Genomic DNA, 57671 nt, shown 5'->3' with positions numbered 1-57671 from the left:
TGCAAATATGGGGCCAAATTAAAGCATTTTGGGACCAAAATCAAAGTTCTATTTTAGCTGCAACGCAAAATGTTTGGTCGTTCATACAGGCCGTAATAAATACATCGTTAACCGTGATTATGGCGGTATTTAAAGCAATATGGCCTGTTTTGAAATTCATTGTAGTAAGCGTATGGGATAGCATCAAAGGCGCAATTCAAGGTGCATTGACTTTCATACAAGGACTTATTCAGCTGTTTTCTGGCATTTTGACTGGCAATTTCTCAAAAATGTGGGAAGGAATTAAGAATATTTTTGTCGGTGCCATACAAGCCGTTTGGAACATTTTTAACCTAATGCTTTATGGTCGAATACTTAGTCTTGGAAAAGCCCTATTCACCGGTTTAAAAACCATCGTTCAAGCTGGATGGAGTTATATAAAATCGCTGTTCCAAGGTAGCGTTTCAAGTGTTTCAACACTTGTATCAAACGGATTTACAACCATTAAGACGATCATCAATTTTACGATGAACTCAGTAAAATCCATTATCACCGGTATTTGGAACGGCATAAAAGCGACAACGACAAACGTAATGACCGGCATAAGATCAGTCATTACGGGCGTTTGGAATGCCATTAATAGTATCATTTCAACCGTTGTCAATTCTTTAAAGGTAATTATCAGAGTTGGATTTCAAACGATGAAGAATGTTGTGAATGAGGTATCAACTAATATCAAGTCCATTATCACAAGGGTATGGAACGATATAATCTCATTCTTAAGGGGTATAGACTTATTCAGTATTGGAAAAAACATCATTCAAGGTCTTTACCGAGGAATCTCCAGTATGGCTGGAGCGATTGTAGATAAAGCAAAGGATATAGCGAACTCTGTAATAAGAACATTCAAATCGGTTCTCGCTATTCATTCACCATCTCGCGTCATGCGTGACGAGGTAGGTGTTCCAATCGGTGCTGGTGTCGCAGAAGGAATCAAAAAGTCTACGAGTAAAGTAACCAAAGCAGCGGCAGCACAAGCGAAAGCAGCGCAAAAGGCGTTTGAAGAGGCGTTCAAATACGCGCAGTACAAGTTCAAAATGGGTAAAATCGACACAACCGAATACGTAAGGGAATTGCGTTCGTTGTTGAAACGGGCGAAAACAACCGATCAAACTCGTAAAGTCAATCTTGAAATCAAGAAGGTTCAGGATGCTCAAGCGAAAAAGGACGCGGAAATGGCTCGAAAGCTATTTGAGCAAGGTAAACAGGCGATTGATTACGAAAAACAAGTTCGTAACGTGTCCCTCGAAACCGAGTTGAAGTGGTGGAACAATCTTGCAAAACAATTTAAAAAAGGGACCAAAGAACGATTGGAAGCCGAAAAAGAGTTTTGGCGCGTGAAAGACGAGATTACCAAACGCAATTTTGAGAACGAGAAAAAGTGGTTTGAAGAAAAGAAATATTACGGTCAGCTTTCTCTTGTTGACGAACTAAAATCATTAGAAACTGTCGCCAAGCGATACAAAGAAGGTACAGAGGAACGTAAATATTGGGAACGCGAAATATATCGCGTCAAGAAGGAAATCAACGATAAGCTTTTAGCTGCAAACAACGAATATGCCCAAAAAGTGAAAGAAATCAACGAGCGTTTGCAGCAGGACGAGCTCAAGGCTAAAGAGGAATACGAGCAGAAAGTCAAAGAGATTAATAATCGCCTCTTGGAAGAGGAACGAAAACTTACCGAAGAATATGAAAAGGCGGTTGATAGCCGCGCAAAATCGTTGTATAGCTTTGCTGGGATTTTTGATGAAATCAAAAGGAAAAGTGATGTATCCGGACAAGGGTTACTCCAAAACCTTGCAGATCAGGTCGGTGCATTCAAAGACTGGCAAGGCAATATTGTTTCTTTATCAGCGCGGGGCATTGATGATGGACTTCTTCAAGAACTTCGGGAAATGGGACCGAAAGCGGTTGATGAGATTGCGGCGCTCAACTCTCTTTCTGATGAAGAGCTGAATCAGTACGTTCAGTTGTGGCGTGAGAAAAACGCATTGGCAAAAACGCAAGCAGTCAACGAGCTAGAGGGAATGCGCCAGGAAACACAAGCGAAAATTCAGCAGTTACGTGTTACGGCAAGTACTGAGCTTGAACAAGTAAAAATTGAATACAATAATAAAATCGCTGAGTTACGCGCACAGGCAAATGCACAGTTAGAACTACACAAGAACGAATGGATGGCCAAAGTGAAGGAGATCAGCGAAGGTACAAAAACAGAGCTCAATCTCATGTCTGCGTCAATGAGTGATATAGGGAAAAATTCGATGCAAGGGCTTATCGATGGTTTGAACTCTATGATCGGTCCACTCCAAAAGAAAGCGCAAGAAATCGCTGCTATCGTCGAGAATACCATGAAATCTACACTCAAAATCAAATCTCCTTCTCGTGTCATGCGGGATGAAATAGGGAAATGGATTCCTCTTGGTCTTGCAGAAGGTATCACAAGAAACATCGGTGCAGTTATTTCAGCAACCAATCGAATGGCGCAGGCGGCGATTCCATCACTTTCAATCCATCAATTTCCAGTTGGAGTAGGAGCCAATGTAAGAAGTCTTTCGAACTTACCGAATAATTCACCTGTTCAATCTCCGGGAGGGGCGATTATATTGAGAGTAGATTTGGACGGAAAAACCATTGCTGAACAAACCTATCCAGACATTAATCGTTTACTTTATGGTGATATGAGGAATGCCGCCCGAACAGGTGGAACATGGAAGAAACTCTAAGGGGGTGAGCACATTGCCAACTCAAAATTTCAAAGTCGGAGAAATGCTCAACAAACGTACCCGTAATAGTAAAACATGGATAAACTTTGATGGATCATATACAACGGAAATATATACCGGGCCCGTTCACTTCGAAGATGAAAACGGCAATTTACACAATATTAATACGGATTTATTTGATGAAGCCGATTTTGATCTGATAGATGAACCAGTGGCCAAAGAAGGCCGAGAGCGGTTTAGAGAAGCCAGAGAGCGGGCAAGGGAAGAAAAAAGAAAGAACAAACTCAATCGTGATCTGTACGACTTTCAAGGACTGAAAGTCCCTTTTGATGTGAAACTGCCAAGAAACTTCAAGCGGGGTTATGTTGTTGGTAAAGGGCAGAATAAGCTGAAGTTCAAACCGGTTGGAGCAAGTCCGGCCCGAGCACATATCGAACCAGACAAAAAGAATTGTGTACACTATCAGGACGCATGGAACGACACAGATGTTTGTCTCGAAGTCATGCCAAACGGTGTGAAAGAGACAATCATTCTGAAAAGTGACCGTGCGCCTTTTTCTTTTTCGTTTGAAGTTGACGGTCCTTTGGAAGATGATTTAACCGCAGGGAATTTAAAACTACAAACCGCATGGTTAGAAGATGCCAACGGTGAGCGCCGGGATGTTGCGCAAACCATACGGCGTGAAGGGGATAAAACATTTATTGATTTAGTTGCAGATGTAACGGGGTTAACGTATCCAATCGTGATTGATCCGACTGTTACAGTTACATTTGATAATACAAGTAATTTTCATGATGCTACGGTTGCAAGTGACATTAACGCCAACTCAAATTATGGTTTTAGCGCAGCATTCTATGTGGGGCAAGAATCTGGATTTAAGTATAGAACATATATAAAGTTTTCGCTGTCAACTATCCCGGCAGGAGCTATCATAACCGATGCTAAATTATATGCACGACTATCAGCATATGCCGTTTCTGATTCACCAATATGTGAAATGTTTAGACCACTGGCGGATTGGGACGAAAGCATAATTACATGGAATAACCAACCACCATTTGATGCTACACCATTTGGTAGTATTAATTTATTAGCTGGTAGCTGGAATGAATTCAATATTACACAAGTGGCGAGTGACTGGAGTAAGGGGATATTACCCAATTATGGAATTATGCTAAAAACAAACCCGGAAACGGCAAGTCATAAAGGTTTCGATTCGTCGGAGTCGAGTAGCAATAAACCTTATGTTGTTATAACGTATAATATGCCCCCAACCGCCCCAACCGTCACAAGTCCAAACGGCGGGGAGACATGGAATGCTCAACATACAATTATGTGGAATCCGTCAACTGATACTGAAACAGCACAAGGTTCCCTAAAATACCAAATCCAATTATCCACCGATAACGGTTCGACGTGGAAAGATATTGTACCGTTGACGAGTGCAGGGGCAACAAGTTACACATACGATTTCACGAATGAGCTCGAAACATCGACGGCTAAGATCCGTATCCGTGCTTATGATGGCACATCATACGGCCTTTGGGATGAAAGTAACGGTGTTTTCACCATTCAACACAACCAAGCACCGACTGTGCCGACGAATCTTTCACCAAGTGGAGGAACACCGAAAGACCGTGGATCCGTTATTCGCTTGTCATGGCAACATAACGATGCAAACGGTGATCCACAGGCAAAATTTGATTTACAGTGGCGACTACAAGGGGCACAAACGTGGAATACCGTTACTCAAGTCACGACAAATCAATATTGGGATGCGCCAGCAAATACATTCCCTCGAGGTACAATTGAATGGCAAGTGAGAACGTATGACCAAGCTAGTCTATCTTCACCTTATAGCAACATCCAAACATTTTTTGCAGGAGACAAACCCGCGAATCCAACGATTATCGACCCTACTAACGGTGCAACAGTTCCTGTTGCGAATCCTGTTGTTCAATGGAGTTCTGTTGGCCAAACTGCTTATCATGTGAAATTGCTGGACAGCAACAACAATTTATTGTGGGAAATCCAAGCGAATAGTACGAACAAGGCTCAAACGGTACTGTTCGATTTACAAAATAACACTGACTACAAAATACAAGTCGCAATTAAAAACACTGATAATTTGTGGTCGGATTTTGTAACGTCAAACATTCACGTTTCCTACACACCGCCGGCTGTTCCGATTGTTACAACAACAAAAGGAGAAGGGGTTATTATTGTTTCGATTGATAATCCAACTCCAAGCGGAACGGAGCCTGCTGTCTCATACAATGACTTATATCGTCGGAAACAAGGTGAAACAACATGGATACGAATCGCAACAAATATGGCTGATGCTTCTTTTATCGATTACACCCCTGCATCTGGGCAAGTTTATGAATACTTTGTGCGTGCATGGGGAGACAACGGAACATATTCCGATAGTTTGATAGTCGGTGAATCTATATCTTTTACAGGAGTATGGCTTCATGAAGCAGCCAATCCTTTAGAAACACTTCGTCAATTCAAATTCGTGAGTGATCGAAGTGAAAGTTGGCAACCGACTGCGGCAATGATGCAATTCGCAGGGCGAAGATTGCCGGTTGCTGAATATGACGATACCGAGCAATGTTCTGTCAGTGTAAAGCTAAACTTGCTTAAAAACAGCGGTGATCGAGAAGCTCTTGAAAAATTAATTCGTTGGAAAAATACACTTTGCTATCGAGACGGACGTGGTAGAAAAATGTTCTGCCATGTATTCGAATTGCCAATTGAAGACGAATTCTACGGAAATACCGTCAGCCTTAAATTTGAGGAAGTTTCCTATACGGAGGAAGTATAGTCATGCTTTCGCTAGTCAACTATCCATATTCGCGACAAGAAATCATCGATGTTCTTCACGGAAAATATGGACAACGGCATTTCAAATTTCGATATGATTTGCTTGATAAAGATGATAAAAAAATAGGTGAATTAGATTCAGTAATAGATGGGGAAGTCAGTATGGATTCCCTTGCTTCTATAAAGAGAACAGCAAAATTTCAATTAAAAGACCGTGGAGAAATAAATTGGCTTAGTGATCGAATACAACCTTTTGCTCTTTTGCGTATGAGAGATGGAAAATATATTGAGTTTCCTTTGGGAATTTTTTTACTGAGCAGTCCCACAAGAAAAGATTCAAATAAAAATGTGTATAGAGATGTTGATGCGTTTGATGGCCTTTTAATACTTCGTGATGACAAGTTCGATTCAAGATACACTGTTACGGAAGGCACAAATTATCGAACAGCTGTCATAAATATCTTAGCAAGCGCAGGAATCATCAAACACAACATCGAGCAAACAGACAAGGTGCTGCCGGTAGATATGGAGTTTGAACCGGGTAAAGAAAAATTGGAAGCAGTCAACACTTTATTGACGGCAATCAATTACACACCGATTCATGTCGATGTGTATGGATATTTCACCAGCATGACATATAGAAGCCCATCTATCCGTTCGGCTGAATACACTTACAAAGATGGTGAATTAAGTATCATTTACGCAGGCATGGAAGAAGAATTGGACCTTTTTAATGTGCCAAACAAATGGGTAGTCACATGTTCGAACGCGGAGCAGTCGCTGTTTTCGACATACACGAACGACAATCCGAACAGTCCTACATCTACTGTTAGTAGGGGGCGGACAATTGTTGATTATCGTGAAGTGACTGACATCGCCGATCAGCAATCACTTGATGCATATGTCCAACGGATTGCTTTTGAAGCGTCACAAGTGTACGGAAAGCTCACTTTTGAAACAGCGTTGAATCCACTTCATGACTATATGGACGTGTTGGAGATTGATTATTCTCCTCTCGGAATCAAAGGGAAATACAGTGAGACAAACTGGACAATGCCATTGAAAGCCGGCGCTCGAATGAAGCACGAAGTCCGGAAGGTGGTGTCCATATGATAGATCATGAGTTTTTTATCTCGAACTTCATGAACAAGAAAAAAGAAAAAATCATTCAATTTGCGAGGGTGGACCCGAATTACACAAGCGGTCGCCCTCGTTTGATTTTTGATGGGGAAACGGTTGTAAGTGGAAAAGCATACCCGTATTTGGCAAGTTACACTCCTGCAGCGAACGATCGGGTAATGCTTGTAAAAGGCGTTGTGGTTGGAAAAATTGTGTAGCAAAATGAGATTGGGGGTTTCCAAATTGGAGCAAAAAGATTATGAAAGAATTGCAACACTAGAAACCCAATTGGTTGCATTATCGAAAGGCCTTGAGCGGATAGAAACGAAACTTGATGCTTACAGCGCAAACTTTTTAACTAGGAATGAAGCCGATATTAGGTTCAAACATTTCGAGGAAGAACTTAAAGAAGTAAAAGAAAATAAACGTGCAAATATTTCTTTGTTTGTGAGTATTGCAGCAGTAGCAGTGACTTTTATTTTTAGTTTATTAAACTACTTAAGACAATAAAGGAGAGATTCAAATGGAATCCATTCTTTCAATCGAATTTACGGCATATGTCGCATTGGCAGTTCTACTTTATGCAATTAGGCAAGCGGCCAATCTTTCGAATCGCTATATACCGATTACGGCAGTTGCACTAGGCGTTGCTTTCTCAATCTTTGAGAACAACGCTTTTTCTTTTGGAGTGTTAGTCAACGGGCTGAAATATGCGTTATACGGCATTGGTTCGGTCGCGGCGATTAAATATGCAATTGAAAAAGGAGGACAAAAAAATGTTTAAAATCTCACTTTCGGCAGGCCACGCTAAAACAACTCCCGGAAAACAAACTCCCGATGGAACTATTAAAGAGTGGGAATTCAATTCAGCTGTTGTCAAATATTTGATGGCAGGTTTAGCAAACTATGAAAATGTTGCGTTTTTGCGTCTTGATGATCCGACAGGGCAAAGGGATATTCCACTTCAAGAACGTTCAGATAGAGCAAATGCCTGGGGTGCGAATGTTCATATTGATATTCACGCTAACGCAAACGGAAGCACCTGGAACGATGCAAGAGGAATTGAAACGTTTGTTTATCTAACTAGACCAAAAGAAGCTGTTGCTTTGGCTGAAAAAGTACAAGCTAACTTAATCAAAGCAACAGGATTGCAAAATAGAGGGGTAAAAGCAGGAGATTTTCATATGCTCCGTGAAACCAAAATGACTGCAATTCTCGTAGAAGCTGGGTTTATGACAAATCGGGAAGAGGCGAAATTATTGAAGTCAGATAATTACCGCCGGATTGTTGCTGGTGCTATTCTGGCGAGCCTAGTCGAACAATACTGTTTGAAGAAAAAGTCTTCTCCAAAACCGCCAACAACGAAAACACCCAGCAAACAGGGCTCATACAAAGTCCAGGTCGGCGCATTTTCAGAAAAAGCCAATGCTGAACGACTTGCATATGAGTTGAAGAAAAAGGGATATCCAGCTATAGTTGTCAAAGCATAATAATAGCCCCTCTCCTAGAAAGGAGAAGGGCTATTGTTTTTTTCATGCTATTATAAGATTTTTTCTTCTGTTGACCTCAAATAAAAAACGATCTTTAATCATATCATTTATTTGCTTTGTTGAGTTTACAAATCGAATTGACTTCTTTATAAAGTCGAACTCATATTCATTTAGTAACTCAATAAACGCTGTATTAACAAATGAAGATGTAACACCATCTATATCTTTAAAAGAAACTGTAATGTTGTGTCCTTTATCAAGATGAGATTTAAGAATGTCTTTTATGATCTTCCCATCTTCATTGGAGTAACAACGTCCTACATGGTTACTAATTTGAACTAAAACCATTCGAACTCCTCCTCATTATCTTGAATATTTTCAATAGCATCTGTTCTAAGGACAACTTCAATAAAAGTACCAGGGTAGAACCCATTTTTAAGAGTTGCGATCTTTTTAATCCCATTATACCCTTTAATACAACTTAATATACCATAATTTGAATGAATATGAACAGCCCCTCCATTATTATTTACCACGTTTTCAATTAAAGTATGTAAACCAGCTCCTAAATTTCTTGGGGAAGTTTTAGATGTAAAACCTTCTACGGTTGCTTGTTCTATGGCGTGGTGATCTTGAAGACTAGGTTTAATACGTCTTATGTTGTTTGGTATACCTATACCAAAATCCGAAATTGCAATTTTAATTTCATTTGCTCTTGGATAATGCTGAGCAAATATACAGCCGGTGTTTTCTTGTGCGTGGTCATTTATATTATTAAAAATTTCCCCGATACTCATTCTGATGTTAACAAGTGATTTAGGAGGGATACCCAACTGTTGAGACAACCAATATGTAAAATCCATATTGAGCCATTGGTAACTATTTTCATAAGTAACAAGCTTAAGAGGAATTGTTGTAGGTCGTATTTCTGGGTTATCGGTAATAGTTTGACCAATATACCTTTCAAAGAATCTCGAATCATCTAAATATTGAAGAGGGTCATTTTTTCCACATATAATTCTTTCGGGACATAAAATATTTGTATTAACGCCCCTTCTTACTAACCATTCAAACAAGTTACTTAGAATTGTTATTCCTGAAGGTTCAATAAACTTTAAATGGGAAAAATCAAAAGTAATTGTATGATCTTTTGGATTTAATTCGTAATCAATTACAGAATTCAGTAGTTCATACATAGTATGTCTGGTGAAATTCGAAGGTAATCTGACTTCCATTACTAATATTCTCTCCCTTTAGCATATGTATAATAATGTATTATGATTATAACACTAACATCTGTAAATTTGTGGATAAAAATAGGACTTTATTACTCGAGAGGGGTATTTTTTATATATTGAAAGGAATTTCAATTTCAATGAGGAATAAACAATATTAGGGAGATGGGGCATATGTTTAAAGTTTTAGGTAAACTGCGGTGCGGAATTTGTTCAAAACCGGTTGAAATAGATGATAAAGTATTCTTAGACGAGTTGAATACTATTACACACCAAAAATGTTATCACAAAACCTCAACACAAATTCCGATTAAAGATGAAGGCACGTTCAGAAAAATGCTCCTGAAATATCCGTTTTTTAAATAGAAAATCCTTCTCAACTGAGAGGGGCAAATTCTTTTATTTTTTTGTGAAACTAATCAACAAAAACTGTTGATTTTTTTCTCGGGACAAGTTAATATGATGATAGAAAAAATTTCATATTAGAAAGGAGGAACAATACGTGTTAACTCCATTTGGAAAGTTTTCCAGAAAACTTAGAATTGATAATGGCGAGCTTTTAAAAGACATGGCAGGTAAACTAGGAGTTACTTCATCTTATTTATCTGCTGTGGAAAATGGTAAAAGAAATGCTCCTCATGAATGGATTGATAAAATTTCAGATCTGTATTCTTTGAGTCCTGAAGATCGTAACGATTTAATGCAAGCTGTTCAAGCTTCACAAAAAGTTGTTAAGATTGATTTTGAAGGAATAAGCAGTGAGGATAGAAATGCCATACTAGCTTTAGCCAGAGAGTTTAAAAGTTTAGATGAAGGCGATAAAGAAAAGATAAAAAACATCCTCCTGAAAAACAAAAAAAGGAGGGGTTAAATGACTTTATATATTGCCAAACCTACATCCAGAAGGAATATTAGGGAATTAGCAAACACAATAAGGAAATTAGCAGGGATGTATAATGAAAAGTATTTCCCTGTTGTTGAATTCTTAGAGTGGGGACTTCCACAGATGGATTCTTTATTCACACCAGAAATTGTGTCTCCTGGTGAAATGAAAAACGAATATGCAGTAACTTATCCAGAAAAACATTTGATTCGCATTCAAGAAGACGTGTATGAAAGAGCAATTTCAGGTAGTGGAAGAGATAGATTTACAATAGCCCATGAGATAGGGCATTATATTATGCATCAGCCTGGAAGTATTGCACTTGCTAGAAGTTTAAATGTTGAAAGTGTTCCCCCATATAAAGATCCGGAGTGGCAAGCGAATACATTTGCAGGTGAATTACTTGCCCCGCCGCATATAATTAAAGGCTTAAGTGTGAAAGAAATAGCTATGTGCTGTGGGGTTTCGCTCGATGTTGCAAGAATCCAATTACAAAATATTTAAACAAGGAGGGTTCACATGATAAGCAATAAAAAAAGCCCTTGCAGAGGGCCAACGCTTGTTTAACAATCGTGTTTAGGATAATGAATAGTCGCTACATTTAAACTCAATTTTGGCGAATTGATATGATAAATGTATCATTATCTTTGCCTCTCTGCAAGGGTTTTAAACAAAATTGCAGAAAGGAATTGATAATTATGTTAATTTGTAGAGCTTACATTACAGTAAAAGGTAGAAGGATTTATGCAAAAGATGTTGGTAAGAAAGCTTTTTGTTGGGAGGTAACTCCTGAAGAGCATAAAGAATACCTTGAAAAGAAAAAGAAGAAAAATAAAAAATAAATAGAATTATTGATGGACTTTGCGACTGAGTCCATCTTTTCTTATCTTTTCTTAATAGAGGAGGAAAAAAGATGGATGTGTTATTTGATATATTTAAGAATCGTCCAGGAAAATCAGTAAGTTCATTGATCGTCGCAATCGTGAGTTTTGTAACACTTATTATGTTTCAAGAATTAAAAGTCGAGACATTAAGTGAATTTGTTAACTATATTAGTAACAATAAGGATAGTAAAGCATTATTATTAACATGGGGATTTAACCTTTTTACTTTTGGGTTCCTTATTTTAATGGGAATATTATGGATTAAAGATATAGTAAGAGATAACTATTTAGATATTTCCCCCGAAATAGGAAGAATAGTATCTTTTATTATAGGTATCTTGCATTTTGCTTATTCGGTGCTTTTTCTTCAATATATTTTTTCAAAGCTATTAGGGATTGTAATTGCTGTAGTAATTGTTTTGGTAATTATTAATGGAGATTCTTCGAGAAGACGATAAAACCATTTTAATAAAGCCCTTCTCACTTGAGAGGGGCATTTTTTATTTGGAAGGAACTTTAAACTTTGTTAACATAATTAGATTTAAAACTAATTATCGCTTACTTTTAACCTTTCTTATAAAGAAAGCAGTAAATGTGATAACTGCACCTATTATTATAAGGAGAATAGTTACTTTTGTCCAAATACTATACGAATAATTATTATGCCGAAGTACTCCATTAGCAATTACTGAACCTAAAACAATTAATAAACCAAACCATTCAATTGCTTTTATTTTTTCAATACTAATATTCTCCGTATCTAAGAAAACGTTTTATTAATATGTTACTATAAAATTCAAATTCCTATCAAATGAACTACCTTAATTTAATAAAATAACAAAAAATAACCCTTCCATACAGGAAGGGCTTTTCCAAAATATATAGGGGGGTTCCCTAATATATACCATAATTTGTTTATATTTAGCAATGTATCACCAAAAATCTATATCCGGAATAGGTGTCTTATTTATTGCCCGGACTTCTTCTGTTATGTCCTTCTCATTGTCAACAATCACCTTCTCAATACGTGTATCCCGATACCCTGTCTCTCTCTTGATCTGTTGGATCCATTCATAAGCGATTCCAGGAATATCTTCTTCTCTTCGAGCCGAAAAGGATCCAGACTGCATTAGCTTTTGACCTTCGATATCAAGATGAACTGTTAGTTTGATCTTCATTTACATTCCTCCTTACATTAAATTATACAAACAAACGTTCGAAAATCTACTGGAAATAGAACGAACGTTCGTATATAATGATAAAAAAGGAGGTCTGATCGATGAACGGCTTATTAAAAAGAGCTTTGGAATCGGGTGAAACATTAGAAATGATTTATCTGTCTGACAAAAATCAATTGAGTCAGCGGAAAATCAAAGTAGTTGATATTTCATCAAACACTTTTCGAGCATATTGTTTTTCAAGGCGGCAACCAAGAACCTTCAAAAAAAGCAACGTTTTATCGATCGGGCCTGTACGGAAAAAGTTTAGGGAAGGAGCTTAACATGCATTATTTTTTTGACGATTTGACAAGAGAAGAACGAATTCAGAAGAGGGAAGAAGAGATTTATAATCTAATAAAGAATCATATTCAAAAAGTAGGATTCCCACCGACAACAAGGGAATTGGTTAGAAAAAGTTCAATTAATTCGACAAGCACAATACATTCATATTTAATCCGACTTAAAAATAAAGGTCTAATCGATTGGGTACCAAAAAAGCCAGGCACCCTACACCTTGTTGAACAAAAAGAAAGCTCTGCCAGTTAGCAGAGCTTTTTACATCCAAATCTTTTCGGTCTTATTGTATGTCTTGTTTCAAAAATTCTCTCGTCAGCACAATAAGATTACCATTACAATTCTCTTATACGTTTGCGTATTTCTGACGCAACACTGGTAGGGTCATCTATCTCGAAAATCACATAATTATACTTTTCGTGTCCTTCTAACTCAATAATTAACAGAGGAACTCTGTTCTCGTAAGAAAGAAATTACCACTCATTAGCGTATTTAAAACTTCCCTCGAAAATATTTAACGCCGAAAAAGAAGTTCCAGGCATCCGAAGCATCCACTGCGGAGCATCAAAATAATCAACATAAACACTCTTGATAGTGCTGTAAGGCATTTTTAAGTTGAATTTGAGCGCGAATAGTCCTGTTACTCCATTCAACTTTAGAATTACACCTTCATCATCAAATTGTACTTCCCTTGCCACACTTTACCCCCTTAATGAAAAAAGTTCTTCGGATTATTTGGTGGAATGATGTTTCAAATTACTCTTTTAATAAAATATTTTATTTATCATTCCACTTAGGCATATGTTTTATTGTGTAACTTTTGTATTAAGTAATTTTAATCCCAATGAAATAAAAATAATTCCAGTGAGCTTATTTAACACTGATGCAACTTTCGAATTCTCTCTTAGTTTGTTAGTAGCCATAGAAGCAAAATAAGCTGTGATTAGACACCAAGTTCCTCCAGTTACAGCAAACGTAAGACCTAGAATAATAAAAGGTATTGGGCTGGTAACACCTGCGTCAGTGTGAATGAATTGAGGGAGAAATGCTAAGAAAAACAAAGCAACTTTTGGATTAGTAACGTTTGTTATCATACCTTGTAAGAATATTTTTTTATTAGCTTCTTTTGGTAAGGATTTCTGTTCATTTGCTGTCTTTTTTGCCATTATTGTCTTAAAACCTAGATAAACAAGATAGATAGCACCTATAATTTTAATTAAATTAAATAAAAAAGCCGATTGAATTAAAATAACCGATAAACCAAAGGCAGCCAATAACGTATGAACAACTACACCAGCAGTGATTCCAAGGGCTGAATAAATCCCAGCAGTTCTCCCTTGAGAAATACTTCTACTTACTATATACATAGTATCCGTACCAGGCGTTAAATTTAGCAAGATTGCTGCTACTAAAAACATTTCAAAATTAACAATCCCATCCACATTGAACACCCCTAATATTTTCTGATTATTCATTTATTTTAGAGTAAAATTTATTCTCAATCAATTATCGTGTAACTATATTTTCTACTTATTATCTTTTAAGAATTTTCATCCGTTAGTTTAAAAAGTATTATTATCGAATTTATGTTTTTTAATATAGCAGAATAAGTTTCTAATAGAAAATCCACTACAAAATCCGAATACCCATGAAAAATTAATGAGTACTCTCTAAATTTATCATAAACTATCTAAAATTAGATTTATACGTATATTTCCTAAACCAAGTTAAATTATAAAACCAAACAATGGTTTAAGGATGTGGGTGGGAAATGGATTTACTTTTAATTGCAGGCATTTTATTTCTGTTGGCTTGGATATTTTGAGTTTGTTTAGGCATCCGATTATTTGTTTTGGATGCCTATTTTTATTTTTCTAATTTAAAAGTTACATAGAAATAAAAACAAATGTTCGGTATAATGTTAAGTAATCACATTTGTTTTTTGCAAATATAATGTACCAATAGCAAAAGGAGGAATTTCCGTGCTGTTAAATCTCAACAAAGATAAAACAATTATCTCCTATAATGAATATCCTTACTTAGTTTATGGTCGTGTATCTACCGAAAAAGATGAACAAGTTTCGTCGCTTGAAAATCAAATTGATATTTGTCACAACTGGATCGAGAAAAACAATTTCGAATGGAATGAAAAAGCAATTGTACTTGATAACGGAATCAGCGGAACTGTTTTGCTTGATCGTGCTGCCATGCAATTAGTTTTAGAAAAAGCACGTAAACGTGAAATTAAGATGGTCATATTTAAATCTATTCACCGTTTGGCAAGGGATATGAAAGATGCACTAGAAATCAAAGAAACATTGCTTGCTCACGGAGTACGGCTGGTAACGATCGAAGAAGGTTATGATAGCCTTTATGAAGGCAAAAATGATATGAAGTTTGAAATGTTCTCAATGTTTGCTGCCCAGTATCCAAAGACACTATCAGTATCAATTAGTGGTGTGTTCGCTGCTAAAGTACGTCGAGGAGAACATATCGGTCCAGTTCCATTCGGCTATAACAAAGAAGATAAAAAGCTAGTGATAAATGAAGATGAAGCACCTACCATTCGCTTAATCTTTAAGTGGTACAATCACGACGGATTCGGATTTAAAACTATCACTAGGTTACTAAATGAAGAATTAGCAAAGGGCAATGTTGCGAAGCCGCGAAAAAAAGACAAATGGCAAGTAACCACAGTTCAACGGATTATCAGGAATCCTACGTACACAGGTATATTTATCCATAATCGTTATACCAAAATAAAAGTGAATGGTCGAAAAAAACAAATAGAAAATCCTCGTGAAAAATGGACCATATATGAAAATCACCATCCGGCAATCATTTCAAAAGAGGAATGGGAGAAAGCCAATAGCAAAGAGGTAACGAACAAAAAGACAAAGATCACTCCATGGAACGAATTTAGAGGGTTGCTTCGTTGTTCTGAATGTGACTCAAATATGGTCATTGTTCAATCATATAAAAAAAATAAAGATGGCGAACGAATAGAATGGAGATACCTAAAATGCTCAGAGTACCGCCGAGCTGGGAAATTTGGCTGCGTCAATCATACGCCGATTCGATATGAAGATTTTCGAGAGTTTGTTCTCAAAAAGATCATTAATAAAGGAAAGAAAACGAAAATTAATTTTGAAAACAATCTTTATCAACAGAAACAGAAAGAAATTAGCACATTAGAGAAACAAAAAAAAGAATTAGAGCAAATGAACAACGGCTTAATTGATCTGTACCTTAAAGACAAGTTGATCTCAAAAGCTGAGTTTCAGATGAAACGAAAAGAATATGAGCAGGAAATTAAAAATATTTCTGATCGGATCTTTTTATTAAGACAAGAAGAAGAAGTGAAAATTGACATTGAAAGCATTCAAGAGGCTTTTGAACAATTAAAAAAACATGACGAAGATCTCCATCATGCGATAAGCACTCTAATTGATCATATCGTTGTTCACCCAGATGGTAAGCTTGATTTTCACTACAAATTTGAATTTTAGTGCGGTCTGAGTTTGCAAAGGATATACATCGCAAATGCAATGCAAAAGCTTGGTGTTAAGGGGCGTTCACAAGCTGTTGTAGAGCTCCTTCGAATGGGAGAACTAAAGCTTTAATCAAAACCGGCTATCCTTTTGGGAAGCCGGTTAAAACATTTATTTATCAATGGATGGAGCAAGATACTTAGTATTGAAGTCTCAATTTTAAAAAACACAGCCAATTTTTCCTTCTTGAAATTTAGTGAAAAAAGATAGAAAATAAGAGAAGTTGTGAGATTCGTGAAAGCGTAAATGGGAGTTGTGTTGAAATGAGACTGGAAGATATGCAAAAAAATGATGGAGCACAAATTGTGGCAGATATTGAAAAAGAATTGCGATACATATCCGGCATTATTAAACAAAAGGGAAGAGAGATCTTAAGCAATTATACCATTACTCTTCCCCAGTTTGTGGCGCTGCAATGGCTTTTCGAAGAAGGAGACATGACAATCGGTGAACTCTCTAATAAGATGTATCTTGCATTCAGCACAACTACAGATCTCATTGACAGGATGGAAAAAAATAAACTTGTTATCCGTGTAAAGGATCCAAATGACAGGAGAGTCGTCCGCATTCATCTATTGGAAGAAGGCGGAAGAATCATCGAAGAAGTAATTAAAAAAAGACAGGCATATTTGCAGGAGGTTTTAAAAAATTATTCAGATGAAGAAGTAATTGCACTGAAAAATAATTTAATCAGATTGCATCAAGACATGCGTGAAGAATGAGGCGAGATGTTTGAAACAACCAATAGGTATCATAGATTCGGGAGTTGGCGGATTGACAGTAGCAAAAGAAGTCATGCGCCAGCTTCCCCATGAACAAATTTTCTATCTAGGGGACACAGCTCGGTGCCCTTATGGTCCAAGGACGAGTGATGAAGTAAAAACTTTTACATGGCAGATGACCAGTTTTTTGCTTGAGAAAAATATAAAAATGCTTGTTATCGCTTGCAATACGGCTACAGCTGTCGCCTTGGATGAAATTAGCCGCGAGCTGCCGATTCCGGTGATCGGGGTTATTCATCCTGGTGCGAGAACTGCGATAAAAGTAACAAAAAACCGCCGAATCGGAGTTATTGGAACAGAAGGGACGGTAAGAAGCGGGGCCTATGAAAAGGCATTGAAATCGATTAATCGCCATGTAACCGTTAAAAGCCTTGCCTGTCCGAAATTTGTCCCCCTTGTTGAGAGCGGTGAATATTTCGGACCGGTTGCCAAAAAAATTGTTGCCGAGACTTTACTGCCTTTAAGAAACAAAGGCCTTGATACGCTCATATTAGGATGTACCCATTATCCGCTTCTTGAACCTTTAATTAAAAATTTCATGGGAAAAGGCGTAAATGTAATCAGCTCGGGTGAAGAAACGGCTAGGGAAATAAGTACAATTCTTCATCACAACGGAATGCTCCATGTGAGCGAAGAAGAACCGATCCATCAATTTTTTACTACTGGATCGAAAGCTATTTTTACAAAAATTGCTTCCCAGTGGCTTGGAAAACCGATTGAAAACGTAAGTATGATAAAGCTTGGATAAAGATGCTGGCTCATAAGGGTCTGCCCCACTCTATTGGAGGGGTCTGGCCCTTTACAATTGAGTCAGCTTTTTTGTTCGAAAATAATGTTGAAAAACTCCTGATAAAAATGTCCAATTTTTTTGCGAAAGACGGTCTATTTTATTCGAAAGTTCGTATACATGTAGTACAAACTGTATCAGGAGGGATCTTATGTTTATAAATAAAAAAACGCCCCTTGTATTAGCTGCTTTTGTATTATCAATAATTTTGACCGGTTGCGGGTCGTTAGGCAGTAAAGAAACGAAAATAGATCCGCCTCAAGACGTCAGTTATTTAGAAGAAGAGGGAGAAAAAGTTTTAAAAGAAGAAAATGAAAATACTGTTAAAGAGGAAGCAACCGGCGGAAAAGAGAAAGCGGCGGAAGAAACAGTAAGAACGGAGCTTTATTTAATTGATAAAGAAGGTTATGTAGTTCCGCAAACATTGGCTCTTCCAAAAACGGAAAGTGTAGCGAAACAAGCGCTCGAATACTTGGTTGAACAAGGCCCGGTTTCAGAACTTCTACCTAATGGATTCAGGGCAGTATTGCCGGCTGATACGAAAATGACGGTAAAAATAAAGGATGGGACTGCTGTTGTTGATTTCTCCAAAGAATTTGCCAACTATAAACCGGAGGATGAATTAAAAGTCTTGCAGGCTGTTACATGGACGTTGACCCAATTTGATTCTGTTGGAAAAGTCAAAATACAAATGAATGGAAAAGAGTTAACAGAGATGCCGGTTAATGGAACCCCAATCGGCGGAGAGTTAAGCAGAAAAGACGGTATAAACTTAGATACGGCCGGAGTGGCAGATATTACAAATACAAGAGCTGTAACCGTCTACTTCCTTGGCGGGGATGAAGATTCTTATTATTATGTTCCGGTCACCCGGCGTGTAGAAAATAAGGTTAAAGACGGCATTGTTGCGGCTGTAACAGAGCTGATTAAAGGACCGGGATATGCCTCGCCGCTATTAAGCGAATTCAATCCGGATACAAAGCTCCTGGATAATCCAAAAGTTGAAAACGGAAATGTTACCTTAAATTTCAATGAGTCTATTTATGGAAGCTTTGAAGAAAAAATGATTTCCAAGCATGTGTTGAACTCTCTCGTTCTTTCTTTAACAGAACAGAAAGGAATTGAAAGCGTGTCAATTACGGTGGACGGAAAAACAGAAATAGTAAATGAAAACGGCGAAAAACTTACAGAACCTGTATCCCGTCCTGAAAAAGTCAACACAGGTAGTTTTTAATAAATTTTTTTTGTTATACTATATTATGACAACGTAAGAGGTAGGCATTTTATGCCGCCTCTTCTTTAATGCTGAAAAGCGTTTGGCAGTCTTTTGTAAAATAGACATTGCCAAACTGAAGGAGGAAAATAAATGCGTATTGATGGCCGAGAATCAATGCAATTAAGAACGATACATATTGAACCGGATTTTTTGAAACATCCTGAAGGTTCGGTCCTTATTACAGTTGGTGACACGAAAGTAATTTGTACGGCCAGTATTGATGAGAGGGTTCCTCCGTTCATGCGCGGGGAAGGAAAAGGATGGATAACAGCAGAGTATTCAATGCTTCCAAGAGCGACTGAACAAAGAAACATAAGGGAATCTTCAAAGGGCAAGGTGTCAGGCCGCACAATGGAAATTCAGCGGCTGATTGGCCGAGCCTTACGGGCAGTTGTAGATTTAGAGAACATTGGAGAAAGAACAATTTGGCTTGATTGTGACGTTATACAAGCGGATGGCGGGACAAGAACCGCGGCGATTACCGGTGCGTTTGTAGCAATGGCTATTGCATTATATAAGCTTTATGAAAAAAAGTCGATTGGAAAATATCCCGTAACTGATTTTCTTGCTGCAACAAGTGTAGGGATTCTCGAAAATAAACAAATTGTATTAGACTTGAATTATGTGGAAGATTCAAAAGCGGGAGTAGATATGAATGTAGTAATGACTGGTAGCGGGGAATTTGTTGAATTGCAAGGAACGGGTGAAGAATCTACATTTTCCTACGGAGAATTGCAGGATCTTTTAAAAGTTGCGCAGGAAGGGCTTATGGAACTGTTTGAAATTCAAAAAGAAGTGCTTGGTGATGAAATTACTAACCTTATCTATCAAAATAGAGGAGACAAAGAGGGGAAAAGTTAGGTGAAAGAGGTTATTATTGCTACAAAAAACAGAGGAAAAGCGAAAGAGTTTGCAACGATGTTCGAGCCAAAGGGCATTCAGGTAAAAACTCTTCTTGATTATCCTGAAATTGGCGAAATTGAGGAAACAGGCTCAACGTTCGAGGAAAATGCCGTATTAAAGGCTGAATCTGTTGCCAAGCAATTAGGAAAAATGGTCATTGCCGATGATTCAGGCTTAATGGTTGATGCTTTAGACGGCAGGCCGGGCATTTATTCGGCACGATATGCAGGAGAAGAAAAAAACGATAATGCCAATATTGACAAAGTGCTTAAAGAACTGGAAGGCGTCAATGATGATGAACGGACTGCCAGGTTTTATTGTGCCCTTGCCGTCGCCTCTCCAAATCAGCCGACATTTACATTTTCCGGTACATGTGAAGGTTTGATTTTGAAAGAAAGAAGAGGCGCGAACGGATTCGGCTATGATCCGGTTTTTTATGTATTTGAGAAAGGGAGGTCAATGGCAGAACTGCTTCCGGAAGAGAAAAATCAAATCAGCCATCGTGCCAACGCCTTAAGAAAATTAAAAGAGCATCTTGATAACCTTTTGGGAAGGGAAGAGAGGCCATGACAAAAATTTTGATTGTCAGTGACAGTCACGGGTCTATTGCAGAACTTGAAAAATTGCTTGAAAAGCACGGAGATGAAGTGGACATTATGCTCCATTGCGGTGACTCCGAGCTTTCAGTCTCTCATCCCATTATGGAACGCTTTCGGGCGGTAAGAGGCAATTGTGATTTTGACAGCGGTTTTCCTGATGAAAGGCTTGAAGAAGCAGGTGACAGACTGATATTTGTTACGCATGGACATCGCTATTCTGTTAAATCTTCTTTACTAAATCTCAGCTATCGTGCAAAAGAATTGAACGCGGATATCATATGCTTTGGGCACTCTCACGTTCTTGGAGCTGAAAAGATTGATGATATGTTGTTTATTAATCCGGGAAGCATTCTTTTGCCCAGGATGAGAAAAGAAAGAACATATGCAATAATAGAGCTGTCCGGAGAGTCAGTTTATTTGCAAGTGTATGATATTGAATCAGGGGAAATGCCGGATTTATTTTCGGAATTTACACTTCCAAAATGATAGAAATGCCACTTGGAACACGAGGGAAGCGGATTTTCTTCCCTTGTTCCATTGTTTTTAAAAAAATATCTGTTTTGTGTTGACAATTAATTGTTAGGCTAATATAATAAAACTTGTCTTTGATTTGATAATTTATGTCCCAGTAGCTCAGCTGGATAGAGCAACGGCCTTCTAAGCCGTCGGTCGGGAGTTCGAATCTCTCCTGGGACGCCATCTAACTACATACCCTAACATATTCCGTTATGTTTAATAAAAGTTCCGGATTGTATGCCGGAAATTTTTTTACATAACAGTTTTTTATTATCGATATTCCTCTTCGGGAACTTTTTTTGAAAGCGCTTTATTTAGTGTGAGGAAATGTAACGTAAATGACGGATTATTTCCATATATATTATGATGCGCTTTTCCTTTTGGTACAATGTAAAATTCCTCTCTGATCACCTAAAATTTTTTAAAAATTTTTCCTCGCCAAGAAGTATTAGCACGTCAGCATTGTAAGCGGATACAACAAAAAAGATATATCGAAATTATCGAATAATTCACAAAAAGACTATTGACTCTCTAATAAAATGAGCGTAAGATAGTCCTCAAATAAACCGAACTTTCTGTCAATAAAGATCGGCAAAAACCGTTTCTGCACCTACTCATGATGTAAAAATAACCACAATTTGAACGGCAAGTAATAAGGTTTATGGTTACTTCCGTTTTCATCTTTTTACAATTTAAAAATTTAACAGTTTAAAGTGTTCGTTTATTACAGTATGGAGGTGCGTTTTTCGTGTCCGAACAATGGATATATTTAAACGGCGAATATGTGACAAAAGAGAACGCCAAAATTTCAGTATATGATCATGGGTTTTTGTACGGAGACGGAGTTTTTGAGGGAATACGTGTATACAGCGGCAATATCTTTCGAATGAAAGAACATATGGATCGCCTCTATCGATCGGCAAAGTCGATTATGCTTGAAATTCCTCATACTCAGGATGAGTTAACAAAAATTATCGCTGAAACAGTGGAAAGAAACCTGTTCGAAGATGCCTATATCCGGGTTGTTGTCTCCAGAGGAGTAGGAGATCTTGGTTTAGATCCAAATAATTGCAAATCAGCTAGCGTTGTTGTCATTGTCGAACCGCTGACTATTTATCCTAAAGAATTATACGAAAGAGGACTGGAAATAGTCACAGTAGCTACAAGGCGAAACAGATCGGATGTATTGAGCCCGAAAGTAAAATCATTAAACTATTTAAATAATGTACTCGTCAAAATCGAAGCCCATTTGGCGAACGTGAAAGAAGCGCTCATGCTAAATGATCAAGGCTACGTCGCTGAAGGATCGGCAGATAATATTTTCATCGTTAAAGACAGGGTTTTCATAACACCGCCCGGCTATGTCGGAGCACTTGAAGGCATTACGAGAAACGCTGTAATGGAAATTGCTGAGGAGCTTGGCTACGAGGTGAAGGAAGAACCGTTTACAAGACATGATGTTTATACAGCAGATGAGGTTTTCCTTACAGGAACCGCAGCCGAAGTTATTGCAGTCGTAAAAGTGGATGGCAGAGTCATTGGAGATGGTGTACCTGGGGTCCATACGAAAAAATTATTGGAAAAATTCAGGGAACGGGTAGTTAAAGAAGGAGTTAAAGTAAATTATCAACAAGAAACCACACATGTTAGCTGAATAATCGAAAGCGTTGAAGAGGATAAGTAGTTTTATGGATCGTCATTAACAGAGAGCCGGAGAAGCTGAGAACTGGCAATGGCACCATAAAATGAACTCACCTCCGAGCGTTGGCTTGAAAGAGAATTCAAGTAGGGCCGGTCGGGTGCTCGGCACCCGTTATCAAAACGAGCAGCAAAACGTTTGCTGTTCATGAGTGCACGCATATTTTGCGTGAAGAAGGGTGGTACCGTGGAACAGGTTTCAAAGCCTTTTCACCCCTTAGGCCCAAGTGTAGTGGGCTGTTTAGGGGATGGAAGGGCTTTTTTTAATTTATTTTTTAATCAGTGATTAATAGGAGGTCTTAAAAATGTTGCAGGAAACTGCCTTTACGAAAAAAAAGGCTGAAAAAAAGGCGATGAGTGGCGCAGAATTATTGCTCGAAGCACTGGTAAAGGAAAATGTTGAAGTGATATTTGGATATCCGGGCGGGGCTGTCCTTCCGATTTACGACAAGCTTTACGATTCTAAGATCTTACATGTGCTCCCGAGGCATGAACAAGGAGGAATTCATGCTGCTGAAGGTTATGCAAGAATTACCGGGAAACCAGGGGTAGTCATTGCCACATCGGGTCCTGGAGCAACAAACATTGTAACCGGACTGACAGATGCGATGATGGATTCTTTACCGCTAGTTGTATTCACAGGGCAAGTAGCAACAGGCGTAATCGGGACAGACGCTTTTCAGGAGGCAGATATTCTCGGTATAACGACACCAATAACCAAATACAATTACCAGGTTCGCAACATTGAAGACATTCCTCGGATCGTAAAAGAAGCATTTTATATTGCTTCAAGCGGAAGGCCGGGTCCGGTCTTAATCGATATTCCGAAAGATATGGCAGCATCTGCTGCATATGTTCCGGATGATGTTGAAGTCAATTTGCCGGGATATCAGCCGAATATCCAGCCGAATTATTTGCAGATCAGAAAATTGACAGAGGCTGTAAGCAGTGCAAAACGCCCGGTTATTTTAGCCGGTGCAGGTGTCCTTCATGCAAAAGCATCAGAGGAATTAAAGATATATGCCGAACAGCAGCAAATCCCTGTTGTTCATACACTCCTCGGTTTAGGGGGATTTCCGGCAAACCACCCTTTGTTTGTTGGAATGGCAGGTATGCATGGTTGTTATTCAGCGAATATGGCACTGTATGAATGTGATTTACTTGTCAATATCGGAGCCCGTTTTGATGACCGGCTCACCGGAAACCTGCAGCATTTTGCCCCTAAGGCGACAGTGGCCCATATTGATATTGATCCTGCAGAGATCGGCAAAAATGTTCCAACACAAATTCCGGTTGTTGCCGATGCCAAGGAAGCATTAACCCAACTGATTGCTCAAGAAGGAAGGCCGCCAGAGAATAAGGAATGGTTGAACACTATACAGGAATGGAAAACAAAGCACCCGTTCCACTATGAGGAAGATGCTACACTAAAACCGCAAAAAGTTATGGAGATGCTGTATGAGAAAACGAATGGTGACGCAATTGTTGTCACCGATGTTGGACAACATCAAATGTGGGCAGCTCAATATTATCCTTTAAAAAATCCGGACAGATGGGTAACGTCCGGCGGTTTAGGAACAATGGGTTTCGGGCTACCCGCAAGCATCGGGGCCCAGCTGGCAGACCCGGATGCATGCGTTCTTTCGATTTCAGGTGACGGCGGTTTTCAAATGTGCAGCCAGGAGCTTGCGGTTATTGCCGAACTGCAGCTTCCGATAAAAATTATTATTCTTAACAACCAAGCGCTTGGAATGGTCCGGCAATGGCAGGAAATCTTTTATCAATCGCGATACTCACATAGTAAGTTTCCAACACTGCCTTCATTCGTAAAATTGGCAGAAGCTTACGGAATAAAAGGCTATGAAATTCACACAGAAGAAGAAGCGGAAACAATCCTTAATCAAGTTTTGCATAATCGGGAGCCGGTTCTTCTCGATTTCCGTGTAAATCCTGATGAAAATGTCTATCCGATGATCGCACCAGGAAAAGGGATACATGAAATGGTAGGTGTTAAAGAGTGAAACGGATTATTTCCATGACGGTTTTAAATCGTCCCGGTGTTTTGAACCGGATTACCAATCTATTTTCCAAACGAAATTACAATATCGAAAGCATTACAGTCGGACATTCGGAACAAGAAGGGGTTTCAAGAATCACCTGTGTCGTTCACGTAGATAATGACAGGATCGTCGAACAAATTACGAAACAATTAAACAAGCAAATAGATGTCATAAAAGTCACTGATATGAGTGATCAATCGATTGTTGCCAGGGAACTTGCGCTAATAAAAGTTCTTGCTCCCCCACATACAAGAAGTGAAATTTATTCGCTTATTCAACCGTTCCGGGCATCTGTTATCGATGTGAGCAAAGACAGCTTGGTTATTCAAATCACCGGTGAAACTGATAAGGTGGAGGCATTCATTGAATTGATAAAACCATATGGAATCAAAGAACTGGCAAGAACGGGAACGACGGCATTCCCGAGAGGAATCCAGCGTTCAGCAAATTCAGTCAAAACAATTTCAATCGTTTAATTATACAAATTTGATAAAGGAAAGGAAGAAAAAACATGGCAAAAATGTACTATAACGGAGATGCAAATGAACAATATTTAAACGCGAAAAAGGTAGCAGTTATCGGGTATGGTTCTCAAGGACACGCACACGCACAAAACATGCGTGACAGCGGAGTGGACGTTGTCATCGGAATAAGAAAAGGAAAATCATGGGAAAAAGCGGAGCAAGACGGATTTAAAGTTTATTCGGTTGCTGAAGCTACAGCTGCTGCAGATGTTGTAATGATTTTGCTTCCAGATGAATTGCAGCCAAAAGTGTATAAAGAAGAAATCGAACCAAATTTAACAAACCAGGCACTGATGTTTGCCCATGGATTTAACATTCATTTTAACCAAATTGTTCCTCCTGAAAACTGTGATGTATTACTTGTCGCACCAAAAGGCCCGGGTCATTTAGTAAGAAGAACGTATCAAGAAGGGGCCGGAGTTCCAGCTTTGTTTGCAATATACCAAGATGTCAGCGGAAAAGCAAAAGAGCTTGCGCTAGCTTATGCAAAAGCAATCGGTTCTTTACGGGCAGGGGCTCTTGAAACAACTTTTAAAGAAGAAACAGAAACCGATTTATTCGGAGAACAAGCTGTTCTATGCGGCGGACTTACATCTCTTGTTAAAGCAGGATTTGAAACATTGACAGAAGCAGGTTATCAGCCGGAACTCGCTTATTTTGAATGTTTGCATGAACTTAAATTGATCGTGGATCTAATGTACGAAGGCGGCTTGGCAGGTATGCGCTACTCTATTTCAGACACAGCTCAATGGGGTGATTTCGTCAGCGGCCCGCGTGTTGTAAATGACCAAGTAAAACAAGAAATGAAAGCAGTATTGAAAGATATTCAGGAAGGAAAATTCGCGAAAGGCTGGATTTTAGAAAACCAGGCAAACCGTCCTGTCTTTAATGCCATCAATGAGCGTGAAAAAGAGCATCCAATTGAAAAAGTCGGAAGAGAATTAAGAAAAATGATGCCATTTGTCAATAAAGACAAACAGAAAGAAGTGGTCGCAAGTGCGAAAAATTAAAATTTTCGATACGACTTTGAGAGACGGGGAACAATCAGCCGGCGTTAATCTCAATCAATCAGAAAAGCTTGAGATTGCCAGACAGCTTGAACGGTTGAATGTCGATATTATAGAAGCCGGCTTCCCTGCCGCTTCAAAAGGGGATTTTACTTCAGTAGAACAAATTGCCCAGACAGTAAAAAACAGTTCAGTTACAGGTTTAGCCAGATCGGTTATGACGGATATTGATGCGGCATGGGAAGCATTAAAAGGGGGTGCAGAGCCGAGGTTGCATGTATTTATTGCAACCTCGCCGATTCACCGCCAATATAAACTCAAACAAACTGCTGACCAAGTAAAAGAAACCGCTGTTGCGGCCGTTAAATATGCGGCAAAGAAATTTCCGGTTATTCAGTGGTCGGCTGAAGATGCCAGCCGGACTGAGCTTCCTTTTCTTGCTGAAATTGTAGAAGAAGTCATTCAAGCTGGCGCTCATGTCATTAATATACCGGATACAGTCGGCTACAGTACTCCGCACGAATATGGAAATATATTTCGCTATTTAAAAGAAAATGTTCCTTCCATTCATAAAGTCGAGCTATCGTCCCATTGCCATGATGATCTTGGATTGGCAATTGCAAACTCCCTTTCTGCAGTTGAAAATGGCGCCACACAAGTTGAGGGGACGATAAACGGAATTGGCGAACGGGCAGGGAATGCAGCCCTTGAAGAACTGGCTGTCGCTCTTCATATCCGAAAAGATCATTATAATGCGGAAACAAGATTAAATTTAAAAGAAATTAGCAGAACAAGCAGCCTTGTCAGCAAATTAACCGGAATGGTTGTTCCGGCGAATAAGGCGGTTGTTGGGAAAAATGCGTTTGCTCATGAATCAGGAATTCATCAAGATGGAGTTTTAAAAGAAAAGACTACTTATGAAATTATCTCTCCTGATCTTGTCGGGTTCCAATCAAATTCTCTTGTGCTTGGAAAGCATTCGGGCCGCCATGCATTTAAAAACCGTCTAACGGAGCTCGGATTGGCAGTACCTGATGAAGATATTAACCATTTGTTTAAAGTTTTTAAAGATTTGGCGGATCGGAAAAAAGAAATGACTGATGATGACTTAGCTGCGATTGTGTTAGAAGAAAAACTTACAAAAGAAGAGCGTTTTTACGACTTGATATCAATCCAGATCCAATATGGAACAAATCAAGTACCGACTGCTACTGTTACACTTTCAGGCCGTGATAATGAAATAATCCAAGAAGCTGGAACCGGTGCAGGAAGTATTGAAGCGTTATATAACACACTTGAAAAGTGTATGAATGAAAAAATTAATTTGCTTGATTATCGAATTCAATCGGTTGGAGCCGGCAGGGATGCACTTGCCCAAGTGTTTGTCAAAATGCGCTATGCAGGCAAAGAAACAAGCGGAAGAGGGCTGGCGCAGGATGTTCTCGAAGCTTCAGCCAAAGCCTATCTAAATGCAGTCAATCGCGTCATTTACGTGGGCGAGAAAACGGAAGTGGTTACTAACAATTAATGTAAATAAACGGAGGAGATTTCCGATGGCAAAAAAAATTGCTGTATTGCCCGGAGATGGAATTGGAAAGGAAGTAACTTCCGGTGCAATTCAAATTTTGCAAACAGTTGGAGAACGATTTGGAAACCAATTCCAATTTTCGTATGGAAAAATTGGAGGAGAAGCATACGATGCCACCGGAAGCCCATTGCCTGAAGAAACGGTTGCGCTTTGTAAAGAAAGCGACGCAGTTCTGCTTGGAGCGGTTGGAGGCCCAAAATGGGATCATCTTCCTGCCCATCTTCGGCCGGAACAAGGTTTATTAAAGATACGGAAAGAATTACATTTGTATGCAAACTTAAGACCGACAACTTTTTATAAAAGTCTTTCTGATTCCTCGCCGCTTCGGCCGGAAGTGATCGAGGATGTGGATTTGCTGATGGTCAGGGAATTGACAGGGGGCCTATACTTTGGAAAACCGAGTGAGCGTTTGAGCAAAAACGGCAAGGAATCCGCGGTCGATACTCTCTTTTACCATCGGGAAGAAATGGAACGCGTGATAGAAACGGCATTCGAGTTAGCAAAAAAAAGAAAGAAGAAGGTTACATCGGTAGATAAGGCAAATGTTCTTGAATCAAGCCGAATGTGGCGGGAAGTTGCTGAAGAGATTGCAAAGAGATTCCCTGACATAGAGCTTCAGCATATGCTTGTTGATAATGCTGCGATGCAAATGATTAAAAATCCGAAACAGTTTGATGTCATTGTAACTGAAAATATGTTTGGAGATATTTTGAGTGATGAAGCATCCGTCTTGACCGGATCGCTTGGAATGCTTCCTTCAGCAAGCCTTTCTCTTGCCGGCCCTTATTTATATGAACCGATTCACGGTTCAGCTCCTGATATACAAGGAAAAAATATCGCGAATCCAATTGCTATGATTTTATCTGCCGCTATGATGCTTCGCCTCTCGTTTGGGCTGGAAAAGGAAGCGAAAGCTGTAGAAAACGCCGTTAATCGAGTTCTTGATGCAGGATACAGAACAAAAGATCTTGATTCTGTCGGCGCGAAAATTATTACCACTACAGAGATGGTAGAAAAAATAAAAACTGCTCTCTTAGAAAATGAAGCGACCTTAAGCATCAAGAATGTTCATGCATAGGAAAAAATAGGGGCGGGTCAGCTCCCTCCAATACAACATAAAGACAAACATGAAAAAACTATTCGAATTATTGTCATTGTTCGGAGGGAGTCAGACCATAAAAATTAAGCCCCTGTTTCTATCAAATTTTTTACTACAACAGAGGGGGATCGACATGGGAAAATCGATTATCGATAAAATTTGGGAACAGCATGTCGTGTATCGGGAAGAAGGAAAACCGGACTTGCTTTATATTGATCTTCATCTCGTTCATGAAGTAACATCTCCTCAAGCTTTTTCAGGTCTTAAGCTGAAAAACCGGAAGGTGAGAAGACCTGATAAGACTTTTGCGACAATGGACCATAATGTTCCGACAATTAACCGGTTTAAAATTGATGATGAAGTGGCTTTAAACCAAATTAGTACACTTGAAAAAAACTGTAAAGAGTTCGGAATTCCGTTAGCGGATTTGAACAGTCCGGAGCAGGGAATTGTCCATGTTATCGGACCTGAGCTCGGATTGACGCAGCCTGGTTTGACAGTTGTCTGTGGAGATAGCCATACGTCCACCCACGGCGCTTTTGGGGCTTTAGCATTCGGTATTGGAACTAGTGAAGTGGAGCATGTATTGGCAACACAAACGCTCTGGCAAACAAAACCGAAAACATTAAAGCTTGAAATAAATGGGAAGCTTGCTCCGATGGTTAGCGCAAAAGACGTAATTTTATACATTTTGGCCAAATTTGGGGTGAAATTTGGAACAGGGTACATCATTGAATATTGCGGAGAAGTTATTGAAAATATGTCGATGGAAGAACGGATGACGATATGCAATATGTCAATTGAAGGCGGTGCAAGAGCAGGTTTAATCAGCCCGGATGAAACTACTTTTTCTTATTTAAGAGGCAGAAAATATGCACCGAAGGGAGATAGCTTTGAAGAAAAGGTATTACAATGGAAAAAACTTGCATCAGATCCGGATGCCCATTATGATAAAGTGCTTTCCATTAACGGAAGCGATATTGAACCGATGGTAAGCTGGGGAACGAATCCTGGAATGACTTCGCCAATAACGGGGTATATTCCTTACTTAAATGAAGCAAAGACAGAAACAGAACGAAAATCAACAGAAAGAGCCTTATCATATATGGGTCTTTCAGAAGGAATGAAAATTGAAGATATTGAGATTCAACATGTGTTCATTGGCTCCTGTACGAATTCTCGAATTGAAGATTTAAGGGCAGCTGCAGAAATTGCTAAAGGAAAAAGTGTGCATCCAAGTGTAAGAGCTCTTGTTGTGCCGGGGTCGCAGCATGTTAAGATGCAGGCGGAAGCGGAAGGACTTGACAAAGTTTTTATTGAAGCAGGATTTGAATGGAGAGATTCCGGCTGCAGCATGTGTTTAAGCATGAATTCCGATTTAGTTCCTCCAGGTGAACATTGTGCATCAACTTCAAACCGAAATTTCGAAGGACGGCAGGGGGCAGGCGCCCGTACTCATCTTGTAAGTCCAGCTATGGCTGCCGCGGCTGCCATTTACGGCAGGTTTGTGGATGTTCGAAAATTAGCTGTTACAGAGGCTGTCTAGAAAGGAGGATGTCCAATGAGCGGATTTCAACAATTTAAAGGAAAAGCAGCTGCATTTGATCGAGCAAATGTTGATACGGATCAAATTATTCCTAAACAATTTTTAAAAAGGATTGAAAAAACGGGATTCGGAGAATTTTTATTTTATGATTGGCGCTTCTTGCCGGATGGCACTTTGAACCCGGAATTTGAATTGAATTTTCCAGAAAATCAAGGAGCAACCATATTAATTGTCAATGAAAACTTCGGATGCGGCTCTTCCAGGGAGCATGCACCATGGGCGCTTTTGGATTATGGTTTTAAAGCGATTATTGCTCCATCGTTTGCTGACATCTTTTATCAAAATTGTTTGAAAAACGGGATGCTTCCTATAACTCTTGAAGCAGAAAAGGTTGCTTATCTTTTGGAGCGGGCCAAAGATCAGCCTTACACATTAACAATTAACCTTGAAGAACAATATGTGTCCGATGAATCAGGGTTCAAAGCTTCTTTCGATATTCATCCGTATTGGAAGAAACTACTTCTAAACGGTTGGGATGAAATTGAAATTACACTGCAGCTTGAGGAATATATAAAAGCATACGAGAACAAATTATTGAATGCTTAGGGGCTGACTCTAAGGGTCTGACTCCCTCTGGTAATAACAATATATAGAATTTTGAGTTGGTCTATATATTGTTTTGAGGGGTCTGACCCTTTGCATATGGTCAGCCCTTTTTTTCATGGTCCGTTCGTGCTAAACTAACGTTAACTAAATTAGTAAGGCGGTAACCTGTATGAAAAAACGGGATCGAAATAATAAAGATAATATAATACTGTTTCCCGATTTGGAAAAAAGATTAATGGAAAAAGGATTGGAAAAATTGCAGCTAAAAGAATATCACGAGGCAATCCATTTATTTTCTGAAGCAAAGAATCTTGATCCGGAAAACACTGAAATTCATATTGGACTTGTCCTTGCCTATTTTGAATCAGGAAATCTTGGAGAAGCGAAACTGCTGGCAAAGGAGATGCTTAAGAAGGGAATCGGCGACTATTCTCAGATCGTTGAATTGTATATTAGCATTCTCGTTCAGTTGAATGAATATGAAGAAATTATAGCTGTGATCGAAGCCCTTCTGGAAGAGAAGGCAATCCCGCCGGAGAAGTTTGAACACTTTTCAAGAATCCTTCACTTAAGCAAAAAAATGATCGAGAGTAAAAAGGAAAAGCGGGTTGCAGAAGAAAATTTGCACTCAATATATGAGGATAAAAAAAAGTTGTTTTCCAGTCATGACCCTAAAGAGCAAATACTAAAAGTTGCAAAGATATCAAAACAAAACATTCGCCCATTTATTGAAGAAATAAAATCTTACTTCATTTCGGAGGAAGGGCATCCTTTCTTAAAAACAATGCTGCTGAACATTTTAAAAGAGCAGGAATATAAAAAAGAAGTCCGTGTAAATAAATTTGGCAAAACGGAATACCTTATCCCGGCAAAGTTAACGGACATTCGGGAACAAAACAAAATGTTCGAGATCACTTATATGTTAAAAGATACACTCGAAAACGAGGATCCGGTTTTGTTTGAAAATATTAAAACGTTAATAGAGCGGCATTTTTTTCTTATGTATCCGTTTGATTTCAGTCCAACTGACCCTTCCGTTTGGGCAGCTGCCTACCATTATATAGGAACGGAATACTTTGGATCAGCCCGTTCAGTTGGCGAATTTGCTGAAAAATATAATGCTTCAGCGGAAGAAATAAATAAGGCTTTGAAAATTATCAGGGAAATAGATAAAATTTCTTATCCGATTATTTAGGGATGGGCTGTTGAAACAGCGCAAACGTATGTTATAATGTAATGGTTGTAATATGCAAACAAGAAAATTTTATTTGAAAAGAATGGATTATGACTTGCAAGACAAGACATATTCAGAAGATTTTCGATCATTGAAAATGATAATAGATTTGTTGGAGGGAAAAAACGGTATGTCTGTGAATTGGGAAAAATTAGAAGGGAACCGCGGGGTTCTTACATTCGAAGTAGATGCCGAAAAATTCAACCAAGGTTTAGACTTCGCATTTAAAAAGGTAGTAAAACAGGTTAGCGTTCCTGGTTTCCGTAAAGGAAAAATGCCTCGTTCCCTTTTTGAAAAGCGCTTTGGCGTTGAATCTCTTTACCAGGATGCAATTGATTATCTATTGCCTGATGCATATGTAAATGCGGTAGAAGAAGCTGGTATTGAGCCTGTTGACCGCCCTGAAATTGATGTTGAACAAATTGAAAAGGGCAAAAGCTTAATTTTCAAAGCAACTGTTACTGTAAAGCCGGAAGTGAAACTTGGCGAATACAAAGGAATAGAAGTAGAAAAATTTGATATTAGTGTAACAGATGAAGATGTGAATAATGAAATAAAAGCTCTTCAAGAGCGCCATGCAGAGATTGTAGTAAAAGAAGAAGGAACTGCTGAAAATGGCGACACAGTTGTGATTGACTTTGAAGGATTTGTCAATGGTGAAGCGTTTGAAGGCGGAAAAGGAGAGAACTATTCTCTTGAACTTGGTTCTGGTTCATTCATTCCTGGCTTTGAAGATCAGTTAGTTGGTACAGCTGCCGGGGAAGAAAAAGAAGTTCAGGTAACATTCCCTGAAGAATATCATGCCGCAGAATTAGCAGGTAAACCTGCAGTATTTAAAGTGAAAGTACATGAAGTGAAAACAAAGGTTCTTCCTGAGCTTGATGATGAATTTGCAAAAGACGTGGATGATGAAGCTGAAACTTTTGAAGAGTTGAAAGCAAAAATTAAAGAACGCTTAGAACATGAGAAACAGCATGAGGCTGAGCACCACGTTCGTGATACAGTTGTTGAAAAGGCAGCAGAAAATGCAGAAATTGTTCTTCCTGAAGTAATGGTTAAGAATGAAGTGGACCGCATCTTGAATGAGTTTGAACAGCGTCTGCAAATGCAAGGCATGACCCTTGATTTATACTACCAATTCTCAGGACAGGATGAAGATGCTCTTCGTGAACAAATGAAAGAAGAAGCTGAAAAGCGCGTTCGTGTCGCCCTTACTCTTGAAGCCATTGCAAAAGCAGAAAATATCGAAGTAACAGATGAAGAAGTAAACGAAGATCTGCAAAAAATGGCAGACATGTATAACATGCCAGTTGATGACATTAAAAAAGCAATAGGAAGCCTTGATGGAATAAAAGGAGATCTTCAAAATCGAAAAGCAATCGATTTCCTTGTAGAATACAGCAAAACAGTTGAAAGCAATCCGGTAGAACAATAGTAAATAATTGCTAAAAGCAAGGCGCGATGCAATCGTGCCTTGTTTTATACATATACATACATAAAGAGAAAGTTATAAAGTTGTAAAATATAGGATTTAAGCAGCGTTTTTCTGGTTATGATGAGTTAGTACATATTTTTTCTATCAGTGGATCCATGTTAAAGTCTTGCAACTTAACTTATTTAAGAGCAATTAGTACCTGTCTGCCTAAAAAATGTGATACAATGCAATACATAACTGCTAGATTTTTTCTTAAAGGCTGAAAAATAAAAATAGGTCGCTTGTGATCCACATGTGTATATAGAAGTTCTCGAAGGGGTGAATTTAATGTTTAAGTTCAATGATGAAAAAGGACAGCTAAAGTGTTCTTTCTGTGGAAAAACACAAGACCAGGTCCGAAAATTAGTTGCCGGTCCGGGTGTATATATATGTGATGAGTGTATTGAATTATGCACTGAGATTGTAGAGGAAGAGCTAGGCACTGAGGAAGAAGTGGAGTTCAAAGATGTGCCGAAGCCAAAAGAAATTCTTGATATTCTTGATGAATATGTCATCGGGCAGGATCAAGCAAAAAAGTCCCTTTCTGTTGCCGTATACAATCACTATAAACGGATTAATTCCAACAGCAAGATTGATGATGTCGAGCTTTCAAAAAGCAATATTTGTATGATCGGACCGACAGGAAGCGGTAAAACATTGCTAGCACAAACATTGGCCCGCATCTTAAATGTACCTTTTGCCATTGCTGATGCTACTTCACTGACAGAAGCAGGGTATGTCGGCGAAGACGTTGAAAACATTTTGCTTAAACTGATTCAGGCCGCAGACTACGATGTTGAAAAAGCTGAAAAAGGAATTATTTACATTGATGAAATTGATAAGATTGCCCGTAAATCTGAGAATCCTTCAATTACAAGAGATGTTTCCGGAGAGGGCGTACAGCAGGCATTGTTGAAAATTCTTGAAGGTACGGTTGCAAGCGTGCCGCCTCAAGGAGGCCGCAAACATCCACATCAAGAGTTCATTCAGATTGATACAACGAACATTCTGTTCATTTGCGGCGGAGCATTCGATGGAATTGAACCAATTATTAAAAGGCGTTTAGGGCAAAAAGTTATTGGATTTGGCGGCGATTCAAAACTTTCTGAAGTTGATGAAAAAGAGCTTCTTTCAAAAGTTCTTCCAGAAGACTTATTGAAGTTCGGATTAATACCAGAATTTGTAGGGCGTTTACCTGTTATTGCAAGCCTTGAGCAGTTAGATGAAGATGCTTTGGTTGAAATTTTAACAAAACCAAAAAATGCATTAGTAAAACAATATCAAAAAATGCTTGAACTTGATGGTGTGGAATTGGAATTTGAAGACGGTGCGCTTCAAGAAATCGCGAAAAAAGCAATTGAGCGGAAGACGGGAGCTCGAGGACTTCGTTCGATTATTGAAGGTATTATGCTTGATGTAATGTTTGAACTTCCTTCAAGGGACGATATTACAAAATGCATTATTACAAAAGAAACTGTTGCTAACAACAGTGCTCCGAAACTGATTCTGAATGATGGAACAGTGATTGACGAAATAAGAAAAACCTCAGCTTAAGCGGGGAAAGATAAGGGCTGGCTCATAAGGGTCTGACACCCTCCGGAAATGAAAATATATAGAATTGTTTTTTCAGATGTCTATATATTGTTCTGGAGGGGTCTGACCTTTTGCTTATGAGTCAGCCCCTTTTTATATGAAAGCTTTTTTCTCTAAATTTTTGATTATTCCAACTCAGTGCCGGAGATACTACCATATATCAGATAGAACTTAATTATTTGCAGGAGGGTACGATATGAGTTGGACGGGGATTGCCTTATTCATTCAACTGTTTTTCGGAATTATTATCGGACTTTATTTTTGGAATCTGTTGAGAAGCCAGCGAACGCAAAAAGTTTCCATAGACCGGGAGTCAAAAAAGGAAATGGAGCAGCTGAAAAAGATGAGATCAATTTCATTGACTAAACCATTATCGGAAATAGTACGCCCAACCCGTTTTGAAGATATAGTCGGCCAAGAAGATGGGATTAAATCATTAAAGGCGGCTCTATGCGGACCGAATCCTCAGCATGTCATTATATACGGACCGCCTGGAGTTGGAAAAACTGCAGCAGCAAGGCTTGTACTTGAAGAAGCAAAGAAAAACCCAAAATCTCCTTTTCAACGTTCATCAGTATTTATCGAATTAGACGCAACGACAGCACGATTTGATGAGCGAGGGATCGCTGACCCGCTAATCGGATCCGTCCACGATCCGATTTATCAAGGTGCAGGAGCGATGGGACAGGCAGGCATTCCACAGCCGAAGCAGGGTGCGGTGACAAATGCGCATGGAGGAGTTTTGTTTATTGATGAAATAGGGGAACTTCATCCTATTCAAATGAATAAGCTTTTAAAAGTTTTGGAGGATCGAAAAGTTTTTCTTGAAAGTGCCTATTATAACGAAGAAAATACACAAATTCCTACTCATATCCATGATATTTTCAAAAACGGTCTGCCGGCTGATTTTCGCCTTGTCGGCGCTACAACAAGAACTCCAAGCGAGATTCCGCCGGCAATTCGATCAAGATGTATGGAAGTTTTTTTTAGAGAGCTTAACCAGGAAGAAATTGCAGCCGTTGCGAAAAAAGCAACTGAAAAGGTCCGTTTGTCAATATCGGAAAAAGGCCTCGATATCCTCTCAACATATGCAAGGAACGGACGTGAAGCAGTTAACATGGTGCAAACGGCTGCCGGATTGGCCATAAATGAAGACCGAAATTACATTAAAGACGAAGACATAGAATGGGTCATCAATTCGAGCCAGTTAAGCCCAAGAATTGAAAGAAAAATACATCCCAAATCCGATATTGGCCTTGTAAACGGACTTGCCGTTTATGGCCCGAATACTGGGGCGCTGATAGAAATTGAGGTGACGGTCCTGCCTGCAAAAGAAAAAGGAACGATCAATATAACCGGGATAGTTGAAGAGGAAAGCATCGGGGACCGAGGGAAATCGATCCGAAGAAAAAGCATGGCAAAAGGATCAATTGAAAACGTGATTACCGTTCTCCGTTCCATGAGAGTTCCGGCAGATGAATATGATATTCACGTGAATTTCCCGGGCGGAATCCCGATCGATGGCCCGTCTGCAGGCATCGCCATGGCTACTGCTATTTATTCGGCGATCTATAAAATCCCGGTTAAAAACACGATTGCTTTGACTGGAGAAATCAGCATTCATGGCAATGTAAAGCCGGTTGGCGGAGTGTATCCGAAAGTTGTTGCGGCGAAAAAAGCAGGCGCCAAAACGGTTATCATTCCGGAAGAAAATATGCAATCCATATTAAATGAAATCAAAGATATAAAAATTGTTCCGGTCACTCACATAAATGAAGTGTTTGATCTAGTTTTTGTGAAGGGAATAACCCGGGGGGATCAGGCCGTTCCCGCTTCGATTGAATTAGCTAAAAAAGAAAGCATATAGTTTAACCGAGACTTCGGTTTGCCATGCATTTTTGACAAACCGAAGTTTTTGTTTGCTCATTCTCTAGTAAATAAGTTAGAATTGTACAAAGAATTATCATGTAATTACGCATATATAAGATTTCCATTGGAGGTGCAATGATATGGCATATAAAGAAGAAATCATCGTCCCCCTCCTGCCGCTTCGGGGAGTGCTTGTTTATCCGACAATGGTCCTTCATTTAGATGTCGGACGTGAAAAGTCGGTTCAGGCCCTTGAAAAAGCAATGGTCGATGACCATCTAATATTTTTAACAACACAAAAAGACATATCAATAGATGATCCAACAGAAGAAGACGTGTTTCAAATGGGAACATTAACAAAAGTAAAGCAAATGCTGAAACTCCCTAATGGTACGATTCGGGTTTTAGTGGAAGGCTTAAAGCGTGCCGAAGTCGTATCGTTTTTTGATGAAGCCGATTACTATCTGGTTTCATTAAGAACATATGAAGACAGAGAAACAAAAGATGCGGAAGATCAGGCCTTAATGAGAACAATGCTTGAGTACTTTGAGCAGTACATAAAAATGTCCAAAAAGATTTCTGCGGAAACGTATTCATCTGTTGCTGACATTGAGGAGCCAGGAAGAATGGCGGACATCATTTCCTCGCACCTTCCGCTAAAGCTTAAAGAAAAACAGGAAATTCTTGAGACAGTTGACATTAAAGAAAGAATGAACCGCATTATTGAAATTCTTCATAATGAGAAAGAAGTATTGAATTTAGAAAAGAAGATCGGACAGCGTGTAAAACGTTCAATGGAAAGGACGCAAAAAGAATACTATTTGCGTGAACAAATGAAAGCCATTCAAAAAGAATTGGGAGAAAAAGAAGGAAAAACCGGAGAAATTGCCGAGCTAACTGAAAAAATTGAGCAAGCAGGCATGCCTGAACATGTAAAAGCGACCGCTTTAAAAGAACTCGACCGATACGAAAAAGTTCCTTCAACTTCAGCAGAGAGCGCAGTGATCCGAAACTATATTGAATGGCTAATTTCATTGCCTTGGACAAAGAAAACAGATGATGACCTTGATATTCGCAAAGCTGAGAGAATATTGGATAAAGACCATTACGGCCTTGAAAAAGTGAAGGAGCGGGTTTTAGAATATTTGGCCGTACAACAATTGACCCGTTCATTAAAAGGCCCTATTCTTTGCCTTGCCGGGCCTCCCGGTGTCGGGAAAACAAGTTTGGCCCGTTCGATTGCAACTTCATTAAATCGAAATTTCGTTCGTATTTCTCTCGGCGGAGTCCGCGATGAGTCGGAAATTAGAGGACATCGACGCACTTATGTAGGAGCAATGCCCGGCCGAATAATCCAAGGAATGAGAAAAGCCGGAACAATAAATCCGGTGTTTCTTCTTGATGAAGTCGATAAAATGTCGAGTGATTTTCGCGGCGACCCGTCTGCTGCATTGCTTGAAGTGCTTGATCCTGAGCAAAATCATAATTTTAGCGACCACTTCATTGAAGAGCCGTATGATCTTTCAAAAGTAATGTTCATTGCAACGGCAAATGATTTATCGACGATCCCGGGACCGCTCAGAGATCGGATGGAAATTATTACAATCGCCGGGTATACAGAGATTGAAAAGATTCATATTGCAAAAGATCATCTTTTGCCTAAGCAAATTAAAGAACACGGGTTAACAAAATCGCAGCTTCAAGTTCGCGAAGATGCGATTCAAAAGGTTATCCGCCATTATACCCGGGAAGCGGGAGTGCGCGGATTGGAACGCCAGGTTGCCGCTATTTGCCGTAAGACAGCTAAAATTATCGTTTCCGGAGAGAAGAAACGAGTTGTTGTTTCCGAGAAGAATGTAGAAGAATTTTTAGGAAAGCCGAAATTTCGTTATGGCCAGGCAGAGTTGGAAGACCAAGTTGGCGTTGCCACTGGACTTGCTTACACCACGGTTGGCGGGGATACGCTGCATATCGAAGTATCGTTGTCACCAGGAAAAGGAAAGCTTGTCTTAACCGGAAAACTTGGGGATGTAATGAAAGAGTCAGCTCAGGCTGCTTTCAGCTATGTCCGTTCAAAAGCAAAAGAGCTTGGGATTGAAGAAAACTTCCATGAAAAGTATGATATTCATATCCATGTACCGGAAGGTGCTGTTCCGAAAGACGGACCTTCTGCCGGCATCACTATCGCAACGGCACTTGTCTCCGCATTATCCGGAAAGCCAATTAAAAAAGAAGTGGGAATGACAGGAGAAATTACACTCAGGGGGCGGGTTCTGCCAATTGGCGGCGTTAAGGAAAAGACATTAAGCGCCCATCGTGCCGGATTAACGAAAATTATTCTTCCGAAGGAAAATGAAAAGGATATTGATGATATTCCTGAAAGCGTAAGAGACGATCTCGATTTTGTTTTAGTATCTCATGTGGATGAAGTACTCAAACACGCCCTTGGCGGCGGTGAGGTTCAATGAAAATAAACAGTGCTGAAATTGTCGTTAGTGCGGTAAAGCCTGACCAGTATCCCGGTCAGGCTTTACCGGAATTTGCATTAGCCGGCAGATCGAATGTTGGGAAATCTTCGTTTATTAATAAAATGATAAACAGGAAAAACCTGGCCAGAACTTCATCGAAGCCAGGGAAAACCCAGACATTGAATTTTTACTTAATTAATGGAGCGTTCTATTTTGTTGATGTCCCCGGTTACGGTTATGCAAAAGTTTCAAAAAGCGAACGTGCTGCATGGGGGAAAATGATTGAAACGTATTTTACTTCAAGAGAACAGCTTAAGGCTGCTGTTTTAATCGTGGATTTGCGGCATCCGCCGACTGAGGACGATGTGATGATGTACGACTTTCTTAAACATTATGAAATCCCTTGTATCGTAATTGCTACTAAGGCGGATAAAATTCCGAAGGGGAAGTGGCAAAAGCATTTAAAAATAACAAAAGAAAAATTAAATTTGGTTCCCGATGACCATTCCGTTATTTTTTCCTCCGAGACGGGCGAAGGAAAAGAAAAGGTATGGTCCATTATTAAAAGTTTTGTAAATTAAAGAAGGACTGAATCATAAGGGTCTGACTCCCTCCGGCAAAGACAATATTTAGAATATTTTTATTAATGTTTGTCAATGTGTTTTTTGGAAGGGGCTGACCCTTTGTTTCTGAGTCAGCCCCTACTTTTTCTTAAAAAATATTAAATAACCCCCGATCAACACAAGGGCAGCCGGCCAAAATTTCCACGCCATGGAAACGTTGTTTTCAAGATGGCCGAACCAGCCGGCAATCTTATCGTAAAACAAGAGTAATGCTGCAAGAATCAAGAATAAAACGCCTTGAAATAATCCTGTTCCAACTTTTTGATAGCGCAGGAAAAAGCCTAAAGAAATAATCATGATAAAGGTGCCTATATGGTCAGGCCATATGGCCAGGCGGTTTACAACATGAAAATGCAATCCGAATCCCAGCAAAATAACACCTGGCAAGATCGCTTCATAATCTTTTGCCCAATAGCCTTGGCCCAGAAAGGCAAGGCCGACAATCATCAGCAATGTTGGCCAAGTGTAAAACTCTTTAAACACCGTAATATTTGCTTGCTGAAGGTAAAAGTAAACCCCAAAACCGATTAAAATGATACCAGGGAAAATACGCTGATTTTTCATTTTTTTCACCACTTTCAATAACGATCACTTGAATTTGCAAGTTATATTTGGTACTGTACAAATGGCGATGCATGTCGATAATTACTAAAAAAATCTTATTTAAAAATATTATCTTTGTCCAGTTTTTTCGTTGTTAGTTTCATTCCATAAATATGATGACAACTTTTCGATTTCTGTTCACAATTCGTTCTAAAAAACAAAAATGGAAGTGTTATAATAGTATAAGCGACTTATTGATTTTTGGGGGTGTCAATTGATAATGCACATACTAGCTGTCGGTCTTACTTATAAAACAGCCCCTGTCGAAATCCGCGAGCGTTTGACGTTTAATCCGTCGAACCTTGGGGATGCGATGAAAACACTTAAAGAGAAAAAGAGCATATTGGAAAACGTCATTCTCTCTACTTGTAACCGGACGGAAATATACGCAGTTGTGGATCAGCTTCATACTGGCCGCTATTATATTAAGGAATTTTTGTCTGAATGGTTTGGAATTAATCAAGATGAATTTTCTCCATATTTGTTTATATATGAGCATGACGGTGCAATTGAACATTTGTTTAAAGTAGCTTGCGGACTGGATTCAATGGTATTGGGAGAGACTCAAATATTGGGACAGGTTCGGTCCAGTTTCTTGCTGGCACAGGAAAAAAACACTGTTGGCACGGTTTTTAACGAACTATTTAAGCAAGCGGTTACACTTGCGAAGCGTGCCCATTCCGAAACAGAAATCGGTGCAAATGCCGTTTCAGTAAGTTATGCGGCAGTTGAGCTTGCGAAAAAGATTTTTGGTTCTCTTGAAAAAAAACACGTTCTTGTATTGGGTGCCGGAAAAATGGGTGAACTTGCCATCCAAAACTTGTATGGGAATGGAGCAAGCAAGGTAACGGTGATAAACCGCACCTATGAGAAAGCGGAAGATCTGGCGAAACGTTTCAATGGACAGGCCCGGACATTGCAGGAACTCCAATGCGCACTTGTTGATGCAGATATTCTCATCAGTTCAACAGGATCAAATGATTTTGTTGTCACAAAAGAAATGATGGAATATGTTGAAAAGATGAGAAAAGGAAAGCCGCTTTTTATGGTTGATATCGCCGTTCCGCGTGATTTGGATCCGGCAATTGCTGAACTGGAAAGTGTATTTCTGTATGATATCGATGATCTTGAAGGAATTGTCGAAGCAAACATGCAGGAACGCAAAAAAGCGGCCGCTCACATTTTGATTATGATTGAGGGCGAAATTGTTCAATTCAAGAAATGGCTTCATATGCTCGGAGTGGTTCCGATTATTTCAGCGCTCCGCGAAAAGGCGCTCGGCATTCAGGCTGAAACGATGAAAAGCATTGAAAGAAAGTTGCCGAATTTAACTGAACGTGAAAAGAAAGTGTTGAATAAGCATACGAAAAGCATCATCAATCAGTTGCTGAAAGATCCGATTTTGCAGGCAAAGGAGCTAGCGGGACAACCGGATGCAGACCATGCACTCGATCTTTTCGTTAAGATCTTTAATATCGAAGAGCTTGTTGCCGAGCAGGAAGAGATGAAAGCAGCTGAATCTAAGCAGGTTATGGTTCGTTCACAGCGGGCTTCCTTTCAATCATAAGAGAGGTTCTGTCAATGTTTGATATTTATATGACTAGGTTGCATGAACTGACCGTTATTCTGTATGCCTTTAGCGTCCTTTTATACTTTATTGATTTTCTTCACAATAACCGGAAGGCGAACAAAGCAGCCTTCTGGTTACTTGCATTTGTATGGGTTTTGCAAACGCTTTTTTTGTTTTTATATATGTTGGAGACTGAAAGATTCCCCGTTTTGACCATATTTGAGGGGCTTTATTTTTATGCATGGGTTTTAATTACCTTGTCGCTTGGCATCAACCGGTTATTGCGCGTTGACTTTATTGTCTTTTTTACAAATGTACTAGGGTTTATCATTATAGCCATTCATACCTTTGCACCAGTACAGATCGAATCCGAAGTAATGGCACAGAAACTCGTTTCCGAACTTCTCCTTATCCATATAACAATGGCTATTTTATCGTACGGGGCATTCTCGCTCTCATTTGTATTCTCGATTCTTTACATGATTCAATATGATTTGCTCAAAAGGAAAAAGTGGGGGAAAAGACTCGTTCGGATCGCTGATTTATCAAAGCTCGAATATATGTCATATGTATTAAATGTCATCGGAGTACCAATGCTGATATTGAGTCTTATATTAGGAATACAGTGGGCATACATAAAAGTTCCTGACATGCATTGGTATGATACAAAAGTGATCGGGTCGTTTGTAGTCCTGACAGTTTATAGTATTTATCTGTACTTGCGGGTAGCGAAAGGTTTGTTCGGCAAATCTCTTGCCCTTTGGAACTTTGCTTCATTTTTAATCGTTCTGATTAACTTTTTCCTTTTTGGAAAATTGTCATCATTCCATTTTTGGAATACGTAAATTTAGGAGGCAGTTAAATTGTGAGAAAAATTATAGTCGGCTCAAGGAGAAGCAAACTGGCACTTACACAAACAAACTGGGTAATTGAGCAATTAAAAAAGCTCGCCCCATCTTTTGATTTCGAAGTCAAAGAAATTGTGACAAAAGGGGACAAAATTTTAGATGTTACCCTTTCAAAAGTTGGAGGAAAAGGCTTGTTTGTAAAAGAAATTGAGCAAGCAATGCTGAATAAGGAAATTGATATGGCTGTTCACAGTATGAAAGACATGCCTGCAGTCCTTCCTGAAGGCCTTATGATCGGATGCATTCCTGAACGCGAGGATCACCGGGATGCTCTGATTTCGAAAAATCATATCCCTTTAAAAGAATTAAAACTTGGCGCGAAGATTGGAACAAGCAGTCTCCGCCGGGGGGCTCAGATTCTGGCAAACCGTCCTGATCTGGAAATTAAGTGGATACGCGGAAACATTGATACGCGATTGGCGAAACTGGAAACAGAAGAATATGATGCGATCATTTTAGCTGCTGCAGGCTTGTCAAGAATGGGTTGGGCTTCTGAAGTAGTAACCGAGTTTTTAGAAACGGATGTTTGTCTTCCTGCTGTTGGCCAGGGGGCTTTGGCAATCGAGTGCCGCAGTGATGACAGTGAGCTTTTGCAATTATTTGAAAAATTAACTTCTGAAAAAACATCAAGAGCGGTCCGCGCAGAAAGAACATTTTTGCAAAAAATGGAGGGCGGCTGCCAAGTTCCAATTGCGGGTTATGCTTTTATCAATGACAACGATGAAATCGTCTTGACAGGGCTCGTTGCTTCTCCTGACGGCAAAGAAATACTTAAGGAACGGGCTGCAGGCCATAATGCGGAGGAATTAGGGAAATGTGTGGCTGATAAGCTGATTGAAAAAGGGGCCAAAGCTTTAATAGAAAAAGTGAAGCGGGAGCAGGAAAGCGTATGAGTCATTCTCTTCCTTTACAAGGTAAAAACGTTTTAATCCCAAGAGGGAAAAATCACACAAAATCCTTTGCAAAGCTTGTAAGAGACTATGGAGGAATTCCTGTAGAAATACCACTTATTGCTTTTCGTCCTGTTTCTGATACAAAAAAAATCCGAGAGATATTCAGAAATTTGGATTCCTATGATTGGATTATTTTTACGAGTAGTGTTACTGTTGATACTTTCTTTTCTTTCTTAGGCGACGGAAAGATTGTTTCAAAGATAGCGGTAATCGGGGAAAAAACAGAACAAACTCTCAATGAGAAAGGCTATAAAGCGGACTTTCGGCCCTCTGAATATGTTGCGGAGGGCTTCGTTAAAGAGTTTTTGCCATATGTAATGAAAGGGTTAAGAATTTTGCTGCCAAAAGGGAGCTTAGCAAGGGATTATATTACTTCTTCCCTGAAGGAAAGAGGAGCATGCGTCGAAGAAGTTGTCATCTATGAGACATATTTACCTGAAACGAGCCGTACTCAATTAGTAGATATCGTACAGGCCGGGAAGCTCGATATACTGACATTTACGAGCTCATCGACGGTAATCCATTTTATGGAAATTGTTCATGCGAACAATGGTTTTGAAAAAATTAAAGATTGTTTGGTCGCCTGTATTGGCCCTGTAACGGCAGAAAAGGCTTCCTCTCTCGGACTTAAAGTAGATGTGGTCCCGAACATTTTTACAATCGAGGAAATGGTAAAAGGCATTGTGAAGTATATTGAAAATAACAATTAACTGGAGGTTACATGCAATTATGAATCTTCAATTTACCCGGCATCGCCGTTTGAGACAAACAGCAAATATGCGGGCGCTTGTCCGAGAAAACTTTTTGCGTCTGGAAGATTTAATCTACCCGCTGTTTATTGTGGAAGGAAACGAGATTAAAAATCAAGTCTCTTCCATGCCTGGAGTTTTTCAATTGTCCCTTGGCAACCTTCACGAAGAAATGACTGAAGTAGTGAGCCTTGGAATCAAATCTGTTTTGCTTTTTGGTATTCCGGCTGAAAAAGATGAGTTCGGAAAAGAAGCCTATCATAATCACGGGATTGTTCAAGAAGCAATCCGTTATATTAAAAAGCATTTTCCGGATCTTATTGTGATTGCAGATACTTGCCTGTGTGAATATACAAGCCATGGCCACTGCGGCGTAATTGAAGGTGAAAAAGTATTAAACGATCCTTCTCTTGAACTGCTTGCGAAAACTGCTGTAAGCCAGGCAAAGGCTGGCGCTGATATTATTGCTCCATCAAATATGATGGACGGTTTCGTTGCTGCGATCCGTCATGGTCTGGATGAAGCAGGTTTTGAAAATGTTCCGATTATGTCATACGCGGTAAAATATGCTTCATCTTTTTATGGTCCTTTCCGCGATGCTGCTGACAGTGCACCGCAATTCGGCGATCGAAAAACTTACCAGATGGATCCTGCCAACAGGCTTGAAGCGCTCCGGGAAGCTGAATCCGATACACTAGAAGGCGCAGATTTTCTGATTGTAAAGCCGGGTATGCCATACTTGGATATTGTACGTGACGTTAAAAACAATTTTAATCTGCCTGTTGTGATTTATAACGTCAGTGGTGAATATTCGATGGTGAAAGCTGCTGCTCAGAATGGCTGGATTGATGAGAAAAATGTAGTAATGGAAATGTTAACGGGAATGAAACGTGCGGGTGCGGACTTGATTATTACATATCATGCCAAAGATGCAGCCCGCTGGCTGAGAGAACAATAAGACGAAAAGAGGGGAAGGGTTTATGCGCTCATATGAAAAATCAATTTCCGCTTTTAAAGAAGCTCAAACCTTAATGCCCGGCGGAGTGAACAGTCCTGTACGCGCTTTTAAATCGGTAAAAATGGATCCGATTTTTATGGCAAAAGGGAAGGGCTCAAAAATTTATGATATTGATGGAAATGAGTATATTGATTACGTACTTTCCTGGGGCCCGCTTATTCTAGGGCATTCTAATGATCGTGTCGTAGAAGCAATTAAGAAAGTGGCGGAGCTTGGCACAAGCTTTGGCGCACCGACTCTAATTGAAAATGAACTGGCAAAACTCGTGAAAAAACGGGTTCCGTCCATTGAAATCATCAGGATGGTTTCTTCCGGAACAGAAGCAACGATGAGTGCTCTTCGCCTGGCACGAGGGTTTACCGGAAGAAACAAGATTTTAAAATTTGAAGGCTGCTACCATGGGCATGGCGACTCCCTTTTAATCAAAGCAGGTTCAGGTGTGGCGACGTTAGGACTTCCTGACAGCCCGGGCGTACCTGAAGGAGTGGCTAATAATACAATTACGGTTCCTTATAATGATCTTGAAGGCGTTAAATATGCCTTTGAACAATACGGTGATGATATTGCAGGAGTGATTGTTGAACCTGTTGCCGGCAATATGGGCGTAGTTCCGCCGCTTCCGGTATTTTTAGAAGGTTTGCGGCAAATTACAACCGAATACGGAGCATTGTTAATTTTTGATGAAGTAATGACAGGTTTTCGCGTGGGATATAACTGTGCACAAGGGTATTTCGGCATAACGCCTGACATCACATGTTTAGGAAAAGTCATCGGCGGAGGACTTCCTGTAGGGGCATATGGAGGAAAAGCGGAAATTATGGAACGAATCGCTCCTAGCGGCCCTATTTATCAGGCTGGCACTCTATCCGGAAATCCGCTGGCAATGACAGCAGGTTATGAAACACTAAGCCAGCTGACTCCTGAAACTTATAAAGAATTTGAACGTAAAGCAGACAAGCTTGAAGAAGGATTAAGAAGAGCTGCAGAGAAATATGAAATTCCGCATACGATTAATCGCGCCGGATCAATGATAGGCTTCTTTTTTACAAATGAAGAAGTAATTAATTATGAAAAAGCAAAAACATCAAATCTAGATTATTTTGCATCATTTTATAAAGAAATGGCGAACGAAGGCATATTCTTGCCTCCATCCCAATTTGAAGGCCTGTTTTTATCAACAGTCCATACCGATGAAGACATTGAGAAAACGATTCAGGCTGCTGAAAAAGCATTTTCAAAATTAAAAGGATAATCTGTTTTGAAAAGCACAATCACGAATTTTCGTGATTGTGCTTTTTCTTTTATCATAAAACTATTAGGCAAATCATAGAGTGGTAATGACATAGTGATTATACGTGAGAGGATATGAAAGGAGGAGTCGCTTTGTCTCAAGGGAATCTATCGAGTTTGAGATTTTCTTTGGAAGAATCGGTCTGGTTTCAAAAAGGACAGGAAGTCGAAGAGCTAGTATCGATTTCTCTTGACCCAAATATAACGATTCAGGAGAACGAACAGTATGTGACGATTCAGGGCACTCTGGAATTGTCGGGGGAATATAAGCGTTATCAAACCGAAGAAACTGAAGAAGAACCTGTTTCAGCCGCCCGGTTTATTCATTCCGTTGAAGAACGCGAAGAAGGAATTTGTGAATTTTTGCATCGTTTTCCGGTAGATATCTCGATTCCAAATAACCGTATTCAAAGCGTTTACGATATTGATGTAGTTGTGGAATCGTTTGATTATCTTTTTCCGGAAAGAAGCTGCATGAAATTAACTGCTGATCTTAAAATATCCGGCTTGTACGGCGAGCAGCAAAAAGTGCCTGCTTCCGATGAAGAGCTAGAATACGTGCAAGACGATTCTTTTCGCGATGATTACACTCCAGCTGAGGAAGAAGATGATGAAGCAGAAAAAGCCACTGAATTAAAAGAAACAGACGATTTAGGAAAAGAAATTGAATTAAAAAAAGCAGACGAAGTATTTGAAGAACGTGAAGAAGAATTGCAGTTCCTTTCCCGCTTTTCTCCTTTTGTAGATTCGGAAGAAGAGAAAAAAGAAGAAAATGTATATGAAACATTTGAAGCAGAGGCAAGAAAACAGCCTGAAGCGGAACTGAATCAGCAGCCTGTTCACGAACAGGAAGCCTCTCCTGCTTTAATTGAATTGACCCCTGCAAGCGAAAACGCTGAAAAAGCGCCAGAAGAAGTGACAGTAGAATCCGGAGTTTTTACCCCTGAGATTTCATTTTCTGTACAAAGAAAAGAAGCTCCTGCACCACAAGCAGCAGAACTTTTCGAAAACAATCAAGTGGAAGAAATTGCTGAAGAAACCGAAACAGAAGAATTAGAAGTTAAGCAGGAAAAAGAACCTGTATTAGAGGAAGCGGATGAGAGCGAATCTTCACCGGAGCAAGTGGAGACGAAAAAAAAGAAACTTTCGAAAAAGAAGTCTCTTTCAATCACAGAGTTTCTCGCCAGAAAAGAAGAGGAAAGGCAAGCTAAATTGAAAGTCTGTATTGTACAGCAGGGCGAAACACTCGACCAGCTTGCAGAACGGTACGACATCACGATTGCCCAGCTGCTTCGGGTAAATCATCTGGAAGCTAATCAGGATGTATATGAGGGGCAAGTCCTATATATACCAGTGGCAGTAAAACAAAAATAATAAGTTTAAAAAAGTGAGGCTGTCTCATAAGGGTCTGACCCCATGTGCATTATCAATATATAGCACATTTATCCAACACTATGTCCTATATATTGTGTTATGGGGTCTTACCCTTAGGCTTTTGAGACAGCCTCGGCTTTTTTCTTTTTGTTTTCACCTTTGGAGGATGAAAGTAATGATTGATCAAAATCGATTAAAAGAAGTTGCACCAATATTGCGAGCATATCAAGTTGAACCTTATTTTGTAGAGGATTTTGGCAGAATCCAAAAGGTCTATTCAAATAAGGGCGTTTTCGCTCTTAAAAAGATACCTCCTTCAAACGGCACAGATTTTATCCGCCATGTGCAATTTTTATATAAAAAAGGCTATAACCGGATTGTTCCAATCTATCCATCTGCTGATGGGCGGTATGCGGTCCTGCATCAAAATCATCTTTATTATTTAATGCCGTGGATGCCTAATGAAGAAAGGGAGAATCAGTCTGAAAGAAATAAACAGCTTGTCCGGGAATTAGCCAGGATCCATATTTTGTCAGCCCGAGAAATAAACATAAATAAAGAAGAACGAAAAGAACATTATGAAAATACGTTGCTTGAGTGGGATAAAGAGAAAGAGTTTATCGAAGGGTTTATGGAGACGAGCGAAAAAAAATGGTACATGTCCCCGTTTGAATTGCTGTTTTGCCTTTACTATTATGAAATAAGCCAGGCGCTTATGTTTTCGAAACGAAAGCTGGAAGATTGGTATGAAAAAACAAAAGACCAAGAAAAAGCCCGCTCTGTTTTGGTTCACGGAAAGGTTTCAGCAGAACACTTTCTTTTAGATGAAAGGGGCTACGGATATTTTATTAATTTTGAAAGATCCAAACTCGGCTCTCCCTTTCATGATTTGCTCCCGTTCCTTTCAAGGTCATTAAATAGCCTGCCAAAACAGACTGAAGATAACGTTAACCTGGTTTACACTTATTTTAAATACTTCCCTTTTAAAGAGGACGAGATGCTATTATTCCTTGCATATCTTGCTCATCCCGGAAAAATCATCCGCACCGCAGAAAATTATTTCAAAAAACATGCAAGAAAGAATGAACGGAAGTTTGTCCAGCAGTTGCAGCGTAATTATTGGCAATTAAAAAATACGGAGTATGTCGTTATGAGGATTGAAGAAATAGAACAAAGAAAAAAAGAAGCCCAAGAGAAAGCCCAGGAATAGATACTCATTCCAGGGCTTTCTATATGATGTCAAAATGGAGAGCAAGAGCCAGTAAAACAAAGATGGTTAACAGGAGAACGTCAAATGTTGTCGGGAGTAAAATCGTTCGAATTCCTTGAAATACACAAAATGGGATGATAAACTGGTTGCAGACGTTTCTGAAAGTTTTCAGCCATGGAGGCAGTGTATACGGGTTGTATCTTCTCCTCAAATGAGCTCAGCCCCTTTATGTTCTTTTATCTTCATTTTATGTTTTTGCCCTGCCGAACGTGTCTTTCGAACAATCCTGTTGTAAAAAGTATATTATATAAAAAATTAGGTTATTCTTATTGACGAGAATTGCCTTTTTCCGTAGTATAACTAATAGAAACTGAAAAGTTCTTGCAAAGACGGGGAAGAGTACGAAGAAAACAGCTTCAAGAGAGGGAAGCCAACAGCTGGGAGGCTTCCTAAGCGGGTGCTTCGGAAGGTCGCCCTTGAGCATCTTCTGCGAACGGTTTTTTTCTTATTAGCGGAAGACGGGAAAACCGTTATCTGAATGAGAGCCAATCAATAATTTGGTTGGAAAAAAGGTGGTACCGCGAAATTCACTCTATTCGTCCTTTTATGGCGAATGGAGTTTTTTATTTTTTGGATGGATTGGAGGAACTTTAGAAATGAGTACAAAGGAAGTGACGATGCCAACCAAGTATGACCCTAAAGCGATTGAACAGGGTCGATATGAGTGGTGGCTGAAAGGAAAATTTTTTGAAGCGAAAGACGATGAAAAGAAACAGCCGTATACAATTGTTATTCCGCCTCCGAATGTGACGGGGAAACTGCACCTTGGACATGCGTGGGATACAACTTTACAAGATATTCTTACACGCATGAAACGGATGCAGGGCTATGACGTTCTCTGGCTGCCGGGAATGGATCACGCCGGCATTGCCACTCAAGCAAAAGTAGAAGAAAAACTGCGTAATGAGGGCAAAAGCCGCTACGATTTAGGACGGGAAAAATTTGTTGAAGAAACGTGGAAATGGAAAGAAGAGTATGCGGAACATATTCGCCAGCAATGGACAAAGCTTGGCCTCGGTCTCGACTACAGCCGGGAGCGCTTTACCCTTGATGAAGGCTTATCAAAAGCTGTTCGTGAAGTATTCGTCAGCCTTTACCGGAAAGGCTTAATTTACCGCGGGGAGTACATCATCAACTGGGATCCGTCGACGAAAACGGCACTTTCCGATATCGAAGTTATTTATAAAGATGTTCAAGGTGCCTTTTATCATATGAAGTATCCTCTTGCGGATGGTTCAGGCTATATTGAAGTCGCAACTACTCGTCCGGAAACGATGCTTGGTGATACAGCTGTTGCTGTTCATCCGGAAGATGAGCGCTATAAGCATTTAATCGGGAAGACGGTCATTTTGCCAATTGTCGGTCGGGAAATTCCGATTATCGGCGATGACTATGTAGATATGGAATTCGGATCCGGGGCTGTAAAAATCACCCCTGCACATGACCCGAACGATTTTGAGATCGGCAACCGCCATAACCTTGAGCGAATTCTAGTCATGAACGAAGACGGAACGATGAATGAAAAAGCCGGCAAGTATCAAGGCATGGACCGGTTTGAATGCCGAAGCCAAATTGTGAAAGATTTGCAGGAACAGGGAGTTCTTTTCAAAATTGAAGAACACGTTCATTCCGTAGGTCATTCTGAACGAAGCGGTGCGGTTGTAGAACCTTACCTTTCCACCCAGTGGTTCGTAAAAATGCAGCCGCTTGCTGATGCAGCAATTGCCCTTCAAAAACGGGAAGACAAAGTAAACTTTGTTCCGGAACGCTTCGAAAAAATATATCTTCACTGGATGGAAAATATCCGTGACTGGTGTATTTCACGTCAGCTTTGGTGGGGCCACCGCATTCCTGCCTGGTATCATAAAGAAACCGGGGAAATCTATGTGGACCATGAACCGCCTGCTGATATTGAAAACTGGGAACAAGACAAAGATGTTCTTGATACTTGGTTCAGTTCTGCATTGTGGCCGTTCTCGACAATGGGCTGGCCGGATACTGATTCAAAAGATTACGAGCGCTACTATCCGACTGATTGCCTTGTAACCGGCTATGATATTATTTTCTTCTGGGTATCCCGTATGATTTTCCAAGGAGTCGAGTTTACAGGAAAGCGCCCATTTAAAGATGTATTAATCCATGGACTTGTACGCGATGCACAAGGGCGCAAAATGAGTAAATCTCTCGGCAACGGGGTTGATCCGATGGAAGTGATCGATCAATACGGTGCTGACTCGCTGCGCTACTTCTTGGCTACAGGAAGTTCGCCCGGTCAAGATTTGCGCTTCAGCATTGAAAAAGTTGAGGCTGCATGGAACTTTGCAAACAAAATTTGGAACGCATCAAGATTCGCATTAATGAACATGGATGGTTTAACATTTGAAGAAATCGATTTAAGCGGTGAAAAGTCTGTAGCAGATAAATGGATTTTAACAAGGTTAAATGAAACAATTGAAACGGTTACCCGCCTTGCTGACCGCTACGAATTCGGTGAAGTGGGCCGCGTTCTTTACAACTTTATTTGGGATGATTTTTGCGATTGGTATATCGAAATGGCGAAGCTCCCATTATATGGGGAAGATGAGGCCGCGAAGAAAACAACCCGTTCCATTTTAGCTTACGTGCTTGATCATATTATGCGATTGCTCCATCCGTTTACGCCGTTTATCACGGAGGAAATTTGGCAAAACCTTCCGCATGAAGGAGAGTCGATTACGATTGCAAAATGGCCTGAAGCAAGGCCTGAATTGAATGATGAACAAGCTGCGGAAGAGATGAAGCTACTGGTAGACGTCATTCGATCGGTTCGCAACATTCGTGCTGAAGTGAATACACCGATGAGCAAGAAAATCAAAATGCTCCTTAAAGCAAAAGACAAAGATGTTCAGGAAGTTATCGAAAAAAACCGCGCTTATATTGAGCGGTTCTGTAATCCGGAAGAATTAACGGTAGCAACCGAAATCGAAATTCCTAATAAAGCAATGACAGCGATTGTAACCGGAGCGGAGATTATTCTTCCGCTTGAAGGGCTCATAAATATTGAAGAAGAAATTGCCCGTCTTGAAAAAGAACTTGAGAAACTGAATAAAGAAGTCGAACGGGTACAGAAAAAATTAAGCAATGAAGGTTTTCTGAAAAAAGCGCCTGAAAAAGTAATTGAAGAAGAGCGGGCAAAAGAAAAAGATTATAAAGAAAAGAGAGCAGCTGTCGAAGCCCGTATTCGAGAACTGAAAGGCGAATCTTAAAAACACGTACTCAATGAGAAGAGGCTGTCTCAAAGCCTAAGGGTCAGACCCCACAATATATAGGACATAATGTTGGATTAATGTGCTATATATTGATAATGCACATGGGGTCAGACCCTTATGAGACAGCCTCTTCCGTTTTGTTCTTAAACAAAAGGAGATGGTGATATGTTTCATACATATAGCGAAGCTCTTAACTGGATTCATTCACGACTTCGGCTCGGAATGAAACCGGGATTAAAACGAATGGAGTGGATGATGGAAAAGCTAAATCATCCTGAAAGAAGATTAAAAACCGTCCATGTAGGCGGAACAAACGGAAAAGGATCAACGGTAACATTTCTTCGTTCTATTTTACAGAATGCCGGATATGATGTCGGTACATTTACATCGCCGTATTTTGAACAATTCAATGAACGAATCAGCGTAAATGGAACACCTGTCACTGATCACGAAATTACCGAGCTTGCCAATGTTATTTTTCCGCTGGCAGAAGAGCTTGAAAAAACCGAGCTCGGCGGGCCGACGGAATTTGAAGTGATCACTGCGATGTCGATCTATTATTTTTCAAAAGTAAATCCGGTCGATATCGTCATCTTTGAAGTTGGCCTTGGCGGGAGATTTGATTCAACGAATATAATCTATCCGCTTCTTTCAATCATCACAAATATCGGGTTGGACCATACAAACATATTGGGGCATTCTTTGCGTGAAATTGCTTTTGAGAAAGCAGGCATTATAAAAAACGGTGTACCGGTCGTAACTGCTGTCAAGCAAGCAGACGCTTTAAATGTAATTAAAGAACAAGCAGATTCTAAAAAAGCTTCTCTAGTTCAACTTGGGAAGGACATCTTGATAGAAGACCGCTCTTCATTGCCTAAAGGGGAAAGATTTACAGTTTCAACGCTGTTTAAAAGTTTCCCGGATCTGCAAATTGAAATGATTGGTCAACATCAGATCGAAAATGCAGCTTTAGCGGTAATGGCTTCAGAACTTCTTGTACATTATTATTCTTTTCAAATCGAAGAAAAACATTTGAGAAAAGGCTTGTTATCAGCCCGGTGGCCGGGAAGATTTGAGATTCTTTCCGAAAACCCATTTGTTGTCATCGATGGAGCCCATAATGAAGAAGGAATTACAGCTCTCATAAATGAACTTAAAAGCCGTTTTAATGAGAAAAAAATAAAGATTTTATTCACAGCTTTAAAAGACAAAAAACTGGATAACATGATTGCAATGTTGGACAGCATTGCTGAAAAAATCACGTTTACTGATTTTGATTTCCCAAGAGCAGCATCCCCTCAAGATCTGCTTAAGTTGAGCATGTCGGAAAATAAACATGCGGTTAATGATTGGAAAGCTTTTTTGCAAACAGAAATTGAGCAATTAAAAGAACAAGATGTTCTTGTGATTACCGGATCTCTTTATTTTCTTTCCGAGGCAAGATTTGAACTTGTTGATCTATTGAAAAATTGACTTGGCATCCTGTGAAAATATTGAAAATTTGCCAAAATACTCAGCAGCTGCCCTTGAAGATCCGGACGATGCCCTTGCTCTCATCCGTCACGCTGACAGGGCATTATATGTAGGAGCAAAACGTGCCGGAAGGAACAAATTTGCGGAATATGTAAAATAGAAAAAGTTAATGGAGGCTGTCTCATAAGGGTCTGACCCCATGTGCATTTATCAATATATAGCCACATTTATCCAACATTATGTCCTATATATTATGTTATGGGGTCTGACCCTTGGGCTTTTGAGACAGCCTTATTATTCGTTTACAAAATATTAATTTTTGCAGATTGGCATAGATAGGTAATTTGGTATAATAGTAGTAATAAATTCGCAGTTCTTGAAATGGAGCTAGTAGGCAATGAAGAAAGTTCTAGTTGCTTTGTTGTTAATAGTCTTTATAACGGCTTGTGATTCGGATGAACCTTCGCTTAAAGGAAATGTAAGCCTTCAGGCAGTGAATCCACAGTTTCCTCCTGAAAATTTGATTAAGTTTCGTGATGAAAACAGTGAAAGCAACCGGTTTAAACTTTTATTTTCTTTAGAGCCAATTGAAGGGAACAAAAAAGGAAAATTATCCGATATAAAAATATTCCAGCCATTGCCGGATGGGATCAAGTTAGCAGACATCGAGGATTCTATACGAGATCTTGAAGGATTAGAAACAAAACCATCTGTTTCCGAAAAAATAGTTAATGGAAAACGAACACTTGAGATTGTACTAAATAACACAATTGCCTATGACAAGAAAAAATTCACACCGGACAAAATCGGGTTCTCCGTAGTATTGCAGGCTGACTGGGCTTTGCAAAATGTCAGCATGCCAAAAGCAGAAATGGAGTTCACAGATTCCCGAAACGGCAAACTAAAATCTTCACTTTCTCCCCCGCCGCGTTCTCAAATTATCAACATGAAAGTGAGATTAACATTCCCTGATTATTATTATGAAGGGGACAGCAGTGGGATGATTTCATACAACTCGACTAATTATGGCGCGCAAACAAAATTATTAAATCAGCCGGTAAAGTCTATGGTTAAGGAAAATGACTATACTATAAAAATCACTTATGCAAATGATGAAACGGCCAACCTGTATTTGCAGCCTGATTTTACAATGAAAAACTCGAAAACGAATCAGATTTTATCAAGCGGTTCTGTAACAGATAGTGACGTTATTGTAAATTTAAGTCGTCTCGTTCCGGGTGAAAATGTAAAATATTTTTATAGACTTAACAACGAAGACTGGAAGCAGTTTTCTCAAGGAGATTCTATTAGTGTAACTAAATATGGGACAACGGTTATATCCGTAAAAAGTGAAGGCGGATTTTCCCTTCCGGAGAATATAATGACGAAGACAATAACGATTGAAAAACGGATTGAATCCATTACCGTCCAACCTAATCCGATTGAAATTGAAACAGGTAAAACAGCAGCTTTTACAGTAAACATTCATCCTTCTGATGCGACGAATCAGGATTTAGATTTTGAAATCGGTGACGAAACGATTGCTGAATTCACTGAGGCGAATCGGATTCTTGGAAAGACCGAAGGTGAGACTGAGCTGGTTGTGCGTACAAAAGACGGATCAAATATCGTTGTGACTGTTCAGATCAAAGTCAAAGATCCATATATACCACTGGAAGAACTTAAATTTAAGAAAACGGTCTTTAAAATAGGCCTTGGAGAAAAAATCCCACTGACAGATTTGCTCATTTTCAACCCTGACAATGCGACACAAAAGAATATTGTTGACGTTGTAACAGAAATGAAAAACAAAGTTCAAGTTATAGAGGAAAATGGAAAATGGTATGTCATCGGAAAGGAAATCGGATACTCAACAGTAACGGCAACGGCAGAAAAACAGCGCAATGGTAATCAGCCGCAAGCATCTGTGCTGTTTGAAGTAATAACAAATTCTAATGATGATGAAGACGACGGGCCACCAGGCGCCGGACGTTGGTAAACAAAAGAGGCTGTCTCATAAGGGTCTGACCCTTGGGCTTTGAGACAGCCTCTTTCTATTCTATAATTAATTCATCCGAAAAAAATTGCAGATGTTCAACAATTGGAAGAGCCTCTATTTTTTCCAGCAAAACATTTTTGTTATATTCAACAATAAATCTGGATAACTGGTCTTCTTGTGATGATTTGGACGGTAAGTCATTAATGTCTGTCACTTTGCCACGTACAGCGTTAATTTCAAGCTGTTCTTTTGCGAAGATGCCGCCGTTAATGTAAAAAAGAGATCCGACCCCGTACAACTCTGCCTTTTCTTCTGTGTAGAAAAATGCTTTGAGTGGTTTTATCTTATCGTCGGCAGACGGCAAGTACGGTTTTTCCCCTTCGGCAGTATCCTGAAAATTATTAAACTCATTCATTCTCGTAATAACGAGATCTTTTTTCGTCATTAATACAAGATGTTTCTTATTTTCTTCTGCACCAAGAATATTCACATTTGATAAAAAGGCTTTCCCTCCAACATATACTACGGAATCAAAAATAACCTCATCATCTTCATGATCATTGTCTGATTCATCTCCTGATATGGTTAGAGAACCGTTGACAATTATATTTTTGTTAAATTCAATCGCAGTATTGAATGCCTTAACAGAAAGTTTGTTGCCGGTAACGATATCCCCATTGACTTTTAATCCTTTTGATGC

At 39.5% G+C, this 57671-nt stretch carries 54 protein-coding genes, 1 tRNA gene, 2 pseudogenes and 2 other annotated features (2 of these 59 cut by a window edge); of the genes and pseudogenes, 49 read left to right on the top strand and 8 right to left on the bottom strand.

Features of this window, described 5'->3' with window-relative positions; genetic code table 11:
• The 7 genes in view from PB1_RS15110 to PB1_RS15080 are tightly spaced (at most 25 nt apart) and all read left to right on the top strand, a layout consistent with a single transcriptional unit that may run on beyond the window.
• On the top strand, positions 1-2762 hold the 3' portion of the coding sequence (locus tag PB1_RS15110) for a hypothetical protein (protein ID WP_004438497.1). It extends 1324 nt beyond the left edge of the window; the window shows 2762 of its 4086 coding nt (coding positions 1325-4086); its start codon lies off the left edge, out of view; its stop codon occupies positions 2760-2762.
• 13 nt (positions 2763-2775) lie between these two features.
• Positions 2776-5589, top strand: a complete 2814-nt coding sequence (locus PB1_RS15105) for a DNRLRE domain-containing protein (RefSeq protein ID WP_004438494.1) — start codon at positions 2776-2778, stop codon at positions 5587-5589.
• 2 nt (positions 5590-5591) lie between these two features.
• Positions 5592-6701 carry a hypothetical protein gene (locus PB1_RS15100; RefSeq protein WP_004438491.1) on the top strand — a complete coding sequence of 370 codons (1110 nt, stop codon included), beginning with the start codon at positions 5592-5594 and terminating at the stop codon, positions 6699-6701.
• Positions 6698-6925 (top strand): hypothetical protein, encoded by a 228-nt coding sequence (locus tag PB1_RS15095; protein ID WP_004438489.1) that lies wholly within the window; start codon positions 6698-6700, stop codon positions 6923-6925. Before PB1_RS15100 ends, PB1_RS15095 begins: the two co-directional genes overlap by 4 nt.
• A 25-nt stretch (positions 6926-6950) precedes the next feature.
• Entirely contained in the window at positions 6951-7217 is a 267-nt protein-coding gene (locus PB1_RS15090; RefSeq protein ID WP_004438486.1) for a hypothetical protein, read from the top strand.
• A gap of 13 nt (positions 7218-7230) precedes the next feature.
• Positions 7231-7491 (top strand): hypothetical protein, encoded by a 261-nt coding sequence (locus PB1_RS15085; RefSeq protein WP_004438483.1) that lies wholly within the window; start codon positions 7231-7233, stop codon positions 7489-7491.
• The gene (locus tag PB1_RS15080) at positions 7484-8197 is read left to right on the top strand and encodes an N-acetylmuramoyl-L-alanine amidase (RefSeq protein ID WP_004438478.1); all 714 of its coding nucleotides are present in this window, start codon (positions 7484-7486) and stop codon (positions 8195-8197) included. Before PB1_RS15085 ends, PB1_RS15080 begins: the two co-directional genes overlap by 8 nt.
• A 42-nt stretch (positions 8198-8239) precedes the next feature.
• Here the strand turns inward: PB1_RS15080 and PB1_RS15075 are convergent, their stop codons facing one another.
• Both PB1_RS15075 and PB1_RS15070 read right to left on the bottom strand, forming a co-directional pair.
• Entirely contained in the window at positions 8240-8545 is a 306-nt protein-coding gene (locus PB1_RS15075) for an STAS-like domain-containing protein (RefSeq protein WP_004438476.1), read from the bottom strand.
• Positions 8536-9432: an ATP-binding protein gene (locus PB1_RS15070; protein WP_004438474.1), complete on the bottom strand. Its 897-nt coding sequence runs from the start codon at positions 9430-9432 to the stop codon at positions 8536-8538. The genes PB1_RS15075 and PB1_RS15070 overlap by 10 nt, the downstream gene beginning before the upstream one ends.
• Before the next feature lie 174 nt (positions 9433-9606).
• On the opposite strand from PB1_RS15070, the gene PB1_RS15065 reads away from it, so the two are divergent.
• The 5 genes from PB1_RS15065 (at position 9607) to PB1_RS15050 (ending at position 11657) form a co-directional block, all read left to right on the top strand.
• Positions 9607-9798, top strand: coding sequence for a hypothetical protein (locus PB1_RS15065; RefSeq protein WP_004438471.1), 192 nt, complete (start codon positions 9607-9609; stop codon positions 9796-9798).
• A 136-nt stretch (positions 9799-9934) separates the two neighbouring features.
• A complete protein-coding gene (locus tag PB1_RS15060; RefSeq protein ID WP_004438469.1) occupies positions 9935-10303 on the top strand; it encodes a helix-turn-helix domain-containing protein in 369 nt (122 codons plus the stop codon).
• Complete coding sequence (locus tag PB1_RS15055) at positions 10304-10819, top strand: ImmA/IrrE family metallo-endopeptidase (protein WP_004438466.1); 516 nt, start codon at positions 10304-10306, stop codon at positions 10817-10819. It abuts the gene before it with no gap.
• 122 nt (positions 10820-10941) lie between these two features.
• On the top strand, positions 10942-11157 hold the full coding sequence (locus PB1_RS17585; protein ID WP_155816443.1) for a hypothetical protein: 216 nt from the start codon (positions 10942-10944) through the stop codon (positions 11155-11157).
• 71 nt (positions 11158-11228) lie between these two features.
• The gene (locus PB1_RS15050) at positions 11229-11657 is read left to right on the top strand and encodes a hypothetical protein (RefSeq protein ID WP_004438462.1); all 429 of its coding nucleotides are present in this window, start codon (positions 11229-11231) and stop codon (positions 11655-11657) included.
• A 474-nt stretch (positions 11658-12131) separates the two neighbouring features.
• Here PB1_RS15050 and PB1_RS15045 read toward each other — a convergent pair whose 3' ends face one another.
• The gene (locus tag PB1_RS15045; protein WP_004438458.1) at positions 12132-12377 is read right to left on the bottom strand and encodes a hypothetical protein; all 246 of its coding nucleotides are present in this window, start codon (positions 12375-12377) and stop codon (positions 12132-12134) included.
• Positions 12378-12478: 101 nt separating this feature from the next.
• Between PB1_RS15045 and PB1_RS15040 the strand changes: the two genes are divergently transcribed.
• Positions 12479-12700, top strand: a complete 222-nt coding sequence (locus PB1_RS15040; protein WP_004438456.1) for a WYL domain-containing protein — start codon at positions 12479-12481, stop codon at positions 12698-12700.
• Position 12701: 1 nt separating this feature from the next.
• Positions 12702-12965, top strand: coding sequence for a LexA family protein (locus PB1_RS15035; RefSeq protein ID WP_004438454.1), 264 nt, complete (start codon positions 12702-12704; stop codon positions 12963-12965).
• A gap of 83 nt (positions 12966-13048) precedes the next feature.
• On the opposite strand, the pseudogene PB1_RS15030 reads toward PB1_RS15035, so the two are convergent.
• Both PB1_RS15030 and PB1_RS15025 read right to left on the bottom strand, forming a co-directional pair.
• A pseudogene (locus PB1_RS15030) lies at positions 13049-13411 on the bottom strand (hypothetical protein).
• Positions 13412-13519: 108 nt separating this feature from the next.
• Positions 13520-14155, bottom strand: coding sequence for a LysE family translocator (locus PB1_RS15025; protein ID WP_004438450.1), 636 nt, complete (start codon positions 14153-14155; stop codon positions 13520-13522).
• Between the two features lie 540 nt (positions 14156-14695).
• Here PB1_RS15025 and PB1_RS15020 point away from each other — a divergent pair.
• From PB1_RS15020 to yihA, 23 genes and pseudogenes are all read left to right on the top strand, one after another.
• A complete protein-coding gene (locus PB1_RS15020; protein ID WP_004438446.1) occupies positions 14696-16222 on the top strand; it encodes a recombinase family protein in 1527 nt (508 codons plus the stop codon).
• 18 nt (positions 16223-16240) lie between these two features.
• Positions 16241-16336: pseudogene (locus tag PB1_RS17215) on the top strand (helix-turn-helix domain-containing protein); the annotation flags it as partial.
• 206 nt (positions 16337-16542) lie between these two features.
• Positions 16543-16986, top strand: coding sequence for a MarR family winged helix-turn-helix transcriptional regulator (locus tag PB1_RS15015; RefSeq protein WP_004438444.1), 444 nt, complete (start codon positions 16543-16545; stop codon positions 16984-16986).
• A gap of 10 nt (positions 16987-16996) precedes the next feature.
• A complete protein-coding gene (gene racE, locus PB1_RS15010) occupies positions 16997-17794 on the top strand; it encodes a glutamate racemase (RefSeq protein ID WP_004438440.1) in 798 nt (265 codons plus the stop codon).
• A gap of 190 nt (positions 17795-17984) precedes the next feature.
• Positions 17985-19067 carry a GerMN domain-containing protein gene (locus PB1_RS15000; RefSeq protein ID WP_004438432.1) on the top strand — a complete coding sequence of 361 codons (1083 nt, stop codon included), beginning with the start codon at positions 17985-17987 and terminating at the stop codon, positions 19065-19067.
• 132 nt (positions 19068-19199) lie between these two features.
• A complete protein-coding gene (rph, locus tag PB1_RS14995; RefSeq protein WP_004438430.1) occupies positions 19200-19970 on the top strand; it encodes a ribonuclease PH in 771 nt (256 codons plus the stop codon).
• Positions 19971-20582 carry an XTP/dITP diphosphatase gene (locus PB1_RS14990; RefSeq protein ID WP_004438427.1) on the top strand — a complete coding sequence of 204 codons (612 nt, stop codon included), beginning with the start codon at positions 19971-19973 and terminating at the stop codon, positions 20580-20582.
• Complete coding sequence (locus PB1_RS14985; protein WP_004438425.1) at positions 20579-21097, top strand: metallophosphoesterase; 519 nt, start codon at positions 20579-20581, stop codon at positions 21095-21097. Before PB1_RS14990 ends, PB1_RS14985 begins: the two co-directional genes overlap by 4 nt.
• A gap of 136 nt (positions 21098-21233) precedes the next feature.
• Positions 21234-21310: transfer RNA gene (locus PB1_RS14980), tRNA-Arg, on the top strand.
• A 565-nt stretch (positions 21311-21875) separates the two neighbouring features.
• Positions 21876-22781: a branched-chain-amino-acid transaminase gene (ilvE, locus tag PB1_RS14975; RefSeq protein WP_004438423.1), complete on the top strand. Its 906-nt coding sequence runs from the start codon at positions 21876-21878 to the stop codon at positions 22779-22781.
• 4 nt (positions 22782-22785) lie between these two features.
• Positions 22786-23046 (top strand) — a binding site (T-box leader).
• A gap of 84 nt (positions 23047-23130) precedes the next feature.
• Positions 23131-24846 (top strand): acetolactate synthase large subunit, encoded by a 1716-nt coding sequence (gene ilvB / locus PB1_RS14970; RefSeq protein ID WP_004438420.1) that lies wholly within the window; start codon positions 23131-23133, stop codon positions 24844-24846.
• The gene (gene ilvN / locus PB1_RS14965) at positions 24843-25361 is read left to right on the top strand and encodes an acetolactate synthase small subunit (RefSeq protein ID WP_004438418.1); all 519 of its coding nucleotides are present in this window, start codon (positions 24843-24845) and stop codon (positions 25359-25361) included. Before ilvB ends, ilvN begins: the two co-directional genes overlap by 4 nt.
• Positions 25362-25396: 35 nt before the next feature.
• Positions 25397-26419, top strand: a complete 1023-nt coding sequence (gene ilvC, locus PB1_RS14960; protein WP_004438416.1) for a ketol-acid reductoisomerase — start codon at positions 25397-25399, stop codon at positions 26417-26419.
• Positions 26406-27944, top strand: a complete 1539-nt coding sequence (locus tag PB1_RS14955) for a 2-isopropylmalate synthase (RefSeq protein ID WP_004438415.1) — start codon at positions 26406-26408, stop codon at positions 27942-27944. Before ilvC ends, PB1_RS14955 begins: the two co-directional genes overlap by 14 nt.
• A 25-nt stretch (positions 27945-27969) precedes the next feature.
• A complete protein-coding gene (gene leuB, locus PB1_RS14950) occupies positions 27970-29082 on the top strand; it encodes a 3-isopropylmalate dehydrogenase (protein WP_004438413.1) in 1113 nt (370 codons plus the stop codon).
• A 154-nt stretch (positions 29083-29236) separates the two neighbouring features.
• The gene (leuC, locus tag PB1_RS14945; protein ID WP_004438411.1) at positions 29237-30649 is read left to right on the top strand and encodes a 3-isopropylmalate dehydratase large subunit; all 1413 of its coding nucleotides are present in this window, start codon (positions 29237-29239) and stop codon (positions 30647-30649) included.
• A gap of 15 nt (positions 30650-30664) precedes the next feature.
• Complete coding sequence (gene leuD / locus PB1_RS14940) at positions 30665-31255, top strand: 3-isopropylmalate dehydratase small subunit (protein ID WP_004438409.1); 591 nt, start codon at positions 30665-30667, stop codon at positions 31253-31255.
• A 169-nt stretch (positions 31256-31424) separates the two neighbouring features.
• Positions 31425-32450, top strand: coding sequence for a tetratricopeptide repeat protein (locus PB1_RS14935; protein ID WP_004438406.1), 1026 nt, complete (start codon positions 31425-31427; stop codon positions 32448-32450).
• 169 nt (positions 32451-32619) lie between these two features.
• On the top strand, positions 32620-33924 hold the full coding sequence (gene tig, locus PB1_RS14930; protein WP_034645685.1) for a trigger factor: 1305 nt from the start codon (positions 32620-32622) through the stop codon (positions 33922-33924).
• Positions 33925-34251: 327 nt separating this feature from the next.
• On the top strand, positions 34252-35517 hold the full coding sequence (clpX, locus tag PB1_RS14925; RefSeq protein WP_004438402.1) for an ATP-dependent protease ATP-binding subunit ClpX: 1266 nt from the start codon (positions 34252-34254) through the stop codon (positions 35515-35517).
• Between the two features lie 235 nt (positions 35518-35752).
• The gene (lonB, locus tag PB1_RS14920) at positions 35753-37423 is read left to right on the top strand and encodes an ATP-dependent protease LonB (RefSeq protein ID WP_004438400.1); all 1671 of its coding nucleotides are present in this window, start codon (positions 35753-35755) and stop codon (positions 37421-37423) included.
• Positions 37424-37565: 142 nt separating this feature from the next.
• Complete coding sequence (gene lon / locus PB1_RS14915) at positions 37566-39893, top strand: endopeptidase La (protein ID WP_004438398.1); 2328 nt, start codon at positions 37566-37568, stop codon at positions 39891-39893.
• Positions 39890-40474, top strand: coding sequence for a ribosome biogenesis GTP-binding protein YihA/YsxC (yihA, locus tag PB1_RS14910; protein ID WP_004438396.1), 585 nt, complete (start codon positions 39890-39892; stop codon positions 40472-40474). The genes lon and yihA overlap by 4 nt, the downstream gene beginning before the upstream one ends.
• A gap of 120 nt (positions 40475-40594) precedes the next feature.
• Here yihA and PB1_RS14905 read toward each other — a convergent pair whose 3' ends face one another.
• Entirely contained in the window at positions 40595-41080 is a 486-nt protein-coding gene (locus PB1_RS14905) for a LiaI-LiaF-like domain-containing protein (protein ID WP_004438395.1), read from the bottom strand.
• 259 nt (positions 41081-41339) lie between these two features.
• On the opposite strand from PB1_RS14905, the gene hemA reads away from it, so the two are divergent.
• From hemA to ysxE, 8 genes are all read left to right on the top strand, one after another.
• Entirely contained in the window at positions 41340-42686 is a 1347-nt protein-coding gene (hemA, locus tag PB1_RS14900) for a glutamyl-tRNA reductase (RefSeq protein WP_004438392.1), read from the top strand.
• Positions 42687-42700: 14 nt separating this feature from the next.
• Positions 42701-43534: a cytochrome c biogenesis protein gene (locus tag PB1_RS14895; protein ID WP_004438389.1), complete on the top strand. Its 834-nt coding sequence runs from the start codon at positions 42701-42703 to the stop codon at positions 43532-43534.
• Between the two features lie 20 nt (positions 43535-43554).
• Entirely contained in the window at positions 43555-44490 is a 936-nt protein-coding gene (hemC, locus tag PB1_RS14890; RefSeq protein ID WP_004438386.1) for a hydroxymethylbilane synthase, read from the top strand.
• The gene (locus PB1_RS14885) at positions 44487-45260 is read left to right on the top strand and encodes a uroporphyrinogen-III synthase (protein WP_004438383.1); all 774 of its coding nucleotides are present in this window, start codon (positions 44487-44489) and stop codon (positions 45258-45260) included. Before hemC ends, PB1_RS14885 begins: the two co-directional genes overlap by 4 nt.
• 19 nt (positions 45261-45279) lie before the next feature.
• The gene (gene hemB / locus PB1_RS14880) at positions 45280-46257 is read left to right on the top strand and encodes a porphobilinogen synthase (protein ID WP_004438380.1); all 978 of its coding nucleotides are present in this window, start codon (positions 45280-45282) and stop codon (positions 46255-46257) included.
• A gap of 22 nt (positions 46258-46279) precedes the next feature.
• A complete protein-coding gene (gene hemL / locus PB1_RS14875) occupies positions 46280-47569 on the top strand; it encodes a glutamate-1-semialdehyde 2,1-aminomutase (protein WP_004438377.1) in 1290 nt (429 codons plus the stop codon).
• Between the two features lie 131 nt (positions 47570-47700).
• Entirely contained in the window at positions 47701-48981 is a 1281-nt protein-coding gene (gene spoVID, locus PB1_RS14870; protein ID WP_004438375.1) for a stage VI sporulation protein D, read from the top strand.
• Positions 48982-49156: 175 nt separating this feature from the next.
• Positions 49157-50191 (top strand): spore coat protein YsxE, encoded by a 1035-nt coding sequence (gene ysxE / locus PB1_RS14865; protein WP_004438373.1) that lies wholly within the window; start codon positions 49157-49159, stop codon positions 50189-50191.
• Between the two features lie 19 nt (positions 50192-50210).
• Here the strand turns inward: ysxE and PB1_RS18220 are convergent, their stop codons facing one another.
• The gene (locus PB1_RS18220; RefSeq protein ID WP_081485633.1) at positions 50211-50402 is read right to left on the bottom strand and encodes a hypothetical protein; all 192 of its coding nucleotides are present in this window, start codon (positions 50400-50402) and stop codon (positions 50211-50213) included.
• A gap of 166 nt (positions 50403-50568) precedes the next feature.
• Positions 50569-50798 (top strand) — a binding site (T-box leader).
• 49 nt (positions 50799-50847) lie between these two features.
• On the opposite strand from PB1_RS18220, the gene PB1_RS14860 reads away from it, so the two are divergent.
• The 4 genes from PB1_RS14860 to PB1_RS14850 all read left to right on the top strand — a co-directional run bounded on the left by PB1_RS14860 (position 50848) and on the right by PB1_RS14850 (position 56971).
• Positions 50848-53496: a valine--tRNA ligase gene (locus PB1_RS14860; protein ID WP_004438371.1), complete on the top strand. Its 2649-nt coding sequence runs from the start codon at positions 50848-50850 to the stop codon at positions 53494-53496.
• Between the two features lie 168 nt (positions 53497-53664).
• On the top strand, positions 53665-54972 hold the full coding sequence (locus PB1_RS14855) for a bifunctional folylpolyglutamate synthase/dihydrofolate synthase (RefSeq protein WP_004438368.1): 1308 nt from the start codon (positions 53665-53667) through the stop codon (positions 54970-54972).
• Between the two features lies 1 nt (position 54973).
• Complete coding sequence (locus tag PB1_RS17735; RefSeq protein ID WP_004438366.1) at positions 54974-55132, top strand: hypothetical protein; 159 nt, start codon at positions 54974-54976, stop codon at positions 55130-55132.
• A gap of 237 nt (positions 55133-55369) precedes the next feature.
• On the top strand, positions 55370-56971 hold the full coding sequence (locus tag PB1_RS14850) for an Ig-like domain-containing protein (RefSeq protein ID WP_004438363.1): 1602 nt from the start codon (positions 55370-55372) through the stop codon (positions 56969-56971).
• Positions 56972-57026: 55 nt separating this feature from the next.
• Here the strand turns inward: PB1_RS14850 and PB1_RS14845 are convergent, their stop codons facing one another.
• Positions 57027-57671, bottom strand: partial view of a hypothetical protein gene (locus PB1_RS14845; RefSeq protein ID WP_004438360.1) — the 3' end only. It continues 1230 nt past the right edge of the window; 645 of the gene's 1875 nt are visible here — the last part of the coding sequence; its start codon lies off the right edge, out of view; its stop codon occupies positions 57027-57029.

It is taken from the genome of Bacillus methanolicus PB1 (genome assembly GCF_000262755.1).
Taxonomy (GTDB): domain Bacteria; phylum Bacillota; class Bacilli; order Bacillales; family Cytobacillaceae; genus Bacillus_Z; species Bacillus_Z methanolicus.
Note: the sequence above shows the minus strand (reverse complement) of the source record. Positions and strands in the feature narration are given on the sequence as shown.

Excerpts from the sequence above, each read along its gene's own strand:
- PB1_RS15100 (WP_004438491.1), top strand. The coding sequence starts at position 5,592 with ATGCTTTCGCTAGTCAACTATCCATATTCGCGACAAGAAATCATCGAT.
- PB1_RS15095 (WP_004438489.1), top strand. The coding sequence starts at position 6,698 with ATGATAGATCATGAGTTTTTTATCTCGAACTTCATGAACAAGAAAAAA.
- PB1_RS15085 (WP_004438483.1), top strand. The coding sequence starts at position 7,231 with ATGGAATCCATTCTTTCAATCGAATTTACGGCATATGTCGCATTGGCA.
- PB1_RS15080 (WP_004438478.1), top strand. The coding sequence starts at position 7,484 with ATGTTTAAAATCTCACTTTCGGCAGGCCACGCTAAAACAACTCCCGGA.
- PB1_RS15075 (WP_004438476.1), bottom strand. The coding sequence starts at position 8,545 with ATGGTTTTAGTTCAAATTAGTAACCATGTAGGACGTTGTTACTCCAAT.
- PB1_RS15070 (WP_004438474.1), bottom strand. The coding sequence starts at position 9,432 with ATGGAAGTCAGATTACCTTCGAATTTCACCAGACATACTATGTATGAA.
- PB1_RS15065 (WP_004438471.1), top strand. The coding sequence starts at position 9,607 with ATGTTTAAAGTTTTAGGTAAACTGCGGTGCGGAATTTGTTCAAAACCG.
- PB1_RS15055 (WP_004438466.1), top strand. The coding sequence starts at position 10,304 with ATGACTTTATATATTGCCAAACCTACATCCAGAAGGAATATTAGGGAA.
- PB1_RS17585 (WP_155816443.1), top strand. The coding sequence starts at position 10,942 with ATGATAAATGTATCATTATCTTTGCCTCTCTGCAAGGGTTTTAAACAA.
- PB1_RS15050 (WP_004438462.1), top strand. The coding sequence starts at position 11,229 with ATGGATGTGTTATTTGATATATTTAAGAATCGTCCAGGAAAATCAGTA.
- PB1_RS15045 (WP_004438458.1), bottom strand. The coding sequence starts at position 12,377 with ATGAAGATCAAACTAACAGTTCATCTTGATATCGAAGGTCAAAAGCTA.
- PB1_RS15040 (WP_004438456.1), top strand. The coding sequence starts at position 12,479 with ATGAACGGCTTATTAAAAAGAGCTTTGGAATCGGGTGAAACATTAGAA.
- PB1_RS15035 (WP_004438454.1), top strand. The coding sequence starts at position 12,702 with ATGCATTATTTTTTTGACGATTTGACAAGAGAAGAACGAATTCAGAAG.
- PB1_RS15015 (WP_004438444.1), top strand. The coding sequence starts at position 16,543 with ATGCAAAAAAATGATGGAGCACAAATTGTGGCAGATATTGAAAAAGAA.
- PB1_RS15000 (WP_004438432.1), top strand. The coding sequence starts at position 17,985 with ATGTTTATAAATAAAAAAACGCCCCTTGTATTAGCTGCTTTTGTATTA.
- rph (WP_004438430.1), top strand. The coding sequence starts at position 19,200 with ATGCGTATTGATGGCCGAGAATCAATGCAATTAAGAACGATACATATT.
- PB1_RS14985 (WP_004438425.1), top strand. The coding sequence starts at position 20,579 with ATGACAAAAATTTTGATTGTCAGTGACAGTCACGGGTCTATTGCAGAA.
- ilvB (WP_004438420.1), top strand. The coding sequence starts at position 23,131 with ATGTTGCAGGAAACTGCCTTTACGAAAAAAAAGGCTGAAAAAAAGGCG.
- ilvC (WP_004438416.1), top strand. The coding sequence starts at position 25,397 with ATGGCAAAAATGTACTATAACGGAGATGCAAATGAACAATATTTAAAC.
- leuB (WP_004438413.1), top strand. The coding sequence starts at position 27,970 with ATGGCAAAAAAAATTGCTGTATTGCCCGGAGATGGAATTGGAAAGGAA.
- leuC (WP_004438411.1), top strand. The coding sequence starts at position 29,237 with ATGGGAAAATCGATTATCGATAAAATTTGGGAACAGCATGTCGTGTAT.
- leuD (WP_004438409.1), top strand. The coding sequence starts at position 30,665 with ATGAGCGGATTTCAACAATTTAAAGGAAAAGCAGCTGCATTTGATCGA.
- PB1_RS14935 (WP_004438406.1), top strand. The coding sequence starts at position 31,425 with ATGAAAAAACGGGATCGAAATAATAAAGATAATATAATACTGTTTCCC.
- tig (WP_034645685.1), top strand. The coding sequence starts at position 32,620 with ATGTCTGTGAATTGGGAAAAATTAGAAGGGAACCGCGGGGTTCTTACA.
- clpX (WP_004438402.1), top strand. The coding sequence starts at position 34,252 with ATGTTTAAGTTCAATGATGAAAAAGGACAGCTAAAGTGTTCTTTCTGT.
- lonB (WP_004438400.1), top strand. The coding sequence starts at position 35,753 with ATGAGTTGGACGGGGATTGCCTTATTCATTCAACTGTTTTTCGGAATT.
- lon (WP_004438398.1), top strand. The coding sequence starts at position 37,566 with ATGGCATATAAAGAAGAAATCATCGTCCCCCTCCTGCCGCTTCGGGGA.
- yihA (WP_004438396.1), top strand. The coding sequence starts at position 39,890 with ATGAAAATAAACAGTGCTGAAATTGTCGTTAGTGCGGTAAAGCCTGAC.
- PB1_RS14905 (WP_004438395.1), bottom strand. The coding sequence starts at position 41,080 with ATGAAAAATCAGCGTATTTTCCCTGGTATCATTTTAATCGGTTTTGGG.
- hemA (WP_004438392.1), top strand. The coding sequence starts at position 41,340 with ATGCACATACTAGCTGTCGGTCTTACTTATAAAACAGCCCCTGTCGAA.
- PB1_RS14895 (WP_004438389.1), top strand. The coding sequence starts at position 42,701 with ATGTTTGATATTTATATGACTAGGTTGCATGAACTGACCGTTATTCTG.
- PB1_RS14885 (WP_004438383.1), top strand. The coding sequence starts at position 44,487 with ATGAGTCATTCTCTTCCTTTACAAGGTAAAAACGTTTTAATCCCAAGA.
- hemB (WP_004438380.1), top strand. The coding sequence starts at position 45,280 with ATGAATCTTCAATTTACCCGGCATCGCCGTTTGAGACAAACAGCAAAT.
- hemL (WP_004438377.1), top strand. The coding sequence starts at position 46,280 with ATGCGCTCATATGAAAAATCAATTTCCGCTTTTAAAGAAGCTCAAACC.
- ysxE (WP_004438373.1), top strand. The coding sequence starts at position 49,157 with ATGATTGATCAAAATCGATTAAAAGAAGTTGCACCAATATTGCGAGCA.
- PB1_RS14860 (WP_004438371.1), top strand. The coding sequence starts at position 50,848 with ATGAGTACAAAGGAAGTGACGATGCCAACCAAGTATGACCCTAAAGCG.
- PB1_RS14855 (WP_004438368.1), top strand. The coding sequence starts at position 53,665 with ATGTTTCATACATATAGCGAAGCTCTTAACTGGATTCATTCACGACTT.
- PB1_RS14850 (WP_004438363.1), top strand. The coding sequence starts at position 55,370 with ATGAAGAAAGTTCTAGTTGCTTTGTTGTTAATAGTCTTTATAACGGCT.